This is a genomic window from Acidovorax sp. Leaf191, assembly GCF_001424425.1.
In the GTDB taxonomy this organism is placed as follows: domain Bacteria; phylum Pseudomonadota; class Gammaproteobacteria; order Burkholderiales; family Burkholderiaceae_C; genus Acidovorax.
This window is the reverse complement of the sequence record NZ_LMPT01000024.1, coordinates 114,005-155,675: the sequence shown is the minus strand read 5'-3', so window position 1 is coordinate 155,675 and position 41,671 is coordinate 114,005. Positions and strand designations below refer to the sequence as shown.

At 66.4% G+C, this 41,671-nt stretch carries 41 protein-coding genes and 1 rRNA gene (1 of these 42 only partly in view); 31 read left to right on the top strand and 11 right to left on the bottom strand.

Annotation, left to right across the window (positions count from 1 at the left end; genetic code table 11):
* The 13 genes from rrf to ASG27_RS25535 all read left to right on the top strand — a co-directional run.
* A 5S ribosomal RNA gene (gene rrf, locus ASG27_RS25590) occupies positions 1-89 on the top strand; the annotation flags it as partial.
* A gap of 139 nt (positions 90-228) precedes the next feature.
* Positions 229-975 carry a pseudouridine synthase gene (locus ASG27_RS25585; protein WP_056413483.1) on the top strand — a complete coding sequence of 249 codons (747 nt, stop codon included), beginning with the start codon at positions 229-231 and terminating at the stop codon, positions 973-975.
* Between the two features lie 256 nt (positions 976-1,231).
* Positions 1,232-2,215 carry a YncE family protein gene (locus ASG27_RS25580; protein WP_056413480.1) on the top strand — a complete coding sequence of 328 codons (984 nt, stop codon included), beginning with the start codon at positions 1,232-1,234 and terminating at the stop codon, positions 2,213-2,215.
* Entirely contained in the window at positions 2,215-3,048 is an 834-nt protein-coding gene (locus tag ASG27_RS25575; RefSeq protein WP_082485783.1) for a polysaccharide deacetylase family protein, read from the top strand. Before ASG27_RS25580 ends, ASG27_RS25575 begins: the two co-directional genes overlap by 1 nt.
* Positions 3,049-3,123: 75 nt before the next feature.
* On the top strand, positions 3,124-4,131 hold the full coding sequence (locus tag ASG27_RS25570) for a sterol desaturase family protein (protein WP_056413521.1): 1,008 nt from the start codon (positions 3,124-3,126) through the stop codon (positions 4,129-4,131).
* 26 nt (positions 4,132-4,157) lie between these two features.
* Positions 4,158-5,138 carry an EI24 domain-containing protein gene (locus ASG27_RS25565; RefSeq protein WP_056413475.1) on the top strand — a complete coding sequence of 327 codons (981 nt, stop codon included), beginning with the start codon at positions 4,158-4,160 and terminating at the stop codon, positions 5,136-5,138.
* Positions 5,135-5,956, top strand: a complete 822-nt coding sequence (locus ASG27_RS25560; RefSeq protein ID WP_056413472.1) for a competence/damage-inducible protein A — start codon at positions 5,135-5,137, stop codon at positions 5,954-5,956. Before ASG27_RS25565 ends, ASG27_RS25560 begins: the two co-directional genes overlap by 4 nt.
* 174 nt (positions 5,957-6,130) lie before the next feature.
* Positions 6,131-7,546 carry a type I glutamate--ammonia ligase gene (gene glnA / locus ASG27_RS25555; RefSeq protein WP_056163798.1) on the top strand — a complete coding sequence of 472 codons (1,416 nt, stop codon included), beginning with the start codon at positions 6,131-6,133 and terminating at the stop codon, positions 7,544-7,546.
* 212 nt (positions 7,547-7,758) lie between these two features.
* Positions 7,759-8,283, top strand: a complete 525-nt coding sequence (locus tag ASG27_RS25550; protein ID WP_056413469.1) for a hypothetical protein — start codon at positions 7,759-7,761, stop codon at positions 8,281-8,283.
* 121 nt (positions 8,284-8,404) lie between these two features.
* A complete protein-coding gene (gene glnL, locus ASG27_RS25545) occupies positions 8,405-9,427 on the top strand; it encodes a nitrogen regulation protein NR(II) (protein ID WP_056413467.1) in 1,023 nt (340 codons plus the stop codon).
* Positions 9,428-9,467: 40 nt separating this feature from the next.
* Positions 9,468-11,183, top strand: coding sequence for a nitrogen regulation protein NR(I) (gene ntrC, locus ASG27_RS25540; RefSeq protein ID WP_056413462.1), 1,716 nt, complete (start codon positions 9,468-9,470; stop codon positions 11,181-11,183).
* Positions 11,184-11,450: 267 nt separating this feature from the next.
* On the top strand, positions 11,451-11,591 hold the full coding sequence (locus ASG27_RS27755) for a hypothetical protein (RefSeq protein ID WP_235503949.1): 141 nt from the start codon (positions 11,451-11,453) through the stop codon (positions 11,589-11,591).
* Positions 11,564-12,349 carry a ferritin-like domain-containing protein gene (locus ASG27_RS25535; protein WP_235503948.1) on the top strand — a complete coding sequence of 262 codons (786 nt, stop codon included), beginning with the start codon at positions 11,564-11,566 and terminating at the stop codon, positions 12,347-12,349. Before ASG27_RS27755 ends, ASG27_RS25535 begins: the two co-directional genes overlap by 28 nt.
* 184 nt (positions 12,350-12,533) lie before the next feature.
* Here ASG27_RS25535 and xth read toward each other — a convergent pair whose 3' ends face one another.
* A complete protein-coding gene (xth, locus tag ASG27_RS25530; RefSeq protein WP_056413457.1) occupies positions 12,534-13,310 on the bottom strand; it encodes an exodeoxyribonuclease III in 777 nt (258 codons plus the stop codon).
* 367 nt (positions 13,311-13,677) lie between these two features.
* Here xth and ASG27_RS27100 point away from each other — a divergent pair, with 367 nt between their 5' ends.
* On the top strand, positions 13,678-13,962 hold the full coding sequence (locus ASG27_RS27100) for a hypothetical protein (protein WP_156370455.1): 285 nt from the start codon (positions 13,678-13,680) through the stop codon (positions 13,960-13,962).
* A gap of 56 nt (positions 13,963-14,018) precedes the next feature.
* Here ASG27_RS27100 and ASG27_RS25525 read toward each other — a convergent pair whose 3' ends face one another.
* The 3 genes from ASG27_RS25525 to ASG27_RS25515 all read right to left on the bottom strand — a co-directional run bounded on the left by ASG27_RS25525 (position 14,019) and on the right by ASG27_RS25515 (position 16,093).
* Positions 14,019-14,507, bottom strand: coding sequence for a dihydrofolate reductase (locus tag ASG27_RS25525; protein ID WP_056413455.1), 489 nt, complete (start codon positions 14,505-14,507; stop codon positions 14,019-14,021).
* Positions 14,508-14,520: 13 nt separating this feature from the next.
* Entirely contained in the window at positions 14,521-15,141 is a 621-nt protein-coding gene (locus tag ASG27_RS25520; RefSeq protein WP_056163488.1) for a DUF4337 domain-containing protein, read from the bottom strand.
* Positions 15,142-15,253: 112 nt separating this feature from the next.
* The gene (locus ASG27_RS25515) at positions 15,254-16,093 is read right to left on the bottom strand and encodes a thymidylate synthase (RefSeq protein WP_056413452.1); all 840 of its coding nucleotides are present in this window, start codon (positions 16,091-16,093) and stop codon (positions 15,254-15,256) included.
* A 115-nt stretch (positions 16,094-16,208) separates the two neighbouring features.
* On the opposite strand from ASG27_RS25515, the gene ASG27_RS25510 reads away from it, so the two are divergent.
* The 13 genes from ASG27_RS25510 (at position 16,209) to ASG27_RS25450 (ending at position 31,835) form a co-directional block, all read left to right on the top strand.
* A complete protein-coding gene (locus tag ASG27_RS25510) occupies positions 16,209-16,727 on the top strand; it encodes a hypothetical protein (protein ID WP_056413449.1) in 519 nt (172 codons plus the stop codon).
* Positions 16,728-16,811: 84 nt separating this feature from the next.
* Positions 16,812-17,324, top strand: coding sequence for a sigma-70 family RNA polymerase sigma factor (locus ASG27_RS25505; protein ID WP_056413447.1), 513 nt, complete (start codon positions 16,812-16,814; stop codon positions 17,322-17,324).
* Positions 17,321-18,406, top strand: coding sequence for a FecR domain-containing protein (locus ASG27_RS25500; RefSeq protein WP_056413443.1), 1,086 nt, complete (start codon positions 17,321-17,323; stop codon positions 18,404-18,406). Before ASG27_RS25505 ends, ASG27_RS25500 begins: the two co-directional genes overlap by 4 nt.
* Before the next feature lie 306 nt (positions 18,407-18,712).
* Positions 18,713-21,196 (top strand): TonB-dependent receptor, encoded by a 2,484-nt coding sequence (locus tag ASG27_RS25495; RefSeq protein ID WP_056413441.1) that lies wholly within the window; start codon positions 18,713-18,715, stop codon positions 21,194-21,196.
* Between the two features lie 395 nt (positions 21,197-21,591).
* Positions 21,592-22,926, top strand: coding sequence for an ABC transporter substrate-binding protein (locus tag ASG27_RS25490; RefSeq protein WP_056413437.1), 1,335 nt, complete (start codon positions 21,592-21,594; stop codon positions 22,924-22,926).
* 230 nt (positions 22,927-23,156) lie between these two features.
* Positions 23,157-24,020 carry a carbohydrate ABC transporter permease gene (locus ASG27_RS25485; protein ID WP_056413435.1) on the top strand — a complete coding sequence of 288 codons (864 nt, stop codon included), beginning with the start codon at positions 23,157-23,159 and terminating at the stop codon, positions 24,018-24,020.
* 16 nt (positions 24,021-24,036) lie between these two features.
* Complete coding sequence (locus tag ASG27_RS25480) at positions 24,037-24,885, top strand: carbohydrate ABC transporter permease (RefSeq protein ID WP_056163515.1); 849 nt, start codon at positions 24,037-24,039, stop codon at positions 24,883-24,885.
* A gap of 51 nt (positions 24,886-24,936) precedes the next feature.
* Complete coding sequence (locus tag ASG27_RS25475) at positions 24,937-25,989, top strand: ABC transporter ATP-binding protein (RefSeq protein WP_056163517.1); 1,053 nt, start codon at positions 24,937-24,939, stop codon at positions 25,987-25,989.
* Complete coding sequence (locus ASG27_RS25470; RefSeq protein WP_056413431.1) at positions 25,986-26,720, top strand: SDR family oxidoreductase; 735 nt, start codon at positions 25,986-25,988, stop codon at positions 26,718-26,720. Before ASG27_RS25475 ends, ASG27_RS25470 begins: the two co-directional genes overlap by 4 nt.
* Before the next feature lie 19 nt (positions 26,721-26,739).
* Positions 26,740-28,143, top strand: coding sequence for a D-arabinitol 4-dehydrogenase (gene dalD, locus ASG27_RS25465; RefSeq protein ID WP_056413428.1), 1,404 nt, complete (start codon positions 26,740-26,742; stop codon positions 28,141-28,143).
* A gap of 30 nt (positions 28,144-28,173) precedes the next feature.
* Positions 28,174-29,106: an AraC family transcriptional regulator gene (locus ASG27_RS25460; RefSeq protein WP_056163527.1), complete on the top strand. Its 933-nt coding sequence runs from the start codon at positions 28,174-28,176 to the stop codon at positions 29,104-29,106.
* Positions 29,107-29,261: 155 nt separating this feature from the next.
* Positions 29,262-30,758 (top strand): xylulokinase, encoded by a 1,497-nt coding sequence (xylB, locus tag ASG27_RS25455; protein ID WP_056413425.1) that lies wholly within the window; start codon positions 29,262-29,264, stop codon positions 30,756-30,758.
* Between the two features lie 33 nt (positions 30,759-30,791).
* Positions 30,792-31,835: a PfkB family carbohydrate kinase gene (locus tag ASG27_RS25450; RefSeq protein WP_235503947.1), complete on the top strand. Its 1,044-nt coding sequence runs from the start codon at positions 30,792-30,794 to the stop codon at positions 31,833-31,835.
* Between the two features lie 109 nt (positions 31,836-31,944).
* On the opposite strand, the gene ASG27_RS25445 is transcribed toward ASG27_RS25450, so the two are convergent.
* Entirely contained in the window at positions 31,945-32,412 is a 468-nt protein-coding gene (locus ASG27_RS25445) for a GNAT family N-acetyltransferase (RefSeq protein WP_056413420.1), read from the bottom strand.
* Positions 32,413-32,763: 351 nt separating this feature from the next.
* On the opposite strand from ASG27_RS25445, the gene ASG27_RS27095 reads away from it, so the two are divergent.
* Complete coding sequence (locus tag ASG27_RS27095; protein WP_156371497.1) at positions 32,764-33,402, top strand: hypothetical protein; 639 nt, start codon at positions 32,764-32,766, stop codon at positions 33,400-33,402.
* 94 nt (positions 33,403-33,496) lie between these two features.
* On the opposite strand, the gene ASG27_RS25440 is transcribed toward ASG27_RS27095, so the two are convergent.
* Both ASG27_RS25440 and ASG27_RS25435 read right to left on the bottom strand, forming a co-directional pair.
* The gene (locus tag ASG27_RS25440) at positions 33,497-34,915 is read right to left on the bottom strand and encodes an FAD-binding oxidoreductase (protein ID WP_056413417.1); all 1,419 of its coding nucleotides are present in this window, start codon (positions 34,913-34,915) and stop codon (positions 33,497-33,499) included.
* A 46-nt stretch (positions 34,916-34,961) separates the two neighbouring features.
* A complete protein-coding gene (locus tag ASG27_RS25435; RefSeq protein WP_056413414.1) occupies positions 34,962-35,414 on the bottom strand; it encodes a DUF2069 domain-containing protein in 453 nt (150 codons plus the stop codon).
* A gap of 21 nt (positions 35,415-35,435) precedes the next feature.
* Between ASG27_RS25435 and ASG27_RS25430 the strand changes: the two genes are divergently transcribed.
* On the top strand, positions 35,436-36,755 hold the full coding sequence (locus ASG27_RS25430) for a YihY family inner membrane protein (RefSeq protein WP_082493135.1): 1,320 nt from the start codon (positions 35,436-35,438) through the stop codon (positions 36,753-36,755).
* Positions 36,756-36,803: 48 nt separating this feature from the next.
* Here the strand turns inward: ASG27_RS25430 and ASG27_RS25425 are convergent, their stop codons facing one another.
* Positions 36,804-37,193, bottom strand: a complete 390-nt coding sequence (locus ASG27_RS25425; RefSeq protein WP_056413519.1) for a DUF962 domain-containing protein — start codon at positions 37,191-37,193, stop codon at positions 36,804-36,806.
* Between the two features lie 214 nt (positions 37,194-37,407).
* On the opposite strand from ASG27_RS25425, the gene ASG27_RS25420 reads away from it, so the two are divergent.
* Entirely contained in the window at positions 37,408-38,727 is a 1,320-nt protein-coding gene (locus tag ASG27_RS25420; RefSeq protein WP_082485779.1) for a DUF418 domain-containing protein, read from the top strand.
* 3 nt (positions 38,728-38,730) lie between these two features.
* Here the strand turns inward: ASG27_RS25420 and ASG27_RS25415 are convergent, their stop codons facing one another.
* Entirely contained in the window at positions 38,731-39,540 is an 810-nt protein-coding gene (locus ASG27_RS25415; protein WP_056413408.1) for an alpha/beta fold hydrolase, read from the bottom strand.
* Between the two features lie 5 nt (positions 39,541-39,545).
* On the bottom strand, positions 39,546-40,856 hold the full coding sequence (locus tag ASG27_RS25410; protein WP_056413406.1) for an O-acetylhomoserine aminocarboxypropyltransferase: 1,311 nt from the start codon (positions 40,854-40,856) through the stop codon (positions 39,546-39,548).
* Between the two features lie 154 nt (positions 40,857-41,010).
* On the opposite strand from ASG27_RS25410, the gene ASG27_RS25405 reads away from it, so the two are divergent.
* The gene (locus tag ASG27_RS25405; RefSeq protein ID WP_056163554.1) at positions 41,011-41,460 is read left to right on the top strand and encodes a CBS domain-containing protein; all 450 of its coding nucleotides are present in this window, start codon (positions 41,011-41,013) and stop codon (positions 41,458-41,460) included.
* A 78-nt stretch (positions 41,461-41,538) separates the two neighbouring features.
* On the opposite strand, the gene ASG27_RS25400 is transcribed toward ASG27_RS25405, so the two are convergent.
* Positions 41,539-41,671, bottom strand: the 3' end of a protein-coding gene (locus ASG27_RS25400; protein ID WP_056413404.1) for a sensor domain-containing protein. Its footprint extends 2,099 nt past the window's final position; only the last 133 of its 2,232 coding nucleotides appear in the window; its start codon lies off the right edge, out of view; the stop codon is at positions 41,539-41,541.

The window sequence follows — 41,671 nt, the reverse complement described above, 5'->3', positions numbered from 1 at the left end:
CCACTCCTTCCCATCCCGAACAGGACAGTGAAACGACTTTGCGCCGATGATAGTGCGGGTTCCCGTGTGAAAGTAGGTCATCGTCAGGCTCTTACAGCCCAAACCGCCCTTCTGCTCTTAGAGTAGAAGGGCGTTTTGCTTTGTGGATTGCTATTTCAATCGGCTATTCGCACTTTCGAATAGTCCCGGGGAAGCAACATGCTTTCCGCTTGTCGTACTGAGGACGCAATGCAGTTACAGGACATTCTGTATTCACAAGGGTTCGGAACGCGCCGAGTTTGTGCGGGCTTGATCCAGCAAGGATTCGTGGAAGTGAAGGCGGCGGGAGAGCCTGCTTACCACCCGTTGGTGGAGGCGGCAGCGGATGTCGATGAGGACGGCCTGCATCTGCGGGTGCAAGGCACGGAATGGCCCTATCATGACAAGGCCTATGTGCTGCTGCACAAGCCTGCCGGCACTGAATGCTCCCAGAAACCCTCGACATACCCGAGCATTTACACCCTGCTGCCGGCCCCGTTGCGTCAGCGTCCCACCAAAAGTGCGGTGCAAGGCGTGCAAGCGGTAGGTCGCCTCGATCAGGATACGACGGGCTTGCTGCTGCTCAGTGATGATGGGCAGTTCATCCATCGCATGAGCTCGCCGAAAAAGCACGTGCCCAAGGTGTATCAGGTGACGACCAAGCACCCCGTGGATGCTGCGCAGGTGTCGAAGCTTCTGGCGGGGGTGGTGCTGGACGACGACCCCAAGCCCGTCCGGGCTGCCGACTGCGTGATCATCGATACCCACCGGCTGGACCTCACCCTGACAGAAGGCAAGTACCATCAGGTCAAGCGCATGCTCGCTGCCGTCGGCAATCGCGTCGAAGGGCTGCATCGATCGAGCATTGGCGCGATGACACTGCCGATGGATCTCGCACCGGGCCAGTGGCGCTGGCTGGGTGAAGAAGACCTGCAGTTGCTGACCCGCGCCGTGTAGTCGCTTCGCGATCCGACTTAAAGAGCCTGGAGGCACATCCAGGCCAGCGATGAATACCTCGATGGCGCACCGCATGCGAGGTGATGGAGGTCGCCGCGCTTCGGGATCTGTAGTCAAGGGCGACCAGCTTCCCGCCGACGTGTCGCAAGTTGATGTTAGAGGCAAAAAATCGTTCTATATCAAGGATGTTACGTGTAAAGCGCAGGTCTTTGTCGAGCACGGCGCTACACTTGAAGGCTGTGTTGAAAGTGGCTTTGTGAAGATTTTTTCGATTGCACGTGCGTGCGTTGCCCTGGGTGGTTTGTGGATGTCGATGGGTGCGGCCTTGGCGGCTGTGCCCCCGTTGTTTGTGCTGAACTCTTTGGAAGCCAGTGTCAGTGTCATTGACCCCACCACCTGGGCAGAGACTGCGCGCATTCCCACGGGCAAGGAGCCCCACCACCTGTACCTCACCCCCGATGAGAAGTCCCTCATCGTGGCGAATGCTCTGGGTGACACGCTGACCTTCCTCGACCCGCGCACGGCCCAAGTGCAGCGCACGGTGCGCGGCATCGTCGACCCGTACCACTTGCGCTTCACGCCCGATATGAAGTGGTTCATCACGGCCGCGAATCGGCTCAACCATGTGGACTTCTACCGGTGGGACGGCAAGGAGCTGACGCTTGTTCAGCGGGTGGCTACCTCGCGCACGCCGAGCCACTTGTGGATCGATAGCAAGAGCACGACGGTCTATTCGACCATGCAGGACAGTGACGAGCTGGTGGCCATCGATATCGCCACCCAGACGATCAAGTGGCGCATCAAGACCGGTGCGATGCCGGCCGATGTGTATGGCAGCACGGATGACAAACGCGTGTTCGTGGGGTTGACGGGCAGCGACAGCGTCGAAGTCTTCGACGTGTCGGGTCGCGAGCCTGTCAGCATCCGCAAGATCAAGACCGGCAGCGGTGCGCACGCCTTCCGCGCAGCCGGGGATGGCCGGCATTTGTACGTGAGCAACCGCGTGGCCAACACCATCAGCAAGATCGACATGAATACCTACCAGGTGGTGGAGTCCTACCCGGTACCCGGCGGGCCTGATTGCATGGAGGTGTCTGCCGATGGCCGTTTCATCTATGTGAGCTCTCGCTGGGCGCGCAAGCTGTCGGTGGTGGATACCGAGTCCAAGAAGGTGGTCCGTCAGGTCACCGTCGGCAAGTCGCCCCATGGCGTATGGACACTGCAGCACGCGCCACGGTGATGGCTGATTCCGCCACGGCCGTGCCGGCAGTGCGAGCTTCCTGGAAGCAGGCTGCGCGAAATGCTATATTTTTAATAGCATTTGGCGCTTGTTCATCCGTCGGCAGTGCGCAAAATGCCTGCCATAAACCCGTTTACCTGACCTTCGACACGGGACACATGGGCATTGCTCCTCTGGTTGCGGAGGTGCTCCAGCGCCAGCAGGTGCGTGTCACCTTCTTCGCTGCCAACGAGCGCACGAAGGAGGGCGATGGCAGCCTGGGCGACCATTGGGCGCCCTGGTGGAAGGCGCGGGCGGCGGAAGGCCACGAGTTTGCATCCCACACCTGGAGCCACACCTACTGGCGCGCAGACCTGGGCGACGCGCGCCATCCTTCCTTCCGTGTCCGTCCCTCGGCCGGGCCGCGTGAAGGTCAAAGCTTTGTGCTGACTGCCGCGCAGTACTGCGAGGAAGTGACGCATGCTGCAGAGCGGTTGAAGGTCATCACTGGACGGCAGCCGTTGCCATTGTTCCGTGCGCCGGGTGGCAAGACGTCGCCCCAGTTGCTGGCAAGCGCCGCTTCCTGTGGCTACACCCATGTGGGCTGGTCTCCCGCTGGTTTCCTCGGTGACGAATTGCCCAGTGAAAGCGCCAGCAACGATGCGCTGTTGCGCAAGGCTCTGCGGGACGTGCGCAGTGGCGATATCCTCCTGGCGCACCTGGGCATCTGGTCGCGCAAGGATCCCTGGGCGCCCGCGGTGCTCGAACCCTTGATCGTCGGTTTGAAGGAGCGTGGATTTTGCTTTCGCACGTTGCGCGAGCACCCGGACTACGCCCGGCAGGCAGGACGTTGAGCCAGGCCTCGCAGACGGCGCACAGAACACAACACAGCGCGGCAACGCGTTGGGCGAAATGGATGGAGCATGAGCATGGGTTGGCTAGGCAACGGATTTGACGCTGCACAGCAATGGCTGTTCGAGAGCGTGATGCAGCCCCTGATGTTCGCCATGGGCCTGGGCAATCAGCTTGAAAGCGGCTATGAGGCATCGGGCTGGGTGCTGGTGGGTTTGCTTCAGCTGGTCGTGATTGCCGCGGTGATAGGCCCCCTGCAACGCTGGAGGCCTGTGGAGGCCGTCACCGACCGCGCCACGATCCGCACCGACATCCTCTACACACTGATCCACCGGCTCGGTCTTTTCCGTGTGGGGTTGTTCCTGGCGGTGGACCCCTTTGTCGACTCCTTCTTCGGTGCCTTGCGGGTGGCTGGTGTCAGCACCTTCCAGCTCGATGGCATGTGGCCCGGCGTCACCGACGTGCCGTGGGTCAGCCTGCTGCTGTACCTCGTGGTGTTCGACTTTGTGGACTACTGGATCCACCGTGGGCAGCACCATTTCGAGTGGTGGTGGCGCCTGCATTCCCTGCACCACGCCCAGCGGCAGATGACGATGTGGAGCGACAACCGCAACCACTTGCTCGACGACCTGCTGCGCGACACCATCCTCGTGGCCGTGGCGCAGCTCATCGGCGTGGCACCTGGGCAGTTCATTGCCATCGTGGCCATCACGCAGCTCAGCGAGAGCTTTCAGCACGCCAACGTGCGGCTGTGGTTTGGCCGCTGGGGCGAACGGCTGTGGGTCAGCCCCCGGTTTCACCGCCTGCACCACAGCATCGGCATCGGCCACGAAACCCTCAAGCCCGTCGCGGCGGATGCTGGCGGCGGTCCCACCCACCGGGTGGTGCTGGGTGGGCACAACTTCGGCGTGTTGCTGCCCTGGTGGGACATGCTCATGCGCACCGCCAATTTCGAGCAGCGCTACGACCCGACCGGCATTCGCGACCAGGTCGAGCCCGGCCCGGACGGCCGCGTGCGTGACTACGGCACCGGCTTCTGGTCTCAGCAATGGCGGGGCATGCTCCGGTTGTTCGGGCGGGCCTGACAGGCCTCGCATTCTTTCGGGAAGGTATGCTCGCCGACATGGGACTACTGCTTGATTCTTTCTGGCGCGCTGCAGCCTATTGCCTGCGCCCACGGGTGATGGCGCTGTCGGTGCTGCCGCTGGTGGTGATGCTTGGCCTGGCGCTGGGCCTGGGCTACTTCTACTGGGATGCGGCACTCCAGGGCATGCGCGGGTTGCTCGACGCATCGAGCGTGCTCGCCAGCTTCTGGAACTGGCTGCAGGGCTGGGGCCTGGGCGATGTGGCTTCGGTGGTGGCGCCCTTGATGGTGATCCTCGCGGTGGCCCCCGTGCTCGTGGTGGTCTCCCTGCTGCTCGTGGCGGTGCTGATGACGCCGGCGCTGGTGGGGCTGGTGGCTGACCGGCGATTCCCGAACCTCGCGCGCAAGAAGGGTGGCTCCTTCATCGCCAGCATCGTCTGGTCGCTCAGTTCCACCGTGTTGGCCTTGATCGCGCTGGTGGTGTCCGTCCCCCTGTGGCTCGTACCGCCGCTGGTGCTGATCCTGCCGCCGCTGATCTGGGGCTGGCTCACGTACCGGGTGATGGTGTTTGATGCGCTGGCCGATCACGCCAGCAAGGAAGAGCGTCAGGAGATTTTCAAGCGTCACCGTAGCAGTCTGCTGGGCATCGGCATCGTCACGGGCTACCTGGGGGCCGCGCCCAGCATCGTTTGGGCCTCCGGCGTGGTGTTCGCCGCAGCGTTTGTGGTGCTGGTGCCGCTGGCCATCTGGATCTACACCCTGGTGTTCGCTTTTTCCTCCCTGTGGTTCGCGCATTACGCGTTGGCCGCACTGGAACAATTGCGTGCAGAAGGCGGGGCGGCAGACCGCATCTCTGCCGCTGCCGCTGCATCAACCAACGGCCAGGATGCGCCCCATGCCGGGCCACAGGCCCTGGATGCCCCGGCCGAGCCGGCCAAGGCCGCGCCCCCGAATCCCCCCGCGCTTGCAGCGCCAGAACCACCCGCCCACGGAACCCCCCCACCATGAATCCCCAGTTCGGCCTCATCATCGTCGGCGACGAAATCCTGTCAGGCAAGCGCGCCGACAAGCACATGCCCAAGGTCATCGAACTGCTTGCCGCCCGCGGGCTGGCCCTGTCGTACGCGGACTATGTGGGCGACAACCCGGACCGCATCACCGCCACCCTGGAGCGCGCGTTTGCCTCGGGTGATGTCGTGTTCTCGTGCGGTGGCATCGGGGCCACTCCCGACGACCACACGCGGCAATGCGCAGCCCGCGCGCTGGGCCTGGAGCTGGCGTTGCACCCCGAGGCAGAAGCCTTGATCCGCGAGCGCATGCAGGATGTGGCGCGTGAGCAGGGTGTGCCTTACGAGGCCGACCGCCCGGACAACCTGCACCGTCTCAACATGGGCACCTTCCCCGTGGGCGCCCGCATCATTGCCAACCCCTACAACAAGATTCCAGGGTTCACCTGCGAGGGATCCGGCGGCGGTGTGGTGCACTTCGTGCCGGGCTTTCCTGTCATGGCCTGGCCCATGATCGAAGGCGTGCTCGACCAGCACTACGCGGCGCATTTCAACCGCACTCCACAAACCGAGCAATCCGTGGTGGTGTACGGCGCCATGGAGGCTGCCCTCACGCCCTTGATGGAACGCATCGAAAAATCGCATCCAGGTGTCCGGGTGTTCAGTTTGCCCAGCGTGGATCATCCACAATACGGGCGGCACATCGAGTTGGGCGTCAAAGGCCCTGCGCCGCTGGTCCCGGCGGCGTGGAAAGACCTCCAACAAGGGTTGCACGAATTTGGTGCGGAGTTTGGCCCTGAATTGGTGCGCAATCTTTGAAGTACGCCCATAAGTAATTTGATGCACTGAATTGGTGCAATCGAATGCGTGCGCTGACGGTCTGCAGTCCGTGGCGCTCCTACATAGTGCGGCGGCTGCACCCGGCTGGCACGCAAACTGCTTTTGTTTACGCAAAATCCTTTTTTCAACAAGCGCTTTACCCAGGAGAACCTGATGGCCAAGACCGTTGCAGACGTGATAAAGATGGTGAAGGAAAACGAAGTCAAGTTCGTTGACTTCCGTTTCACCGATACCCGTGGCAAGGAACAGCACGTGACCGTGCCTGTTTCCCACTTTGATGAAGACAAGTTCACGTCCGGCCACGCATTCGACGGCTCCTCGGTGGCTGGCTGGAAGGGTATCGAAGCTTCGGACATGCAACTGATGCCCGACCCGAACACCGCCAACATCGACCCGTTCTTCGAAGAAACCACGCTGTTCCTGCAGTGCGACGTGATCGAGCCCGGCGACGGCAAGGCCTACGACCGCGATCCACGCTCCATCGCCAAGCGCGCTGAAGCCTACCTTAAGGCCTCCGGCCTGGGCGACACGGCCTTCTTCGGCCCCGAGCCAGAATTCTTCATCTTCGACGGCGTGCGTTGGTCCAACGAACCCGGCAAGGTCATGTTCGAGATCGAAGAGTACGAAGCCCCCTGGAATTCGGGTGCCAAGCTCGAAGGCGGCAACCGCGGCCACCGTCCCACGGTCAAGGGCGGCTACTTCCCAGTGCCTCCGGTTGACAGCACGCAAGACATGCGCGCTGAAATGTCCCTGATCCTCGAATCCCTGGGCATCCCGGTCGAAGTGTTCCACCACGAAGTGGCGGGCGCTGGCCAAAATGAAATCGGCACCAAGTTCAGCACGCTGGTCGAGCGCGCCGACTGGACGCAGGTCCTGAAGTACGTGGTCTGGAACGTGGCCAACGCCTACGGCAAGACCGCCACCTTCATGCCCAAGCCTTACGCTGGCGACAACGGCTCCGGCATGCACGTGCACCAGTCCATCTGGAAGGACGGCAAGAACCTGTTCGCAGGCGACGGCTACGCCGGCCTGTCGGACTTCGCGCTGTACTACATCGGCGGCATCATCAAGCACGCACGTGCCCTGAACGCCATCACCAACCCTGGCACCAACTCGTACAAGCGTCTGGTGCCCGGCTTCGAAGCCCCTGTGAAGCTGGCCTACTCGGCCCGCAACCGCTCGGCCTCGATCCGCATTCCTTACGTGGCCAACCCCAAGGGCCGCCGCATCGAAGCGCGCTTCCCCGATCCATCGGCCAATCCTTACCTGTGCTTCTCGGCCCTGATGATGGCGGGTCTGGATGGTGTGGAAAACAAGATCCATCCCGGCGAAGCCGCCACGAAGGACCTGTACCATCTGCCGCCCGAAGAAGACAAGCTGGTGCCCACCGTGTGCCACAGCCTGGACCAGGCGCTGGAATACCTGGACAAGGACCGCGGCTTCCTGACCAAGGGTGGCGTGTTCTCCGACTCCATGCTGGACGCCTACATCGACCTCAAGATGCAGGAAGTCACGCGTTTCCGCATGGCTCCCCACCCTGTCGAATACGACATGTACTACTCGCTGTAATCGCCTGCCTGCAGGCTGTTACACCCAAAAGGCGGCGCAAGCCGCCTTTTTTCATGGCGCGCAAGGATTGGGCGGACTGCAACGGAACCAGTGGCTGGGCCGTTGCATCCTTGTACAAAGCCCTGTGGGGGCCTGCTGGTGTTGGATTGGCGATGCACGGTGATTGGTGGATACTCCACCGCACCCCCTGCATGGCAGTGCGAGGAAACCGAATGAAGAAAACGCTCATCTCCCTGTTATTGATCGCTGCGACGACGGCCCCGGCCGCCTGGGCGCAAGACCGCATCTACCGCTGTGGCAACGAATACACCAACAACGCCCAGCAGGCCAAGGAGCGCGGCTGCAAACTGGTGGAAGGTGGCAACGTGACGGTGGTGCAGGGCAGCCGCCCCGCAGGTGCTGCAGCGCCTGCTGCCGCAGCTCCGTCTGCCGGTGGTGGCAGTGCCACCTCGGCGTCGCCACCGTCCGCACCGCGCGTCAGCACCAACGACCAGAAGGCCCGCGATTCCGACGCACGCGCCATCCTGGAGTCCGAGCTGCGCAAGGCCGAGGCGCGCCACGCAGATCTGGTGAAGGAATACAACGGTGGCGCGCCCGAGCGCAATGCACTCGACCTGCGCAACCCGCAGCGCTACATCGAGCGCACGGCGGAACTCAAGGCCAACATCACCCGCAGCGAAAGCGATATCGCCGGCATCAAGCGCGAGATTGCGCGCCTGCCTGCTGCCGCCAACTGATTCGCTGGCCGCAACTCCGCCAAAACCCTCGCCATACCGTAGTCGTCACAAGCGCGTGAACTCCCTTCCTCCCACCGATGCCCCGTCCTCCGACACGGGGCGTTTTCATTCCCTGGACCTGATGTCCACGCTCGTGGCGGTGCTGCGGGCCGACGGCGCCGTGCAGTTTGCCAACGCCGCGCTGGAAAACACCCTGGGCCTGTCGCGCCGCACGCTCGAGGGCGCCGACTTCTCCACCTTCTTCACCGACCCCGCGCTGCTGCAGACCGCGCTGGCGGGAGCCCGGGGCAAGGACTTTGCGGCGCTGCGCTACGAGGCCGGCCTCAAGCGCCTGCACCAGGACCCGGTGCCTGTGCATGTGAGCGTGGCCGACGCGGAGCAGGTCGGCGAGATCCTGGTGGAGCTGTGGCCGCTGGAGCAGCAGGCGCGGCAGGACCGCGAGGAGCGCCTGCTCGACCAGGCCCAGGCCAACAAGGAGCTCATCCGCAACCTGGCGCACGAGATCAAGAACCCGCTGGGCGGGATCCGCGGTGCCGCCCAGTTGCTGGAGATGGAGCTCGAAAGCCGCGAGCTCACCGAATACACCCAGGTCATCATCCACGAAGCCGACCGCCTGCAAAGCCTGGTGGACCGGCTGCTGGCGCCGCACCGCCATCCCCACCTGGTAGGTGACGTCAACATCCACGAAGTGTGCGAGCGCGTGCGCTCGCTCGTGCTGGTGGAGTACCCGCAGGGCCTGAAGGTGCTGCGCGACTACGACACCTCCATCCCCGAGTTCCGCGGCGACCGGGCGCAGCTGATCCAGGCCCTGCTGAATATCGTGCAGAACGGCGCCCAGGCCCTGACCGACCGCATCGGCGCAGGCGACGCAGTCATCACGCTGCGCACCCGCGTGGCACGACAAGTAACGTTTGGTCGCCAGCGTTATCGGCTGGCACTGGAATTGCATGTCATCGACAACGGACCGGGCGTACCCGACGCGATCAAAGAGCGGATTTTCTATCCCCTCGTGTCGGGTCGGGACGGCGGATCGGGGCTGGGGCTCACGCTGGCACAAACCTTTGTACAGCGGCACCACGGGTTGATCGAATGCGACAGCGTACCGGGTCGCACCGACTTCCGCATCCTGATTCCCTTGCCCTGAGGTCCCTGACACGCAACCACAGGGAAGGTAAGAAAAAGATATGAAGCCGATCTGGTTAGTAGACGACGACCCCTCGATCCGCTTCGTGCTCGAAAAGGCGCTGGCCCGCGAGAACCTGCCCACACGCAGCTTCACCCACCCCCGCGAGGTGCTGGATGCGCTGGCCGACATCACCGCCGGCGACCCCGCCCGGCAAGGCCCCCAGGTGCTGGTGAGCGACATCCGCATGCCCGGCGGTTCGGGCCTGCAGTTGCTGGAAAAAGTGCGCGAGCTGCAGCCCGGCCTGCCCGTCATCATCATGACGGCGTACTCCGATCTGGACAGCGCCGTGTCGGCCTTCCAGCGCGGTGCTTTTGAATACCTGCCCAAGCCTTTCGACCTGCCCAAGGCGGTGGAACTCATCCGCCGCGCGGTGGAAGAAAGCCAGCGCGAAGAGGTCATCGAGGAGCGCCAGGCCGAGACCCCCGAAATGCTGGGCCAGGCGCCTGCCATGCAGGACGTTTTCCGTGCCATCGGCCGCCTGAGCCAGAGCCAGGTCACGGTGCTCATCACCGGCGAATCGGGCTCGGGCAAGGAGCTGGTGGCGCGTGCGCTGCACAAGCACTCGCCGGTGGCCGACGGGCCCTTCGTGGCCATCAACACCGCAGCCATCCCCAAGGACCTGCTCGAATCCGAACTGTTCGGCCACGAGCGCGGCGCCTTCACCGGCGCGCAGACGCAGCGGCGCGGCCGCTTCGAGCAAGCCGAAGGCGGCACGTTGTTCCTCGATGAAATCGGCGACATGCCGTTCGACCTGCAGACGCGCCTTTTGCGTGTGCTCTCCGACGGCCAGTTCTACCGCGTGGGCGGCCATGCAGCGGTCAAGGCGCATGTGCGCGTGATCGCGGCCACCCACCAGGACCTGGAAAAGCGCGTCAAGGAAGGCGGCTTCCGCGAGGACTTGTTCCACCGCCTCAACGTCATTCGCCTGCGGCTGCCCGCGCTGCGCGAGCGGCACGAAGACGTGCCCGTGCTCACGCGCCACTTCCTGCAGCAAAGCGCGCGGCAGCTGGGCGTGGAGCCCAAGCGCATTGCGGACTCGGCCATTGCGCGGCTGGAGCAGTTCGCGTTTCCGGGCAACGTGCGGCAGCTGGAGAACATCTGCCACTGGCTCACCGTGATGGCGCCGGCCCAGGTCATCTCGCAGCAGGACTTGCCCCCCGAAGTGCTGGAGGCGCCCGTCTACCAGTCCGCGCAGCGTGCAGGCGCCAGCGCCAGCGCCAGCGCCGACTCCGCAGGGGCGCACCAGTCAGCGCCTGGCGGCGTTGCACCCGCCTACGCCGCGAACGCCGTGCCCGCAGAGCGGGTTGGCGGCTTGCAGGCGCCAGCGGCGTCCAGCGCGTCCTTGGCAGGCTTGGCGCCAGCAGCCTATGGCAGCGCAGCCAGCGCCAACACGGCCACCGCGTGGTCGGCAGCGATGGATGGTGCGCCGGCGGCCGCCGTCGCGGGGGCGCCGGGTGCGGTGGGTGGGGTCGTCAGTGGCACCGTCAACAGCTGGGAGCAGGCGCTCGAGACCGAGGCGCAGAGGCTGCTTGCAGGCGGCCAGCCCGAGGTGTGGGACGCCCTGACGCGACGCTTTGAATCGCGCCTCATCCGCACCGCTTTGACCGCCACGCATGGCCGCCGCATGGAGGCTGCGCAGCGCCTGGGTATCGGCCGCAATACCATCACGCGCAAGATCCAGGAACTGGGGCTGGACGCCCCGGACGAAGCATGAAACCAGCCGCTGCCGCTTCATCCTCAAGCGCGAATAGCTATTGTTTTTGTAGCGTTTGAATTTGATGCGGCAAGGCTCGCAGCGCCACACTGCGGCACTCCACAGCGGACGCCGCAGTGCCATCGGCAGGCTGGCGCTGTCCTACATTCAAGCCATCCATGGGCCGACCCGCGTTGCGCGGCGTGACTTCAACAATGAATTCACTGTCAACCAACCGGAGAGCTTCCATGTCGGATTTCAATGATGCCAACCGCGACCCTTTGACCAATGAACCAGGTTCCCATCCTGTGGGCACCGGAGTGGGTGCTGCCCTGGGCGGCGCCGCAGCAGGTGCAGCCGCAGGTGCCTTTGGTGGCCCCGTGGGTGCCGCAGTCGGTGGTGTGGCTGGCGCAGTCGTCGGCGGCCTGACGGGCAAGGCAGCCGCCGAAGCCGTCAACCCCACCGCAGAAGATGCCTACTGGCGCGAAAGCTACGAGCGCGAGCCCTACTATGTGGGTGGCCGCACGTATGACCAGTACCGTCCTGCCTACGAACTGGGCTGGTCCTCCGTGGGCCGCTATGAAGGCGATTTCGACGCAGTCGAACCCCGCCTGGCCGACGATTGGCGCGCACGCCACGCCGATGGACTGGCCTGGTCCGATGCGCGCCCTGCAACGCGTGCTGCCTGGGACCGCGCTTCGCGCTACCAGGCCGGCGACACCCGTCCCATGGATGTGGTCGACAACGACGATGTGATCGACGTGCTGAACGACCTGCTCGAGTCCGCCCGTGACGGCGAGTACGGCTTCAAGTCCTGCGCCGAACACGCCAAGGCTCCCGAACTCAAGTCGGTATTCCAGCGCCATGCGCAAGAATGCGCGGCCGCCGGTACCGAGCTGGAGCACGAAGTGCGCCGCCTGGGTGGCGAGCCAGCGTCCGGCGGCACGGTCTCGGGTGCGCTGCACCGCGGCTGGGTGTCCGTGAAGACGGCCCTGTCCGTGCAGGACGACAAGGCGGTGCTGGAAGAGTGCGAACGCGGCGAAGACGCTGCCGTGGCACGCTACCGCAAGGCGCTGAAGAACACGCTGCCTGCCCAGGTGCAGGCCCTGGTGCAGCGCCAATCGCAAGGCGCACAGCGCAACCATGACGAAGTGCGCGCGCTGCGCGATTCGTACAAGCGCGATTGATCGGGCAGGGCGTCATCTGCAGGCGGGGGCTCGGCGTCAAGTCGGGCAGCATTCCTGATCTGCAGTGATCGCCCGCATTCGATCAAAGCGTAGGGGGCTGCCATGTGCAGCCCCTTTTACTTTGTGCGTCTCGAAAAAGAAAACCCCCCGTCCACAGGGTGCGGTCAAAAGGCAAGGTCGTTCCTTAGCCCAGGGTCACCACCACCGGCGCATGGTCGCTCGGCTGCGGGTTCTTGCGCGGTGCGCGGTCTACGGTGCACGCGGTCACCGTGGGGCGCAGGGCCTCGCTCACCAGGATGTGGTCGATACGCAAACCCCGGTTCTTCTGAAAACCGAGCATGCGGTAGTCCCACCAGGAATAGGCTTTGTCGGGCTGCTCGAACATGCGGAAGGTGTCGGTCAGGCCCAGCGCAATCAGGTCCTGAAAATGCCGCCGCTCTTCCACCGTGTGGTGGATGGTGTCCTTGAGCCCCACCGGGTCGAACGAGTCGCGGTCTTCCGGCGCCACGTTGAAATCCCCCACCAACGCCAGCCGCGGGTGTGCTGCCATCTCCTCGCGCAGCCAGCGGTGCAGCGCCGCGAGCCACAGCATCTTGTAGGCGAACTTTTCGGTACCCGGCGCCTGGCCGTTCACGAAATAGCAGTTCACCAAACGCAGCGCGCCGCTCGGCGTATCGATCGTCGCTGCGATCACCCGCGCCTGCTCGTCCGTATGGCCCGGGATGTTGCGCACCACGTCGCGCAGTGGGTGGCGGCTCAGGATGGCCACGCCGTTGTACGTCTTCTGCCCGAAGGTCACGGTCTGGTAACCCGCCTCCTTGAGCGCGTCGTGCGGAAACTTGTCGTCGGTGAGCTTGAGCTCCTGCAGACCCAGTGCGTCCACGGGGTTGGCCTCCAGCCAGGCAAGTACCTGGGGCAGGCGCACGGACAGGGAGTTCACGTTCCAGGTGGCAATTTGCATAGTTGAATTGATGAGTGAAACAAGGGCCGCTCAGCGGTAATCCGGGCATTGGATGCCCAAGCCTCTGATCATTGTCTGGACTGCGTAGCCGCAGTCGGCGCCGCTGGCACAGCGGCCGGCGCGCGCCTGAGCGCATCTTCGTTGACACGGTCGGTCGGTCTGTCAGTCAGTCGTGAATGGTACCCACCCTCGGCATGCCTTGGTACGCCCTTGCACGGCCTTTCACGCCCTTGCACTGCCGTCAACCGGCCAGGCATCGGCGCGAGCCAGGATGCGCTCAAGCCTCTGCCCATCGTGGGATTTTGTCTGACTGCCCGGCAGTACTGGCATCGCGAGACTCGAAGCCTCTTTCCGCTGGAGATCGTCCATGAAAGTCCTTCATCCGCAGACACTGGCCTTGTCGCTGGCGCTCGCCGCCTGCGCCGCGTCCGCCCAGGGCGTCAACACACCTGCCGTGGTTCCGGGCCTGCAGCCTGCCCAGGCGCCGGCCTCCGCGCCCAATGCGCAGGCACCGGTGCAAGCAGGCTCGCCCGGCGCCAGCCAGACACCTGCCCAGACCCCCGCGCCGCCCCCAGCGCTTACGCCATCGCAGACGCCAGAGCCGGAGCCGTCTCAGACGCCGTCCCAGACACCGGCTCCGGTGTCGCAGTAGCGCAAACGGCATTGCGCGCATGCCGCTGCGCAACGCCGCATGCATGTGTTGGGCGCTCAGCCTGCGCGCACGTAGCTCACGAAGCTGAAGGGCAGCCCATTGGTGCTGACATGCTCGCTGCGTTCGGATGCCACCCATGCGTCGCCCAGCGCGGGAGCGTACGCATCGCCCTCGAAGTCCCGGTCGATCTCGGTCACCTCCAGCCGGTCGGCCAGCGGCAGGGCCTCGGCGTAGACCTGCGCACCACCGATGACCCACACCGTCTGGCCAGCGTTGCACTGTGCCAGCGCTTCCTGCAGGCTGCCTGCGCGGTGCGCGCCTTCAGCCTGCCAGTCGCCCTGGCGCGTGACCACGATGTTGGTGCGGCCGGGCAGGGGGCGAAAGCGCGGCGGCAGCGAGTCCCACGTCCTTCGCCCCATCACCACCGGGCAACCCTGCGTGAGCTGCTTGAAATGCGCCATGTCCTCGGGCAGGTGCCAGGGCAGGGCGTTGTCCTTGCCGATGATGCCGTTGGCCGCGCGGGCGTAGATGAGGTGCAGGGGCATGTACGCAGGCTCCTTAAATGTGCAGGGCCGCGGCCACGCCGACGCCCAAGCCCACGGCGGCGACACCGTACATGCCGTATTCCAGCCATTTCTTCTTGGTCAGCAGCGCAATGGCCGCCAGGGCGATGGCCACCTGCAGCGCCGTGGTGGCCTGGGCCCAGCGGTGGTGCTGGTGCATCTGCACTTCGCTTTGGCGGTCGAATTCGTGGGCGTCGGCTTCGAGCTTCTCGGCCACGACCTTGATCTCGTTCTTCTCGGTTTCGTAGCGCTGGATCTTGGTCTGGTAGCCGGCCTTGCGGTCCTCGGGCGCCAGGTCACGGGCCAGCTCGGCCAGGGACTGCTTGGTGCTTTTGGACTGGAAGTAATTCCACTGGTTGGACGCCTCGGTCTTCTTGATCGCCGCGTCGTTCTTGAGCAGGCCGGCATTGGCCTGCGTGGCGCCACCCATGTACGAGAAGATCGCGCCCACCGTGGCCACGATGGCGGTGAACATCGCGATCTTGTTCATCGACGAGATGCCGCCGCCCTCGTTGCCGTGCTCTGCAGCATGGTCGCTGTGGTCGCCGTGGCCCTGGGTCGCATGTTCCACCGCGTGGTCGTGGGGGCCGTGTACGTGAAATCCGCCGGAAGACATGGTTTGAAGACTCTTGGTGTGGTGTGGTGGGTGGGGCAGGCAGCAGGCAGGGCACGGTGGCACCTGCCGATGGGCTCAAAAGGTCAGGGGCCGATGAAGCGCTGTGGCGGGATCAGACCGCCACGGGCGCCTTGATCGCCGGATGGCACTGGTAGTCCAGTACTTCGAAATCTTCGAACTGGTAGTCGAAGATGCTGTCCGGCCGGCGCTGGATGTTCAGCACAGGGTAGGGGTAGGGCGTGCGCGCCAGCTGCGTCTGCACCTGATCGTGGTGGTTGCTGTAGATATGGCAGTCGCCGCCCGTCCAGATGAAGTCGCCCACGTCCAGGTCGCACTGCTGCGCCACCATGTGCGTCAGCAGGGCGTAGCTCGCAATGTTGAACGGCACACCCAGAAAGATGTCTGCACTGCGCTGGTACAGCTGGCACGACAGCGTGCCGCGCCCGCCGGGCTCCTGCGCTGGCGCCACGTAGAACTGGAAGAACGCATGGCAGGGCATGAGCGCCATCTTGTTGAGCTCGGCCACGTTCCAGGCGCTCACGATGATGCGGCGCGAGTCGGGGTTGGTCTTCAGAGTCCGGATGACGTCGCTGATCTGGTCGATGTGCCCGCCGTCCGGCGTGGGCCAGCTGCGCCACTGCACACCGTACACCGGGCCCAGGTCGCCATCTTCGCGCGCCCATTCGTCCCAGATGGTGACGCCGCGGTCCTTCAGCCAGTTGTTGTTGCTCGACCCCGTGAGGAACCACAGCAGCTCCTGGATGATGGAGCGCAGGTGCACCTTCTTGGTGGTGACGAGCGGAAAGCCTTCCTTCAAATTGAACCGCATCTGGTGGCCGAACACGCTCGTTGTGCCCGTGCCCGTGCGGTCCGACTTGTGCACACCGTGGGTGAACACATGGCGCATGAAGTCTTCGTATTGCGAGCGGACGGGGCGGGCGTGTTCGGTCATGGCGGTTGGAAGGCGAAAGCCGCGATTTTAGGCGGGCGCAGGTCTGCGGGTGCCGGACAGGCTAAGCTCGCACACCTTTTTGTCAGCTGCCCTTTTCAGAAAGAAGCCCCCGATCATGCGCCTGGTCTCTCCAGCCCCTGTGTGCCGCGCCGTGCTGGCCTCCCTTCCATTGGCCCTGCTGCTCGTGCTGCCAGGCTGCGGCGGCACGGCGCCCACCGCGTCCCCCAAAGCCGTCCGCCCCGCGCCCACGGTCGCATCCGCCGCACCGGCCAACCCTTGGGCCCACCTGCAAACCCAGGTCGGCAACTACCCGGTGGGGGGCGCCGACTTCCTGCGTGCCGGCCCGCTGGCCGAGCGGCTGCGCGGTCTGCTCGGCCCGACCAATTACAACGTGCTGCTGGAAAACCTGCAGGTGAGCGGCCCGCTGCGGCAGGACGGCTCCATGCTCTACATCACCGGGAACCGCCAGCACGAGGGCGGCACCGAGGCCGCCGCCGTCGTGGTGCATGCCGCCACCGACACCGTGCGCGTGTGGCTGCTGACCGGTGGGGAGGAATGGGACGTGCAGGACCAGGGCACGCCGAAGACCCTGCCGGCCGATGTCGCCAGAATGATGGAAAACGCAGCGCGCTGAGCAGGCGCCCCCCCGCGCGGGGCTGGGCACAACTGGGAATGCATTTCTATAATCAAGAATCATTCTCAAAAAGGCCGCCGCCCCATGCCTGCCGCTCATCCCCTGCACGCGCTCTACAGCCACCACCACGGGTGGCTGCAGTCCTGGCTGCGCCGGCGGCTCGGCTGTGCCGACGATGCGGCCGATCTGGCGCAGGACACCTTCGTGCGCCTGCTCGCACGGCCCACCGCCATCGCCCCCGACGCGATGCGCGAGCCGCGCGCCTACCTGACCACGGTGGCGCGCGGGCTGCTGGTGGACTTCTGGCGCCGGGGTGAACTGGAGCGCGCCTACCTGGCAGATCTGGCCCTGCAGCCCGAGGTGCTGCAGCCATCCCCCGAAGAGCGCCTGGCCGCCGTGCAGATGCTCCACGCGGTCGATGCATTGTTGCAGGGCCTGACGCCCAAGACGCGCGCAGCGTGGCTGATGAACCGGCTCGATGGCCTGACGCACGCAAAGATTGCCGAGCAGCTGCAAGTGTCGGTGCCCCGCGTGCGCCAGTACCTGGCCAACGCCATGCGCCACGCCTACCACCTGCGCTTCGGTGGCGCGGCGTGAGCAGCGCAGGCTGGACCACGGGCGGCCCCCCTGGCGGTGCAGGCGACGACCATCCCGTGCCGCCGGCCGTGCTGGAGGCCGCCATCGGCTGGCAACTGCGCCAGGGCGAGGGCGATATCTCGCCGGCGGACGCGCAAGCCCTGGCCGACTGGCTGGCGGCACACCCCGACCATGCCCGCGCCTGGCGCCAGCTGGGCGACATCGACCAGCACCTGACCCGCGCCGCCGCGGGTCCCGGAGCCCGCGCAGCGTTGCTGCTGCCACCGCGCCGGCGCCGTCCAGCCCGTGTGGCGGGCGCCGTGCTGGGCCTGGCGTTGGCGCTGGCCTGCGGCGTGCTGGTGCTGGACCGCCACCAGCCCGTGGGCCAACTGCTGGCCGACCACCGCACCGCCACCGGCGAGCGCCGCACCATCGTGCTGCCCGACCAGACCGTGCTGCACCTGAACACCCGCAGTGCCGTGGATGTCGTGTTCAGCCAAGACCAGCGCGCCATCCGCCTGCGCGCGGGCGAGGTGGCCGTGGAAACCAGCCATGCCGACCCGGCCGAGCGGCGCCCGTTGGTCGTGCTGACCGAGGACGGCAGCCTGCGCGCCCTGGGCACCCGCTTCACCGTGCGCCGTTGGCCACAGGCGCAAGCCACTGGCATCGATGGGGCGCAGAGCCTTGGCGCGCCTGCCACCGAAGTCGCAGTCACCCAGTCCGCCGTCGCGGCCCGCCCGGCGACCTGTGCGGCAGCAGCGTCCGAGCCGTGCGCTGCCGAGCGCATCGTGTCGGCCGGGCAGGGCGCGCGGCTGGAGGGCGGGCGGGTGGACCCATGGGCGGCCCCACCCGATGCCGACGCCTGGAAGGACGGCATGCTGGTCGTGGACAACCAACCCTTGGGCGAGGTGGTGGCAACGCTCGCGCGGCACCGGGTCGGCCGCCTGGCTGTCGACCCCCGCGTGGCCGGTTTGCGCGTGACGGGCACGCTGCCCCTGGCGGACTCCGACCAGGCCCTGTTGGCGCTGACCGCGGCCGTGCCCGTCGATGTGGTCTGGACCACGCGCTGGTGGGTCACGCTCAAGCCGCGTGCTGCGCCTTGAGGATGAAAATTTCATGAAAATCGGCCGCTACCGCCTGATGGGAAAGCGCTAGCAGCTATCAAAAGATGAGCAACTTGGTGCGGCTGATCGACGGTTCCATTCCGTTCAACCCAGATCCAGCAGCCCAAGCAGATCAACCCAGATCGCTGCTGCCAGCCGGCATCCCATCCACCAGCGACGCCGGCCCAGAAAATAAATGGCCCCGGCCCCCTCTCACTTTTCGGCACCCGTTCGGCAATCAGACAGAGACCGTGCATCGGCGCGGTTGCCCCTCTTTTCTGACGTGACCGTCTCGGAGCCTGACCCATGCCCTCTGCTGTTTTCCCCTTTCCGCCGAACCCCTGCGCTACTGCGCTGCTGCTTGCGTTGGGCGCCTCTGCCGCGGCCGCACAGCCAGCCACGGCAGAGGTCCCTGCGGCCCCGGCCAGCGCTGCGGCCGTGCGCGACTACGACCTGCCCGCCGGGCCCCTGGGAGCAGCCCTCAACCGCATCGCGCGTGACGCGGGCCTGGCCCTCACCGCCGATGCCCAGCTGGTGGAAGGCCGCAACGCGGCGCCCGTGCGCGGCCGCTTCGATGCGCCCGAGGCACTGCGCCGCGCGCTGGCAGGTTCGGGGCTGGAACTGCGGCAGACCACGGGCGGCGTCTTCACGCTGCGCGAGGCATCGCGCCCTGCAGCGCAGGCACCCCGGCTCAGCGATGCCGCCACCCTGGGCGCCGTCACCGTGACGGCCAGCGCCGAGGCAGCGCCCGGCGATTTGCCGCCCGCCTATGCCGGCGGCCAGGTTGCCACGGGCAGCCGGGTCGGCCTGCTGGGCCACCAGAGCCTGATGGACACGCCGTTTCACATCACCAGCTACACGGCCGAACTCATGCAGGACCAGCAGGCGATCACCGTGGCCGATGTGCTGGCCAACGATCCGTCCGTGCGAACGGTGTCCTACAGCCTGACCAACGCTGCTGCGGGGGGCGACATCTTTCTGATCCGCGGCTTCTCGGTGCAGGACTCGGTGCTGTTCGACGGCATCGGCGGCATCGCCACCAACCGTGCCGTGGCGGTCGAAGCGGCCGAGCGCGTCGAGGTGCTCAAGGGCCCCAACGCGTTGCTCAACGGCATGGCGCCCGGGGCGGGCGGCGCGGTGGGCGGCGCCATCAACCTGGTGCCCAAGCGCGCGGGCGATGTGCCGCTGACACGACTGACCACCACGTACCTGTCCAGAGGCAACCTGGGCGGCCACCTGGACGTGGGCCGCCGGTTCGGTGACGACCACCAGTGGGGTGTGCGCTTCAACGGCATCCACCGTGACGGGAAGACCGCCACCCAGGGCCAGTCCGTCGAGCTGGGCGCTGCGGCGCTGGCCGTGGACTACCGGGGCAGTCAGTTGCGGGCCTCGGTGGATGCCGGCCACCAGACGATGAACAACGAAGCGCCGCAAGGCGCCGCGGGCTTCGGCATCGACGACGGCATTGCCATCCCCAGGCCGCCCCGGGCCAGCCATCGCATCGCGCAGGACTGGGAGTTCGCCAGGTCGCGCAGCAATTACCTTCTGGCCAAAGCCGAGTACGAGCTCACCCCGGACTGGACGCTCTCTGCAGCCGCGGGTGGCAGCCACACGCGGTCCCGCTACCTCGCCACCGACGTGTTCGTGACCAACGTGCAGGGCGACGCGCAGGCCACCACGTACTTCTGGCCCAACTGGACGAACTACCGCACCCTGCAAGGCGGCCTGCAGGGCACGGTGCGTGCCGGCGAGCTTACGCACCGCATCCACCTGCATGCGTCGTACCTGAAGAAGGACAGCGGCTTCACGGCGCAGTACTACGGCTTCGACAGCTTCGCCACGAACATGTATGCGCCCGCGGCCACCGCGCGTCCGTCCATCGACGGTTTCTCATCGCGGCCGCCCCAGACCGATTCCTTGCAGTTGCCGTCCGTGGCGCTGTCCGACACCGTCTCGCTGTGGCAAGACCGCCTGTCCGTCACCCTGGGCGCCCGCTACCAGCGCGTGAAGGTCGTCAAGTACGACACCACCACCGGGGCCGGCAGCGCCGCGTACGACGAGCACGCGGTGACGCCGGCGCTGGCCGCGGTATTCAAGCTACAGCCGAACGTATCGGTCTACGGCAATTACATCGAAGGGCTGGTCCAGGGCGATTCAGCGCCACTGGGCACCACCAACGCCGGGCAGGTGTTTCCGCCGGTCCGCACGAAGCAGCGGGAGGTGGGCGTGAAGGCCGACTGGGGCCGCTTCAGCACCACAGCGAGCCTGTTCCACATCCAGAAGCCGAGCGGGCTCGTGGCCTCCAACGGCGACGGCACGTTCACCTACCAGGTCGGTGCAGAGCAGCGCAACCGCGGGGTCGAGCTCAATGTCTTTGGCGAGGTGGCGCGGGGCACGCGCCTGCTGGGCGGCGTGACCTTCAACGATGCCCGGCTGACCCGAACCGAAGGCGGCACCTACAACGGCAACGCCGCGCCCAATGTGTCGCGCTGGCAACTCAACCTGGGCAGCGACCACGACGTGGCTGCCGTTCCGGGGCTGACGCTGTCGGCCCGCATGATCGCCAGCAGCGCGCAGCAGGTGGACGCCGCCAACCTGCGGCGCATTCCGGGCTGGACGCGCTGGGACATCGGTGCCCGCTACAGGACCCAGGCGTGGGGCCGGCCGCTGGTGCTGCGCGCGGGCGTGGACAACCTGTTCAACCGCAACTACTGGTCCAGTGGCTCCGGCAACTGGCTGTACGTGGGAAGTCCCCGCACAGTGACTCTCTCTGCCACGGTGGATTTCTGACGCGGAGCAGGCTCCCCTGGGCAGAGGGGCACATGGAGGGAGTTGGGGGGTGTGGGCGTCAACCCCAGTGGGCCTTGGTGCAAGAAAATGTGGCCTGAATTGGCCTCTGCCGCTGGATAGGCAAGCGCTAGCAGCTATTGATTTCATAGTGATCCGGGGCATCCGCTACACCAACGCTGCAACGGGATAGCCGCCTTTTCGCAGTCAGTTAGATACCCTGTTGACACATCTAGGTATAAATCCTGAGTATCTGGTGCAAATTAGTATTTGTGGAGGCGTCTGGAGTACCAATCGAGCATCGCAGCATCGGTATCGTTCAGTCCGTCAATGCCTGCATGCCTTGCGCCGGTGTTGAAAGGCAGATTCCCATACCAACGACCGAGGAGACTTTTCCGATGCCACATTCCACCCCTGTCACCATGCCCCAGCGCCTGGCCGTCGCCGTTGCGCTGGCCTTGACGTCGCTGTGCGGCGCCGCCAGCGCGCAGACCGAGCTCGTGATCGCCACCGTGAACAACGGCCACATGATCGAGATGCAGAAGCTCAGCAAGAACTTCGAGCAGGCGAACCCCGACATCAAGCTCAAGTGGGTCACGCTCGAAGAAGGCGTGCTGCGCCAGCGCGTCACCACCGACATCGCCACCAAGGGCGGCCAGTTCGACGTGATGACCATCGGCATGTACGAGGCGCCCATCTGGGGCAAGAAGGGCTGGCTGCAGGAGCTCAAAACCGACGCCGCGTACGACGTGGACGACCTGCTGCCCGCCGTGCGGGGCGGCCTGTCCATCGACGGCAAGCTGTTCGCCGCGCCGTTCTACGGTGAAAGCTCCATGCTCATGTACCGCAAGGACCTGGCCGACAAGGCCGGCGTGCAGGTGCCCGAGCGCCCCACCTGGCCGCAGATCAAGGACCTGGCCGCCAAGATGCACGACCCCAAGAACGGCGTATACGGCATCTGCCTGCGCGGCAAGCCGGGCTGGGGCGACAACATGGCGTTCCTGACCACACTGGTCAACACCTTCGGCGGCCAGTGGTTCGACATGCAGTGGAAGCCGCAGCTCGAATCCAAGCCCTGGAAGGACGCGATCACCTTCTACGTGGACCTGCTCAAGAACTACGGCCCGCCCGGCTCGTCGGCCAACAGCTTCAACGAGATCCTGGCGCTGACCAACTCCGGCAAGTGCGGCATGTGGGTGGACGCGACCATCGCGGCATCGTTCGTGAGCGACCCCAAGCAGTCCAAGGTGGCCGACCAGATGGCCTTTGCCCAGGCGCCCACCATGAACACGCCCAAGGGCGCCAATTGGCTGTGGTCGTGGAACCTGGCCATCCCCGCCGGTTCGAAGAAGGTCGACGCCGCGCAGAAGTTCATCACCTGGTCCACCAGCAAGGACTACATCCAGCTGGTCGCCAAGACCAACGGCTGGGCCAACGTGCCCACCGGCACGCGCAAGAGCACCTACGCATCGCCTGAGTTCCAGAAGGCCGCCCGCTTTGCGGCGGCAGAGAAGGTCGCGATCGACTCGGCCAACCCGACCGATTCGACCCTGCCCAAGAGCCCGTACGTGGGCGTGCAGTTCGCGGCGATTCCGGAGTTCCAGGCCATCGGCATCGCGGTGGGCCAGCAGATGAGCGCGGCGCTGGCCGGCAAGACGACGGTGGATGCGGCGCTGAAGGCATCGCAGGTGTCGGCGGACCGCGAAATGAAGAAAGCCGGCTACTACAAGTAAGCATTCATCCGGCTACTGCGCGGCCCGATCTGGGGGTGGTGTTCCTCGCCGTACGAGAGTACGGCTGCGGTACAGCACCCCCACCTCGGACCGCTCGCTACGCCGGCTGAACGCTTACTTCTCCGATGTCGGTGGCTTCGCCGGATGCACGCCGACTCGAAGCCTGTCCTGTCGCTCTCTTCGCTCTGGCCTTCAGGGTGTGACCCCGTCCAGATTTCTCCGAGACTCCCATGAACCGCCGCCTGCTTCCCCGCCTGCTGCTCACGCCAGCCATGGCCACGCTCTTCCTGTGGATGATCGTGCCGCTGGTGATGACGATCTACTTCTCGCTCATCCGCTACAACCTCATGCAGCCCGACCAGACGGGCTTTGCGGGGCTGGAGAATTTCGAGTACTTCGTCACCGACCCATCGTTCGGCGCGGCGGTGGTCAACACCGTCTTGCTGCTGGGCAGCGTGATCCTCATCACGGTGTTCTTCGGCGTGGCGATCGCGCTGCTCATCAACGAGCCGTTTCCGGGCCGGGGCATCGTGCGGGTGCTGCTGATATCGCCGTTCTTCGTCATGCCCACGGTCAATGCGCTGATGTGGAAGAACATGATGATGAACCCCATCTACGGCGTGCTCGCGCAGGTGTGGATCTTCTTCGGCGCGGCGCCGGTGGACTGGCTCACCGAACACCCGCTGTTCTCGGTCATCGTGATGGTGTCGTGGCAATGGCTGCCGTTCGCCACGCTGATCTTCATGACGGCGCTGCAGAGCATGAACCACGAACAGCTGGAAGCGTCGCGCATGGACGGCGCCAACTACCTGCAGCAGTTGCGCTACCTGTACGTGCCGCACCTGGGCCGCTCGGTGGCCGTGGTGGTCATGATCGAACTCATCTTCCTGCTCAGCATCTTTGCCGAGATCTACACGACCACGGCCGGCGGGCCGGGCGATGCGAGCACCAACGTCACCTTCCTGATCTTCAAGCAGGCGCTGCTCAACTTCGACGCGGGCGTGGCCTCGGCCGGGGCGCTCTTCGCGGTCGTGCTGGCCAATATCGCTGCGGTGTTTTTGATCCGCATGGTCGGCAAGAACCTCGACAAATAAGACCAGAGGCACGCACATGACTGCAACCACCACACGACGCCGTTCCAACTTTCCGCTGGGCCTGCTGGCCCTGCGCACCGCTGCCGCCTGGGGCGTGGCGCTGCTGCTGTTCTTTCCGCTGGGGTGGCTGTTCCTCACGGCCTTCAAGACCGAGCTGCAGGCCATCGCGGTGCCGCCGCTGTTCGTCTTCACGCCCACGCTCGAGAACTTTCATGAAGTGCAAGAGCGCAGCGACTACCTGCTGTACGCCAAGAACTCGGTCATCACCAGCGTGCTGTCCACCCTGGTGGGGCTGATGCTGGCCGCGCCCGCGGCGTATGCCATGGCCTTCTTCAAGGGCAAGTACACCAAGGACATCCTGATGTGGATGCTCTCGACCAAGATGATGCCCGCCGTGGGCGCGCTGGTGCCCATCTACGTGCTCGCGCAAAAGAGCCACCTGCTCGACACGCAACTCGCGCTGATCATCGTGTTCGCGCTGTCCAACCTGCCCATCATGGTCTGGATGCTGTATTCGCACTTCAAGGACATCCCGCACGAGATCCTGGAGGCCGCGCGCATGGACGGCGCCACGCTGTGGCAAGAGGTGCGCCTGGTGCTGCTGCCGCTGGGCATGGGGGGCCTCGCATCCACCGGCCTCCTGTGCCTGGTGCTGTCGTGGAACGAGGCCTTCTGGAGCCTGAACCTCAGCGCCGCCAAGGCCGGCACGCTGGCCACGCTGATCGCGTCCTACTCCAGCCCCGAAGGCCTGTTCTGGGCCAAGCTGTCCGCCGCGTCGCTGATGGCCATTGCGCCCATCGTGGTGTTCGGCTGGTTCAGCCAGAAGCAGCTCGTTCAGGGCCTGACCTTCGGCGCGGTCAAGTAAATCCGCAGCCTGTCTTCCCACAGTTTTTCAAGATTTCAGGAACCCGATTCCATGGCCTACCTTCAACTGCGCGGCATCGAAAAATTCTTCGGCGAGCACCGCGCCATCAAAGGCATCGACCTCACCATCCAGCAGGGCGAGTTCATCGTCTTCGTCGGCCCGTCGGGCTGCGGCAAATCCACGCTGCTGCGGCTGATCGCGGGGCTCGAAGCCATCGACGGCGGCTCGCTCATGCTCGACGGCCGCGACATCACCGACCAGCCGTCGAGCAAGCGCGACCTGGCCATGGTGTTCCAGAGCTACGCGCTGTACCCGCACATGAGCGTGTACGAGAACATGAGCTTCGCGCTCAAGCTCGCCAAGGTCGACAAGCAGGTGATCGACGACAAGGTGCAGAACGCCGCGCGCATCCTCAACCTCACCAGCTACCTGCAGCGCACGCCCAAGGAGCTGTCGGGCGGGCAGCGCCAGCGCGTGGCCATCGGCCGCGCCATCGTGCGCGCGCCCAAGGTGTTTTTGTTCGACGAGCCGCTGTCCAACCTCGACGCCGCGCTGCGCGGCCAGACGCGGGTGGAGATCGCCAAGCTACACCGCGACCTGGGCGCCACCACCATCTACGTGACGCACGACCAGGTCGAAGCCATGACACTGGCCGACCGCGTGGTGGTGCTGCGCGACGGCGTGATCGAGCAGGTGGGCACGCCGCTGGAGCTGTACGACAAGCCCGCCAACCAGTTCGTGGCCCAGTTCATCGGCACGCCGCAGATGAACGTGGTGCCCGTGGACAAGCTGCCCCAGCCCGTGCAGCAGCAGGCCCCCACGGCCCGCGACGGCGCCGCCGTGGGCGCCATCGGCCTGCGCCCCGAGAACATCACCGTGCGCCACACCGGCGCCACGCCCGTGGGCGGCCAGGTGGACCTGATCGAAGCGCTGGGCGCCGAGACGCTGATCTACGTCAGCACGCCCGGCGGCGCGCAGTTCGTCTCGCGCCAGAACGACCGCACCGGCCTGCGTGCAGGCGATGCGGTCAGCCTGGACATCGATGCATCGCACGCGCACTGGTTCGACACCGCCGGCCGCGTCGTGGCGGGCCACGCAGCATGAGTGCCACGCCGACTTTGCAAGGGCAGGTGGCAGCGGTCACCGGCGCTGCCTCGGGCATCGGGTTCGCCAGCGCCCAGGCCATGGCCGATGCCGGCGCGCGCGTGGTGTTGATCGACCGCGACGAGGCCGCGCTGGCCAAGGCCTGTGCCGCCATCGGCCCCAGCGCCTTGCCGCTGGTGCTGGACCTGCTCGATGCCAAACAATGCGCCAGCCTGCTGCAGCGCACGTTGGCGCTCGCGGGGCAGCTCGACATCTTCCACGCCAACGCCGGGCTGTATGTGGGCGGCGACCTGGTGGACGCCGACCCCGATGCCATCGACCGCATGCTGAATTTGAACGTCAACGTGGTGATGAAGAACGTGCACAACGTGCTGCCCCACATGATCGAGCGCGGCCGGGGCGACATCATCGTCACCAGCTCGCTGGCCGCGCATTTCCCCACGCCGTGGGAGCCCGTCTACGCGTCGTCCAAGTGGGCGGTCAACTGCTTCGTGCAGACCGTGCGCCGCCAGGTCTTCAAGCACGGCATCCGCGTGGGCTCCATCTCGCCCGGGCCCGTCATCACCTCGCTGCTGGCCGACTGGCCCGCGGAAAAGCTCGCCGAGGCCAAGGCCAGCGGCAGCCTCATCGAGGCCTGCGAAGTGGCCGACGTGGTGCTCTTCATGCTCACCCGCCCGCGCGGCATGACCATCCGCGACGTCGTGATGATGCCCACGAATTTTGATCTCTGAATACCCGTCTTCACGCACCATGAATTTCATCCTGCATCTGGGCCTGGGCTCCTTCCACCGTGCCCACCAGGCCGTCTACGTCCACCAGCTGCGCCAGCAAGGTGGCACGGACTGGGCCATCGCAGGCGGCAACCTGCGCCCCGACATGGCCGACACCATCGCGGCCCTGCAGGCGCAGGGCGGCCGCTACACGCTCGAGACCGTCACGCCCCAGGGCGAGCGCAGCTACACCGTCATCGAATCCATACAGCGCGTGATCCCCTACCAGGACGACCTGGCCCCGCTGATCGCTGCGGGCGCCGACCCGGCCACGCGCATCATCAGCTTCACGGTGACCGAGGCGGGCTACTACCTCGATGCCCAGAACCAGCTCGACTGGTCCACGTTTGCCGACCTGCGCGCCGACCTCGCGGCCGTGAAAGCCGGCCAGGCGGGCCACACCATCTATGGTGGCCTCGTCAGCATCCTGCGCGCGCGCATGCGCTCGGGTGCCGGCCCCGTCACGCTGATGAACTGCGACAACCTGCGCCACAACGGCGACCGCTCGCGCAGTGGCCTGCTGCAGTTCATCGACGCACTGGGCGACGCCGAGCTCAAGGCCTGGGTCGTGCAGCACACCAGCAGCCCCAACGCCATGGTCGACCGCATCACCCCGCGCCCCACACCCGACGTGGCCGAGCGCGTGCGCGCAGCCACCGGCTGGGACGACAAGGCGGCGCTGATGGGCGAGAGCTTCATCCAGTGGGTCATCGAAGACGACTTCATCGCCGGCCGGCCCGACTGGGAGACCGTGGGCGTGGAGATGGTGCAGTCTGTGCAGGCGCATGAAGAGGCCAAGATCCGCCTCCTCAACGCCACCCACAGCTGCATTGCCTGGGCCGGCACGCTGGCGGGCTACCAGTACATCCACGAAGGCACGCACGATGCCGCCATCCGCAAGATGGCCTACGACTACGTCACCGACGATGCGATCCCCGTGTTGCTGCCATGCCCCATCGACCTGCAGGCCTACCGCGATGTGGTGCTGGACCGCTTCGGCAACCCCGCCATCGCCGACACCAACCAGCGCGTGGCCATGGACGCGTTCTCCAAGATCCCCGGCATGATCGCGCCCACCATCCGCGACAAGCTGGCGCGCGACGCACCGTTCGACAGCGTGGCCATGCTGCCCGCGCTGTTCCTGGCCTACCTGCAGCGCTGGCACGCGGGGCAGATCCCCTACACCTACCAGGACCAGGCCATGGACCCGGCCGTGGCGCACGCCATCTGCGACGCCGCAGACCCGGTCGCCGCGTTTGCCGCGGACACGGTGCTGTGGGGCGAGATGGCATCGCACCCGCGCCTGGTCGAGACGCTGCGCAGCGCCTATGCCCGCGTGCAGGCCTTTGCGGCCGGGCGTGCCGAGCCCGGGGCTTTGGTGTAAGTTGAACGCCCCGCCCACCGGAACGACGCCATGACCGTGAAGACGCCCGTCTCGCCACGCCAGACCAAGCCCGAACTGGAGCACGACTATGTGCGCTCGACCGAGCTGGGCTACGAGCCGCCGGACACCGCGGGCTTCATCCGCTGCCTGTCGCACGGGTTTCCCACGCCGCTGGCGCGCTGGCACTACCACGACGAGTACGAGCTGCACCTCATCACCGCGACGTCGGGCAAGGTGTTCGTGGGCGACTGGATCGGGCAGTTCCAGCCCGGCCACCTGGTGCTGACCGGCCCGCGCCTGCCGCACAACTGGATCAGCATGGACCTGCCCGAAGGCGGCGTGCCGCTGCGCGACCTGGTGATCCAGTTCTCGCACGCGCCGCTGGTGGCCAGCAGCGAGAGCATTCCCGAGCTGCGCGAGGTGCTGCCCCTGCTGGAGCGCGCGCGCCACGGCATCGAATTCTTCGGTATGGAGTCGCAGGCGCAAGAGCACTGGCACCGCATCAAGGCGCGCCAGGGGCTGGCCCGGTTCGGTGCGTTCTGCGAGTTCCTGAGCGACCTGGCACGCTGCACCGACTTTCGCCTGCTGTCGAGCACGCAGCTGCAAAGCGAGGACAACGATGCCCAGCTGGACCAGATCAACGCCATCGTGAGCCGCATCACCGACCACCTGGCCGAGCCGCTGGCAGCTGCCGACCTGGCGCAGGAGCTGGGCATGACGGAAAGCCGCTTCTCGCGCTTCTTCCGTCGGGCCACGGGCAACACCTTCACCGACTTCGTGAACCTGGTGCGCGTGAACCGTGCCTGCCAGCTGCTCATGGAGTCCGACCGCTACATCACCCACATCGCGTACGACGTGGGCTTCAACAACATGGCCAACTTCAACCGCCGCTTCCTGGACGTCAAGGGCATGACCCCGAGCGAGTTTCGCAAGCAAGGGGCAGGGCGGTTCGGGAAGGTGTGAGATGGGGGGGCGTTCGTCGTGCCGTCCGTGGCACGGAAGGTGGTGCAGGAAGCCCTCGATCCACACCCACCGTTCGGGCTGAGCCTGTCGAAGCCAGGGCGCACCCCGCACCGCCGCCAACCCTTCCCAGACCACGCACCCATCCGCACCCCACCATGTACCTCGGAATCGATTTGGGCACCTCCGGTGTCAAGCTCCTGCTGCTCGACGCATCGCAGACCGTGCTGGCCACGGCCGACGCCGCCGTGCCCCAGCACCGCCCGCAGCCCACCTGGAGCGAGCAGCACCCGGCCGATTGGCTCACCGCCACCGAAAGCGCTGCGGCCCAGTTGCGCGCCCAGGTGCCCGCAGCGTGGGCGCAGGTGCGCGGCATCGGCCTGTCGGGCCACATGCATGGCGCCGTGGTGCTGGGCGCGCAGGGCCAGGTGCTGCGCCCCGCCATCCTGTGGAACGACGGCCGCGCCAGCGCCGAATGCGCGCAGCTCGAAGCCGCCGTGCCCGCATCGCGCCAGATCACCGGCAACCTCGCCATGCCCGGCTTCACCGCGCCCAAGCTCCTGTGGCTGCGCACGCACGAGCCCGAGGTCTTCGCCAGGATCGAACAAGTGCTGCTGCCCAAGGACTGGCTGCGCCTGCAGCTCACCGGCACGGCGGTGAGCGACATGTCCGATGCGTCCGGCACGCTGTGGCTCGACGTGGGCCGGCGCGACTGGAGCGACACGATGCTGCAGGCCAGTGGCCTCACCCGCGCGCACATGCCTGCTCTGGCCGAAGGCAGTGCGGCCAGCGGCGTGCTGCGCGATGACGTGGCCCGGCGCTGGGGGCTGCCCCTGGGTGTGGTGGTGGCCGCCGGTGCGGGCGACAACGCCGCCAGCGCCGTGGGCGTGGGCGCGCGGCAGGCGGGGCAGGGCTTCGTGTCGCTGGGCACCTCGGGCGTGGTGTTCCGCGTGACGGACGCTTCTGCGCCCGCCACCGACCGCGCGGTGCACGCATTCGCCCACGCGCTGCCGGGGCGCTGGCACCACATGTCCGTCATGCTGAGCGCGGCCAGTGCGTTCGGCTGGGTCACCCGCCTCACCGGGCAGGCGAGCGAGGCGCACCTGTCGGCCGCCGTGGGTGCGCTGTCGGCAGCACGCCAGGCGCAGGCGCCCCTTTTCTTGCCGTACCTGAGTGGCGAGCGCACGCCGCACAACAACGCCGCCGCCACTGGCGTGTTCATGGGGCTCAGGGCCGAGCACGACGCGGCCGACCTGGCCTACGCCGTGATGGAGGGCGTGGGCTTTGGCCTGCTGGACGGCCTCAACGCCATGCGCGCCGCGCGCACGGCCTCGTCGGCCGATGCAGATAGTGCCGCCCTGGCCCTGGTGGGCGGCGGCGCCCGCAGCGACGCCTGGGCGCAAATGCTGGCCAGCGGCCTGGGTTGCGTGCTGCACCGCCCGATGGGGGCGCACGCCGCGGCTGCGCTGGGTGCCGCGCGGCTGGCGGCCATGGCCTGTGGCGGCAATGACGACAACGACGGCAACGAAGCGCATTGGTGCCAGCCGCTGCCCGCCGACGCCACCTTCACCCCGCAGGCCGCGCAGCAGGCGCTGCTGGCCGAACGCTACGCCCGCTTCGTGGCCCTGTACCCCGCGCTGCAGTCGCAGTTCTGATCGCGTCCTTGTTTGCCTTTCATTCGCCCTGCCATGTCATCTTCTGCTCCTTCCTCCTCCATGCCCGTTGATGCGCCTGCCGTCCAGGTCGCCGTGGCCGGCGAGGCCTTGATCGACCTGATCCGCAACCCCGACGGCACCTACCTGCCGTGCCTGGGCGGCGCGCTGTACAACCTGTGCCGCGCGCTGGCGCGCCAGGGCGTGGGCACGCAGTACCTCAACCCGCTGTCGCGTGACCGGTTCGGCCGCGAACTGGCGGCGCAACTGCAGGGCGACGGCGTGCACCTGGCGCAGCCCGGCCCCGTGCAGCAGGTCACCTCCTTGGCCGTGGTCAACCTCGACGCACAGGGCCACCCCGACTACGCGTTTTACCGCGACGGCGTGGCCGACCGCGCCGTGTCGGCCGATGGGCTGTCAGCCGCATGCAGCGCCTTGCCCGCGCTGCAGCTGGTGTGCACCGGCGCCCTGGCGCTGGACGCGCGAGATGCCGCCGTCTACGTGCCGTGGCTGCAGGCGCAGCGCGCTGCGGGGCACTGCGTAGTGGTCGATGCCAACCTGCGCCCCTCGGTCATGCCCGACCTGGCCGCCTACCGCGCCCAGGTGCACACGGCGCTGGCCGAGGCCGACATCATCAAGGCCAGCGACGAAGACCTGGACCACCTGCACGTGCCCGGCGCCGATGCACTGGCCCGCGCACGCCACCTGCTGGCCGCCAACCCCCGCGCCGTGCTGATGGCGCTGACCCTGGGCGGCGAGGGCGCCTGGCTGCTGCACAAGAACGGCGGCCAGTGGTTCGCCAAAGAGGCCCAGCCCCTGGCCGTGGTGGACACGGTGGGCGCGGGCGACAGCTTTCTGGCGGGCTTGCTCGCGCACCTGCTGCAGCGGTCCCGGGCGGAAGGGATGGCTGGCGTGGGCTTTGCGGCGTGGCTCAATGGCCTGTCAGCAGATGCGTGCCAGGCAGCACTGCTGCACGCCCTGGCCAGCGCCAGCCTGTGCGTGATGGAGCGCGGCTGCGTGCCGCCCAGCTGGCAGGCGGCACAGGCGCGGGCCGCGCAGCACCCGGCGCTGGTGCGGTAGCGCGCGGCGATTTCTAAAGAAAAGTGGCCCTGCCGCTGGGTGAGAAAGCGCTAGCAGCTATTAATTCAATAGCAATTCCCGCCTGCTTGAAACGGCTGCGGTCTGCCGGTCACAGCTCCTGCGCATACACGATGAAGCCGTGGTGCTTGGCCATCTTGTCGTACAGCATGCGCCCGGCCGCATTGGTCTCGTGCGTCTGCCAATACACGCGCGACGACCTGGCGGCCCGCGCTGCGGCGTACACCGCGTCGATGAGCGCCCGCCCCACGCCCCGGCCCCGCGCGGCCTCGCGGGTGAACAGGTCGCTCAGGTAGCACACGGGCTCGATGCGGGTCATGCTGCGGTGAAACACGCAGTGCGCCAGGCCCAGCAGCTCGCCGCTGGCGTCGTCCTGTGCCACCAAGCACCACATCGGCTCCGACTCGTCATGAAACCGCTGCCATGTGGTCTGGGTGATGTGCTCAGGCAGCGCGGAGGCGCCAAAGCGGCCGTAGAACCCGTTGTAGCCGTCCCAGAGCGGGCGCCAGGCGGCGTAGTCGGTGGGCTGGACGGGCCGCACGGAAACAGCGGAAGTCATAGCCTGCATGTCTGTCTGTGTAAGGTCCGGCAATTGTGTATTCGAGATTCGGGGGCGGGGTAGCAAGGCTTGAGCAATTGATCAGCAGGAATCGCTGGCTGGCTAGTTTGGAGCAGCGCTACCGCGATTAAGCATCTTCTGGATTGGTTTTCAATAAGCTAATTTTATAGGCCGCTCCGCAGGGAGTGCAATCAACTGATTTGTTGGGGTGGTGTATTATGCGCGAGGCCGTCTATGTAGATAGCTCAGCGGCCTGAGGGATGAAATTATTTCAATAATATTTCGTTGGTTGTGTATTGATATAAATTATAAAGAATATGATTGTAATTCCTGTTTCCTATAGGGTGACTTTTGTTTGTGCTGGTTTGTTTTTTTGCGATTTTCCTGCTTTGGCTTGGCTCATTTCATGCCATCCGAGTAGAAATCGTCGGTACTTTGATTTTCATTCTTTTTGTTCCTGCGTTTTGCATTGGTTGGCTGACAGGTGGAGGAAGAAAGCAGGTGGCTCGCTGGAAAATTGCTTTCGGTTACAGTATTGTCGTGGTGTTGCTTATTATTCTGCTGGGTTTCAAAAGCATTGCGAATCTCTTGAAGGTGCCGTCTGCGGGCGATGTTCGGCCCTCTGGAGAGAAGATAGCGACGACGGCGGAAATCGACAAGCAGTTAGCGGAAAGCGCGGAGAAAAATAGCAAAACCTTGCCAAGAATGCTTGATCCAGAAATCCGTTTGGATAGAAATGTCACAAAACCTGGTAAGCTTGTTTACTATTTTTATACTTTGATGAATATTAAATCGCCAGGGCTGGACCCCGACAGAGTCGCGAAGTTACTCCGTCCCCACCATCTGGAAGATTTTTGCAGTGCTCCGGAGATGCGCATCTTTCGTGAACATGACGTGAAAATGGAACACATCTACAGCGGCTCTGATGGTATACAGATAGCACGCATCCAGATTTCGCCAGCCGATTGCACAAGCAAGGCAGGGGGTTGAGTGCCACAGGTGTCGTGCACTGCAAGCCAGTAGGCGGTGCGAGAGGTTCCGCCTGCGCAGTGGGAGCGCACTACGCGCGCCCTCGTTTCGCTTTCTATGCCTGTAGCACCCGCCCCGGGTTCATGATCCCCTGCGGGTCCAGCGCCGTCTTGATGGCGCGCATCATGCCCAGCGCCACCGGCGACTGGTACTTGGCCAGCTTGTCGGCCTTGAGTTCGCCGATGCCGTGCTCGGCCGAGAACGAGCCGCCGAACTCCGCCACGGCTTCGTAGACCAGGTGGTTCACCTGCGCCTCGTGGTCGCGCAGGAAGGCCTTGGTGTCGCCCTCGGCCGGGGCCTGCACGTTGTAGTGCAGGTTGCCGTCGCCCAGGTGGCCGAAGTTGACCAGGCGCACGCCCGGGATCTCGCGCTGCAGCACCGCGTCGGTGTGCGCCACGAACGCGGGGATGCGCGAGATCTGCACCGAGATGTCGTGCTTGATGTTCAGGCCCTCTTCGGCCTGGGCGAGCGGAATGTTCTCGCGGATGTGCCAGAGCTGGTTCGCCTGCGTGAGGTTCTCGGCCACCACGGCGTCTGCCACGCAGCCTGCTTCGAACGCGGTTTCCAGCAGCGATTCGAAGCGGCCGCGCGCGTGTTCTTCGGATTCGCTGTCGGAGTTTTCGAGCAGCACGCACCAGGGTGCGTTCTCGTCCCCGAGGAAGGGCACGCGCAGCTGCGGCATGTGCTTGCCCACCAGGCTGAGCGCGAACTGGCCCATCACCTCGAAGCCGGTCAGGCCCGCACCCAGCTGCTTGTGTGCCAGGCCCAGCAGCTCGACCGCGTGCTCCATCGACGGCACGGCAGCCCAGGCGGTAAGGCGTGCGGCGGGTGCGGGGTACAGCTTGAGCGTGGCGGCGGTGATGATGCCCAGCGTGCCTTCGCTGCCGATGAACAGGTCGCGCAGGTCGTAGCCGGTGTTGTCCTTGCGCAGGCCCTTGAGGCCGTCCCACACCTCGCCCTGCGGGGTGACGACTTCCAGGCCCAGGCACAGCTCGCGGGCGTTGCCGTAGCGCACCACCTGCGTGCCGCCGGCATTGGTGCCCAGGTTGCCGCCGATGGTGCAGCTGCCCTCGGCCGCGAGCGACAGCGGGAACAGCACGCCCGCCTTCTCGGCCACGTCCTGCAGGTTCTGCAGGATGCAGCCAGCCTCCACCGTCATGGTGAGGTTGTCGGTGTCCACGCTGCGCACCGCGTTCATGCGGGTGAGGCTCAGCACGATCTGCGTGCCCGAACCGTCGGGCGTGGAGCCCACGGCCAGGCCGGTGTTGCCGCCCTGCGGGACGATTGCCGTGCCGCTGGCGGCGCAGGCCTGGACCACGGCGGCCACTTCGGGCGTGCTGGCGGGGCGCACCACGGCCAGGGCCTTGCCGCGCACACGGCGGCGCCAGTCCTGCTCCCAGGCGGTGAGGTCGCCTTCGGTGATCACATGGGCGGGGCCGACGATGGCGCGCAGGGTGTCAAGTAACGTGGTCATGGCAGAGCTTCTTCAAGAATCAGGAACAGGAGGGCCGCTCGCGGGGTCAGGCGGCGGCTGCCGCAGCGGCCTTTGCATTGCGCTGACGCAGCCGCACGTGCAGTGTGCAGGCGGTGAACAACACCAGGCACAGCGCCACCTCGGCCCAGGCGAGCCACTGCGACGGTGGCTTGTCGCTCCAGCCGCGCACCACGCCTTCGGTGAAGTACAGCCAGATCACCAGGCTGACCCAGCGGTAGGTGTACATGCGGTTCTTGAGCACGCCGGCGAGCGGGATGCACAGCGGCAGCGCCTTGAGCGCCAGCCACGAGCCGCCGGGGCGCAGCGGTGCCAGCACCAGCTCCCAGGCCAGGCACAGCGCGATCAGCCCCAGCAGGCAGCCGGTGGCCACCCAGCGCGTGGCGGCCACGGCGTTGTCGGCGGGAGGCGCGGGCACGGGAGCGGCGGCAGGAGCGGCGGGATCGGCGGGGGTAGAGGGGTTAGCGGGGGAGGGGGTCATTGGGGTGGCATCATATCGGCCATGCCCTTTTCCTTACAGGCAGTAGCGTCGCGCACCGAAGCGCTGATGACCGAGCTGTCGCACTTTCCCTGGCGGACCACCGCGCAGACCCTGCGCGAGCGGTTCCGCGAAGACCACCTGGGCCTGACCGCCAGCAGCCTGACCTTCACCACCATTTTGGCGCTGGTGCCGTTCTTCACCGTGGCGCTGGCGGTGTTCACCGCGTTCCCCATCTTCGGCAAGCTGCAGGACGCGCTGCAGGGCTGGCTGGTCACGAGCCTGGTGCCCGACAGCATCTCGCGCCAAGTGCTGGGCTACCTGAACCAGTTCGCCGCCAAGGCCAGCGGGCTGGGGGTGGCGGGTTTCTCGATCCTGCTGGCCACGGCGCTGGCGCTGATCCTCACCATCGACCGCACGCTCAACGACATCTGGCGGGTGCAGCGGCTGCGGCCGCTGGGCCAGCGGGTGCTGATCTACTGGGCGGCCATCACGCTGGGCCCGCTGCTGATGGGCGCGAGCCTGGCGGTCACGTCGTATGTGATGTCGGCCTCTGGCGGGCTGGTGCGGCGCCTGCCGGACGGGGTGCAGCTGCTGTTCGACTCCATCCAGTTCGTGGTGCTGGCAGGCGGCATGGCGTCGCTGTACCACTATGTGCCCAACACGCCGGTGAAGTGGCGGCACGCGTGGACGGGCGGCTTCTTCGTGTCGGTGTGCATCGAGCTCGCCAAAAAGGTGCTGGCGCTGTACCTGGGCAGCGTACCGACGTACTCGGTGGTGTACGGCGCATTTGCCACGCTGCCCATCTTGCTGGTGTGGATCTACGTGGCCTGGGTCATCGTGCTGCTGGGGGCGGTGGTGACGGCCTACCTGCCCAGCCTTCTGGCCGGCGTGGCGCGGCGGGCCACGGTGGCGGGGTGGAATTTTCAGCTGGCCATCGAGGTGCTGCAGGAGCTGCACCGCGCGCGCAGCCAGCCGATCAAGGGCCTGCGGCCGAGCCAGCTGGCGCAGCTGCTGCGGGTGGACGTGCTGCAGCTCGAGCCCGTGCTGGAGGCGCTGACCGCGCTGGACTGGGTGGGCGAGCTGACCGAGGCCGCCGTGAGCGCGTCGGACGTGCCCGAGCCGCGCTGGGTGCTGCTGGCCGACCCCGCCCACACCCTGCTGGCCCCCTTGGCCGAAAGGCTGCTGATCGAGCGCGCGCCGAGTCTGGCGCCATTGTGGGAGCGCTCGGGGCTGGACCGGATGCGCATGGCAGACGTGCTGGGGGATGCAGCGGCCGATGCGGTGGTGGCAGCGCTGACCGCGCCGGCGCCACGTCCTTTTCAGTCGTTTGCTATCAAATAAATAGCTGGTGACGCTCTATGGACGAGCGGCAGGGGCTGTTTTGATGCTTCACAATGGCACCTTGCCCGTCCAGATGTCCTTGTACATCACCCAGTCGCCCATGAAGCTGTAGAGCGGCCGCTTGAAGCTGGCGGGCTTGTTCTTCTCGAAACCAAAATGCCCGATCCACGCAAACCCGTAGCCGCACAGCAGGCCGTACAGCAGGTACTGGGGCTGGCCTGTGACCACCAGCGCGGCCAGAAACGCCAGGCTGAGCGTGGAGCCCACGAAGTGCAGGCGCCGGCAGGTGCGGTTGCTGTGCTCGCTGAGGTAGAAGGGGTAGAACTGCGCAAAGCTCTTGATGCTGCGCGGGTCGGTGCCGGCCGCGGGGGCGGGCGTGGGTGCCGGCGTGGCTTCAGGCGTAGCTTCAGGCGTAGGTGTGGGGGCGCTGACATGCATGGTTGTCTCCTGGTGGTGGTCCACGGCCTGTCACCGACGCTCTTGCGCAATCGCTGCAGGCTCTGTGCGCTTTATACGCCTGCGCGCCCGCCGGCGGGTGCCGCCTTGGAGACGCGGGCAGGGCCGCGATCAAGCGCTGGCTGGCCGGTCCCACGCTGTCCGTCCACAACAACACCACTTCCAGGTTTGGAGCGAATGTCTTGAATGCCGCCCGATGACCAACAGCTTGCCCGCCGACTCCGTGCCTTCCCATCCGCCTGCCAGTGCCTTCGCATCCCAAGACGCTGGCAGCACCGTCCAACCCAGCCCTGCCCCCCGCATCTCTGTGGACCACGGCCCCCACCGCGAGCACGCCATCGACGCGCTGCGCGGCTTTGCGCTCCTGGGCATCCTCATCGTCAACTCGGGCAGCTTCGCGTCCACCTACTTTGGCCTGGGCGTGTTCGAGCCCGCGTTCTCCCGGCCTGTGGACCACGTCACGCGCTGGCTGGTGAGCTTCTTCTTCGAGACCAAGTTCTACCTGTTGTTCTCGCTGCTGTTCGGCTACAGCTTTGCGCTGCAGATGGAGTCGGCGGAGCGCAGCGGCGCCGCGTTCGGGCCGCGCATGCTGCGCCGCCTGCTGGGCCTTGGGCTGCTGGGCGTGGCGCATGCGTGGCTGCTCTATGCGGGCGACATCCTGGTGACGTATGCCGTGCTGGGTTTGATGCTGCTGGCGCTGCACAAGCTGCGGCCGGGCACGGCGGTGGCGCTCGCCTTGGCGCTGCTCGCGCTGGTGTCGGCGAGCTGGGGGTTGATCGCCTGGGGCTTTGCGCAGGCGCCCATGGCAGAGGTGCCGCTGGCAGAGCTGCAGGCCAAGGCGCAACTGGCGGCCGATGCCTACCGTGCCAGCGCGCTGGACGCCATGGCTCAGCGGGGGCGCGACATGGCCGACGGCGTGTGGTTCGTGCTGGTGTTCGTGCAGGGGCCGTGCGCGCTGGCGATGTTTTTGCTGGGGCTGGCGGCGCGGCGCTCGGGGTATCTGGCCGCCGTGGCGCAGCAGCCTGCGCGGCTTGTGCGCTGGATGGTGTGCTGTTTGCCCATCGGGTTGGCGGGGGCTTTCGTGTATGCCTGGGGACAAGGCAGCGGCACCCGCCAGAGCGACCATGTGTCGGCCGCTGCGCTCGCGGTCGATCTGGCCACCTCGCCTTTCCTCAGCCTGGGCTATGCGGCTGCGCTGCTGTGGGCGCTGCAGCGCGGGCCTCTGGGCCGGCGGCTGGGCGCAGCCCTGGCGCCCGCCGGCCGCATGGCGCTGTCGAACTACCTGCTGCAGTCGGTGGTGGGCGCCGTGGTGTTCACAGCCTATGGCCTCGCGCTGGTGGGGCGGGTGTCGCCGCTGGTGGTGCTGCTGGGCTGCGTGGCGCTGTACGCGGCGCAGCTGGCCATCAGTCGCCGCTGGATGGCCGGGCACGCCTACGGGCCGGTGGAGTGGGGCCTGCGCGCAGTCACCCTGCTGCGCAGGCCCGCGTGGCGGCGTGAGGGCCCGCAGGGGCCGTGACGGCTACTTCACGAGAAAGTCGCGGATCGCCATCAGCGTCTCGTCGGGCGCCTCGCTCATCTGGTTGTGGCCCACGGGCAGGCTGGTGGTCTGCACCGCCTTGCCGGCGGCGCGCGCGGCGGCCACCAGGCCCTGGGCGGCCTTGGGCGCGGTCATCTGGTCCTGCGCGCCCAGGGCGAACAGCACCGGGCACTGCACGGCCGCAATGGCCTGCTCGCCGTTGGCATAGCTGTCACACGCCACGAAGCCGCGGTGGAACACGTTGACGGCAGTGTTGCTGCGCAGCACCTTGCGGCCCAGCGCCATGCCCGCGTTGTAGACCCAGAAGCCCGCGCCCGACGGCGGCGCCAGCGTGCTGCGCGAGAACACGTTGACCATGCGCAGCGCCTTCTCGGGTTCGTTCAGCGCGGCGTCGATCAGCGCGGGCGACACCTTCATCGGGTAGGCCGTGCCCACCAGCACCAGGTGGCTCACGCGCGTGCCCAGGCGGGCTGCGGCCTCCAGCGCGATCAGCGAGCCGAAGCTGTGGCCCACCAGCGCCGCGCGCTGCAGGCCCGCCGCATCGAGCAGGGCGGCGATGAAGTCCGCGCCGGCCTCCACGCTGGCCGGCGCCTCGCCGGCGCTGCGGCAGTGGCCGGGCAGGTCCACCGCCAGCACGTTCCAGCCATGGTGGGCCATGTAGCGGCTTTGCAGGGCCCACACGCTGTGGTCGTTCAACACGCCGTGGATGAACACCACGGTGGGCTTGGCGGCGTCGAAGGGTTTGCCGCCGGTGTAGCAGTAGGTGGTGCTGCCGTTGACTTGGATCTGCATGGTGTTCAGGCCCCCGCTTTTTCTGCGGCCTTGAGCGCGCGCTTCAAATCGTCGATCAGGTCGTCGGCATCTTCGAGGCCGATGGACAGGCGGATCGTGCCCTGCGTGATGCCGGCGTTCACCAGCGCCTCGTCGCTCATCCGGAAGTGCGTGGTGCTGGCCGGGTGGATCACCAGGCTGCGGCAGTCGCCCACGTTGGCCAGATGGCTGAAGACCTTGAGCGTCTCGATGAACTTCTTGCCCTGCTCGCGGTTGCCCTTGAGGTCGAAGCTGAACACCGAGCCCGCGCCTCGCGGCAGCAGCTTTTGCGCCAGGGCGTGGCTTGCATGCGACTCCAGCATGGGGTGGCCCACGCGCGAGACGAAGGGTTGGCCAGCCAGGAACTCGACCACGCGCGCGGTATTGCGCATGTGCCGCTCCATGCGCAGCGGCAGGGTCTCGATGCCCTGCAGGATGAGCCAGGCGGTGTGCGGGCTCATGCACGCTCCGAAGTCGCGCAGCCCCTCGCGCCGCGCGCGCAGCAGGAACGCGCCCACCGAGCTTTCCTCGCTGAACACCATGTTGTGAAAGCCCGCGTAGGGCGCGGTGAGTTCGGCGAACTTGCCCGCCGAGCGCGGGCCGTCCCAGTCGAAGCTGCCGCCATCGACCACGATGCCGCCCACCACCGTGCCGTGGCCCGACAGGAATTTGGTGGCCGAGTGGTAGACCAGGTCGGCGCCCAGCTCCAGCGGCTTCATGAGCCAGGGCGAGGTGAGGGTCGAGTCCACCAGCAGCGGCACGCCCGCCTCGTGCGCGATCGCGCTGATGGTGGGGATGTCCAGCACATCGAGGCCCGGGTTGCCCACCGTCTCGCCGAAGAAGAGCTTGGTGTTGGGCCGCACGGCGGCGCGCCAGCCGTCGATGTCGCCGGGCTTGACGAAGGTGGTGTCGATGCCGAAGCGCGACAGCGTGTAGTGCAGCAGGTTCTGCGACCCACCGTACAGCGCCGTGCTGGCCACGATGTGGCTGCCCGCACCCATCAGCGTGCAGATGGCCAGGTGCAACGCCGCCTGCCCGCTGGCGGTGGCAATCGCCCCCACGCCGCCTTCCAGGGCCGAGACGCGCTGCTCGAGCACCGCATTGGTGGGGTTGCTGATGCGGCTGTAGACGTGGCCGGGCCGCTCCAGGTTGAAGAGCGAGGCCGCGTGGTCGCTCGACTCGAACACGAACGACGTGGTCAGGTGGATGGGCACGGCGCGTGCGCCGGTGGCGGGGTCGGGCGTGGCGCCAGCGTGCAGCGCAAGCGTGTCGAAGCCGGGGTCGGAGTAGCCGGGCATGTGGTTTGTCTCCCAGAGGGTCAGGCGGATGTTCTGAATCCATGTCCTGCACAGTTGCTTGCGGGACAGGGCACGCGGCATTGTGGGCTATATTTGGTGGCAGACCTGTGCAGCGCGCGACGCGCTCTTTTCGCCTTCCCGGAGACCCAACACCATGAAAGTCAGCGACATCCTTCGCGTCAAGGGCAACACCTTGTACACCGTCACCCCCGAGGAGCCGCTGGCCGACGCCGTGAACCTGATGGCCGAGCGCGACATCGGCTCGCTGGTGGTCATGGAGCTGGGCGACCTGGTGGGCATGCTCACCTTCCGCGAGGTGATCCAGGCCATCGTGAAAAACGGCGGCAGCGTGGGCACCATGCAGGTCCGCTCGGCCATGGACGATGCGCCCCTGACCTGCACGATGGAAACCGAGATGGACGAAGTGCGCCGCATGATGCTGGACCGCCACGCGCGCTACATGCCGGTGATGGACCGCCGCATGCTGATGGGCGTGATCAGCTTTTACGACGTGGCCAAGGCCGTGGTGGACAGCCAGAACTTCGAGAACAAGATGCTCAAGGCCTACATCCGCGACTGGCCCGAGGACGAATCCGGCGGCTGATGCCGGGGGGGGGCAGGACATTGCCCTTGCACCCTGCGGCCCCGGCCTTGTTGTTCGCGGGCTGCGGTGGCGTCTTCGTCAGCGCTTGTGCGGTGCCTGCGCGCACAGCCAGGCCTCGATCTCGTCGGGAGGCATCGGCTTGCCGAACAGGTAGCCCTGCATCACCGGGCACCCGTGGGCCTGCAGCCACTGCTGCTGGCCGGGTGTCTCC

Bases quoted from the DNA above. Each gene is read 5' to 3' on its own strand.
- ASG27_RS25585 (WP_056413483.1), top strand. From the start codon at position 229: ATGCAGTTACAGGACATTCTGTATTCACAAGGGTTCGGAACGCGCCGA.
- ASG27_RS25575 (WP_082485783.1), top strand. From the start codon at position 2,215: ATGGCTGATTCCGCCACGGCCGTGCCGGCAGTGCGAGCTTCCTGGAAG.
- ASG27_RS25570 (WP_056413521.1), top strand. From the start codon at position 3,124: ATGGGTTGGCTAGGCAACGGATTTGACGCTGCACAGCAATGGCTGTTC.
- ASG27_RS25565 (WP_056413475.1), top strand. From the start codon at position 4,158: ATGCTCGCCGACATGGGACTACTGCTTGATTCTTTCTGGCGCGCTGCA.
- ASG27_RS25560 (WP_056413472.1), top strand. From the start codon at position 5,135: ATGAATCCCCAGTTCGGCCTCATCATCGTCGGCGACGAAATCCTGTCA.
- glnA (WP_056163798.1), top strand. From the start codon at position 6,131: ATGGCCAAGACCGTTGCAGACGTGATAAAGATGGTGAAGGAAAACGAA.
- ASG27_RS25550 (WP_056413469.1), top strand. From the start codon at position 7,759: ATGAAGAAAACGCTCATCTCCCTGTTATTGATCGCTGCGACGACGGCC.
- glnL (WP_056413467.1), top strand. From the start codon at position 8,405: ATGTCCACGCTCGTGGCGGTGCTGCGGGCCGACGGCGCCGTGCAGTTT.
- ntrC (WP_056413462.1), top strand. From the start codon at position 9,468: ATGAAGCCGATCTGGTTAGTAGACGACGACCCCTCGATCCGCTTCGTG.
- ASG27_RS27755 (WP_235503949.1), top strand. From the start codon at position 11,451: ATGAACCAGGTTCCCATCCTGTGGGCACCGGAGTGGGTGCTGCCCTGG.
- xth (WP_056413457.1), bottom strand. From the start codon at position 13,310: ATGCAAATTGCCACCTGGAACGTGAACTCCCTGTCCGTGCGCCTGCCC.
- ASG27_RS27100 (WP_156370455.1), top strand. From the start codon at position 13,678: ATGAAAGTCCTTCATCCGCAGACACTGGCCTTGTCGCTGGCGCTCGCC.
- ASG27_RS25525 (WP_056413455.1), bottom strand. From the start codon at position 14,507: ATGCCCCTGCACCTCATCTACGCCCGCGCGGCCAACGGCATCATCGGC.
- ASG27_RS25520 (WP_056163488.1), bottom strand. From the start codon at position 15,141: ATGTCTTCCGGCGGATTTCACGTACACGGCCCCCACGACCACGCGGTG.
- ASG27_RS25515 (WP_056413452.1), bottom strand. From the start codon at position 16,093: ATGACCGAACACGCCCGCCCCGTCCGCTCGCAATACGAAGACTTCATG.
- ASG27_RS25510 (WP_056413449.1), top strand. From the start codon at position 16,209: ATGCGCCTGGTCTCTCCAGCCCCTGTGTGCCGCGCCGTGCTGGCCTCC.
- ASG27_RS25505 (WP_056413447.1), top strand. From the start codon at position 16,812: ATGCCTGCCGCTCATCCCCTGCACGCGCTCTACAGCCACCACCACGGG.
- ASG27_RS25495 (WP_056413441.1), top strand. From the start codon at position 18,713: ATGCCCTCTGCTGTTTTCCCCTTTCCGCCGAACCCCTGCGCTACTGCG.
- ASG27_RS25490 (WP_056413437.1), top strand. From the start codon at position 21,592: ATGCCACATTCCACCCCTGTCACCATGCCCCAGCGCCTGGCCGTCGCC.
- ASG27_RS25485 (WP_056413435.1), top strand. From the start codon at position 23,157: ATGAACCGCCGCCTGCTTCCCCGCCTGCTGCTCACGCCAGCCATGGCC.
- ASG27_RS25480 (WP_056163515.1), top strand. From the start codon at position 24,037: ATGACTGCAACCACCACACGACGCCGTTCCAACTTTCCGCTGGGCCTG.
- ASG27_RS25475 (WP_056163517.1), top strand. From the start codon at position 24,937: ATGGCCTACCTTCAACTGCGCGGCATCGAAAAATTCTTCGGCGAGCAC.
- ASG27_RS25470 (WP_056413431.1), top strand. From the start codon at position 25,986: ATGAGTGCCACGCCGACTTTGCAAGGGCAGGTGGCAGCGGTCACCGGC.
- dalD (WP_056413428.1), top strand. From the start codon at position 26,740: ATGAATTTCATCCTGCATCTGGGCCTGGGCTCCTTCCACCGTGCCCAC.
- ASG27_RS25460 (WP_056163527.1), top strand. From the start codon at position 28,174: ATGACCGTGAAGACGCCCGTCTCGCCACGCCAGACCAAGCCCGAACTG.
- xylB (WP_056413425.1), top strand. From the start codon at position 29,262: ATGTACCTCGGAATCGATTTGGGCACCTCCGGTGTCAAGCTCCTGCTG.
- ASG27_RS25450 (WP_235503947.1), top strand. From the start codon at position 30,792: ATGTCATCTTCTGCTCCTTCCTCCTCCATGCCCGTTGATGCGCCTGCC.
- ASG27_RS25445 (WP_056413420.1), bottom strand. From the start codon at position 32,412: ATGACTTCCGCTGTTTCCGTGCGGCCCGTCCAGCCCACCGACTACGCC.
- ASG27_RS25440 (WP_056413417.1), bottom strand. From the start codon at position 34,915: ATGACCACGTTACTTGACACCCTGCGCGCCATCGTCGGCCCCGCCCAT.
- ASG27_RS25435 (WP_056413414.1), bottom strand. From the start codon at position 35,414: ATGACCCCCTCCCCCGCTAACCCCTCTACCCCCGCCGATCCCGCCGCT.
- ASG27_RS25430 (WP_082493135.1), top strand. From the start codon at position 35,436: ATGCCCTTTTCCTTACAGGCAGTAGCGTCGCGCACCGAAGCGCTGATG.
- ASG27_RS25425 (WP_056413519.1), bottom strand. From the start codon at position 37,193: ATGCATGTCAGCGCCCCCACACCTACGCCTGAAGCTACGCCTGAAGCC.
- ASG27_RS25420 (WP_082485779.1), top strand. From the start codon at position 37,408: ATGACCAACAGCTTGCCCGCCGACTCCGTGCCTTCCCATCCGCCTGCC.
- ASG27_RS25415 (WP_056413408.1), bottom strand. From the start codon at position 39,540: ATGCAGATCCAAGTCAACGGCAGCACCACCTACTGCTACACCGGCGGC.
- ASG27_RS25410 (WP_056413406.1), bottom strand. From the start codon at position 40,856: ATGCCCGGCTACTCCGACCCCGGCTTCGACACGCTTGCGCTGCACGCT.
- ASG27_RS25405 (WP_056163554.1), top strand. From the start codon at position 41,011: ATGAAAGTCAGCGACATCCTTCGCGTCAAGGGCAACACCTTGTACACC.